The sequence below is a fragment of the Acinetobacter sp. YH12046 genome, from assembly GCF_013419905.1.
Classification (GTDB): Bacteria; Pseudomonadota; Gammaproteobacteria; order Pseudomonadales; family Moraxellaceae; genus Acinetobacter.
Genome location: NZ_VOZF01000013.1, coordinates 1 through 57671, shown reverse-complemented (window position 1 = coordinate 57671; position 57671 = coordinate 1). Strand labels below are relative to the sequence as shown.

Annotated in this window: 48 protein-coding genes and 4 tRNA genes; 25 read left to right on the top strand and 27 right to left on the bottom strand. The window is 43.2% G+C overall.

The window, feature by feature from the left end:
• Positions 1–50: 50 nt before the first annotated feature.
• Positions 51–127 (top strand) — tRNA-Met (locus tag FTU03_RS09425).
• Between the two features lie 53 nt (positions 128–180).
• Positions 181–972, top strand: coding sequence for a hypothetical protein (locus tag FTU03_RS09420; protein ID WP_227607397.1), 792 nt, complete (start codon positions 181–183; stop codon positions 970–972).
• Here the strand turns inward: FTU03_RS09420 and FTU03_RS09415 are convergent.
• Together FTU03_RS09415 and FTU03_RS09410 are read right to left on the bottom strand one after the other, a co-directional pair.
• Entirely contained in the window at positions 956–1582 is a 627-nt protein-coding gene (locus tag FTU03_RS09415; protein WP_179992814.1) for a CatB-related O-acetyltransferase, read from the bottom strand. The two genes, FTU03_RS09420 and FTU03_RS09415, sit on opposite strands and share 17 nt — an antisense overlap.
• A 98-nt stretch (positions 1583–1680) precedes the next feature.
• The gene (locus FTU03_RS09410) at positions 1681–2085 is read right to left on the bottom strand and encodes a RidA family protein (RefSeq protein WP_179992813.1); all 405 of its coding nucleotides are present in this window, start codon (positions 2083–2085) and stop codon (positions 1681–1683) included.
• Between the two features lie 139 nt (positions 2086–2224).
• On the opposite strand from FTU03_RS09410, the gene FTU03_RS09405 reads away from it, so the two are divergent.
• Positions 2225–2806: a TetR/AcrR family transcriptional regulator gene (locus FTU03_RS09405; RefSeq protein WP_179992812.1), complete on the top strand. Its 582-nt coding sequence runs from the start codon at positions 2225–2227 to the stop codon at positions 2804–2806.
• 77 nt (positions 2807–2883) lie between these two features.
• Here FTU03_RS09405 and greA read toward each other — a convergent pair whose 3' ends face one another.
• The 3 genes from greA to carA all read right to left on the bottom strand — a co-directional run bounded on the left by greA (position 2884) and on the right by carA (position 7829).
• Positions 2884–3360, bottom strand: coding sequence for a transcription elongation factor GreA (gene greA, locus FTU03_RS09400; protein ID WP_005236827.1), 477 nt, complete (start codon positions 3358–3360; stop codon positions 2884–2886).
• Between the two features lie 85 nt (positions 3361–3445).
• The gene (gene carB, locus FTU03_RS09395; RefSeq protein WP_159123473.1) at positions 3446–6676 is read right to left on the bottom strand and encodes a carbamoyl-phosphate synthase large subunit; all 3231 of its coding nucleotides are present in this window, start codon (positions 6674–6676) and stop codon (positions 3446–3448) included.
• Between the two features lie 13 nt (positions 6677–6689).
• The gene (carA, locus tag FTU03_RS09390) at positions 6690–7829 is read right to left on the bottom strand and encodes a glutamine-hydrolyzing carbamoyl-phosphate synthase small subunit (protein ID WP_179992811.1); all 1140 of its coding nucleotides are present in this window, start codon (positions 7827–7829) and stop codon (positions 6690–6692) included.
• A 310-nt stretch (positions 7830–8139) separates the two neighbouring features.
• Here carA and FTU03_RS09385 point away from each other — a divergent pair, with 310 nt between their 5' ends.
• Together FTU03_RS09385 and FTU03_RS09380 are read left to right on the top strand one after the other, a co-directional pair.
• Complete coding sequence (locus FTU03_RS09385; RefSeq protein WP_004784804.1) at positions 8140–8628, top strand: hypothetical protein; 489 nt, start codon at positions 8140–8142, stop codon at positions 8626–8628.
• A gap of 102 nt (positions 8629–8730) precedes the next feature.
• Positions 8731–8955 carry a hypothetical protein gene (locus FTU03_RS09380; RefSeq protein WP_179992810.1) on the top strand — a complete coding sequence of 75 codons (225 nt, stop codon included), beginning with the start codon at positions 8731–8733 and terminating at the stop codon, positions 8953–8955.
• A 278-nt stretch (positions 8956–9233) separates the two neighbouring features.
• On the opposite strand, the gene FTU03_RS09375 is transcribed toward FTU03_RS09380, so the two are convergent.
• Positions 9234–9773, bottom strand: coding sequence for a DOMON-like domain-containing protein (locus FTU03_RS09375; RefSeq protein WP_179992809.1), 540 nt, complete (start codon positions 9771–9773; stop codon positions 9234–9236).
• Between the two features lie 11 nt (positions 9774–9784).
• On the bottom strand, positions 9785–10108 hold the full coding sequence (gene yhbY / locus FTU03_RS09370; protein WP_004784797.1) for a ribosome assembly RNA-binding protein YhbY: 324 nt from the start codon (positions 10106–10108) through the stop codon (positions 9785–9787).
• A gap of 195 nt (positions 10109–10303) precedes the next feature.
• Here yhbY and rlmE point away from each other — a divergent pair, with 195 nt between their 5' ends.
• From rlmE to FTU03_RS09345, 5 genes are all read left to right on the top strand, one after another.
• Entirely contained in the window at positions 10304–10954 is a 651-nt protein-coding gene (gene rlmE / locus FTU03_RS09365) for a 23S rRNA (uridine(2552)-2'-O)-methyltransferase RlmE (protein ID WP_004784794.1), read from the top strand.
• A gap of 133 nt (positions 10955–11087) precedes the next feature.
• Entirely contained in the window at positions 11088–12977 is a 1890-nt protein-coding gene (ftsH, locus tag FTU03_RS09360; protein ID WP_034170205.1) for an ATP-dependent zinc metalloprotease FtsH, read from the top strand.
• Between the two features lie 106 nt (positions 12978–13083).
• The gene (locus FTU03_RS09355; protein WP_179992808.1) at positions 13084–13698 is read left to right on the top strand and encodes a GNAT family N-acetyltransferase; all 615 of its coding nucleotides are present in this window, start codon (positions 13084–13086) and stop codon (positions 13696–13698) included.
• A gap of 78 nt (positions 13699–13776) precedes the next feature.
• Complete coding sequence (gene folP, locus FTU03_RS09350; RefSeq protein ID WP_179992807.1) at positions 13777–14628, top strand: dihydropteroate synthase; 852 nt, start codon at positions 13777–13779, stop codon at positions 14626–14628.
• Between the two features lie 105 nt (positions 14629–14733).
• Positions 14734–15048 carry a DUF5713 family protein gene (locus FTU03_RS09345; protein WP_179992806.1) on the top strand — a complete coding sequence of 105 codons (315 nt, stop codon included), beginning with the start codon at positions 14734–14736 and terminating at the stop codon, positions 15046–15048.
• A gap of 28 nt (positions 15049–15076) precedes the next feature.
• Here FTU03_RS09345 and FTU03_RS09340 read toward each other — a convergent pair whose 3' ends face one another.
• The 3 genes from FTU03_RS09340 to FTU03_RS09330 form a co-directional block, all read right to left on the bottom strand.
• A complete protein-coding gene (locus tag FTU03_RS09340) occupies positions 15077–15766 on the bottom strand; it encodes a hypothetical protein (protein WP_005236809.1) in 690 nt (229 codons plus the stop codon).
• 92 nt (positions 15767–15858) lie between these two features.
• Positions 15859–15944, bottom strand: a tRNA-Leu gene (locus tag FTU03_RS09335).
• Between the two features lie 170 nt (positions 15945–16114).
• The gene (locus tag FTU03_RS09330; protein ID WP_159123479.1) at positions 16115–16843 is read right to left on the bottom strand and encodes a hypothetical protein; all 729 of its coding nucleotides are present in this window, start codon (positions 16841–16843) and stop codon (positions 16115–16117) included.
• Positions 16844–17011: 168 nt separating this feature from the next.
• On the opposite strand from FTU03_RS09330, the gene FTU03_RS09325 reads away from it, so the two are divergent.
• Positions 17012–17518, top strand: coding sequence for a hypothetical protein (locus FTU03_RS09325; protein ID WP_159123480.1), 507 nt, complete (start codon positions 17012–17014; stop codon positions 17516–17518).
• A 38-nt stretch (positions 17519–17556) separates the two neighbouring features.
• Here FTU03_RS09325 and FTU03_RS09320 read toward each other — a convergent pair whose 3' ends face one another.
• From FTU03_RS09320 to FTU03_RS09310, 3 genes are all read right to left on the bottom strand, one after another.
• Positions 17557–17835, bottom strand: coding sequence for a hypothetical protein (locus tag FTU03_RS09320; RefSeq protein ID WP_179992805.1), 279 nt, complete (start codon positions 17833–17835; stop codon positions 17557–17559).
• 55 nt (positions 17836–17890) lie between these two features.
• Positions 17891–19213, bottom strand: coding sequence for a hemolysin family protein (locus FTU03_RS09315; RefSeq protein WP_004784777.1), 1323 nt, complete (start codon positions 19211–19213; stop codon positions 17891–17893).
• 131 nt (positions 19214–19344) lie between these two features.
• Positions 19345–20334: a LysR family transcriptional regulator gene (locus FTU03_RS09310; RefSeq protein WP_004784775.1), complete on the bottom strand. Its 990-nt coding sequence runs from the start codon at positions 20332–20334 to the stop codon at positions 19345–19347.
• Between the two features lie 680 nt (positions 20335–21014).
• On the opposite strand from FTU03_RS09310, the gene FTU03_RS09305 reads away from it, so the two are divergent.
• The 5 genes from FTU03_RS09305 (at position 21015) to FTU03_RS09285 (ending at position 31299) form a co-directional block, all read left to right on the top strand.
• Positions 21015–22616: an isocitrate lyase gene (locus FTU03_RS09305; RefSeq protein WP_159123482.1), complete on the top strand. Its 1602-nt coding sequence runs from the start codon at positions 21015–21017 to the stop codon at positions 22614–22616.
• A gap of 256 nt (positions 22617–22872) precedes the next feature.
• Positions 22873–25968 (top strand): multidrug efflux RND transporter permease subunit, encoded by a 3096-nt coding sequence (locus tag FTU03_RS09300; protein WP_179992804.1) that lies wholly within the window; start codon positions 22873–22875, stop codon positions 25966–25968.
• A gap of 172 nt (positions 25969–26140) precedes the next feature.
• Positions 26141–29266 carry an efflux RND transporter permease subunit gene (locus tag FTU03_RS09295; protein WP_179992803.1) on the top strand — a complete coding sequence of 1042 codons (3126 nt, stop codon included), beginning with the start codon at positions 26141–26143 and terminating at the stop codon, positions 29264–29266.
• A gap of 41 nt (positions 29267–29307) precedes the next feature.
• Positions 29308–30642: a magnesium transporter gene (gene mgtE, locus FTU03_RS09290; protein WP_166137795.1), complete on the top strand. Its 1335-nt coding sequence runs from the start codon at positions 29308–29310 to the stop codon at positions 30640–30642.
• Between the two features lie 75 nt (positions 30643–30717).
• A complete protein-coding gene (locus tag FTU03_RS09285) occupies positions 30718–31299 on the top strand; it encodes a DUF4112 domain-containing protein (protein WP_005236796.1) in 582 nt (193 codons plus the stop codon).
• A gap of 74 nt (positions 31300–31373) precedes the next feature.
• On the opposite strand, the gene htpX is transcribed toward FTU03_RS09285, so the two are convergent.
• Both htpX and FTU03_RS09275 read right to left on the bottom strand, forming a co-directional pair.
• On the bottom strand, positions 31374–32279 hold the full coding sequence (gene htpX / locus FTU03_RS09280; RefSeq protein WP_166137792.1) for a protease HtpX: 906 nt from the start codon (positions 32277–32279) through the stop codon (positions 31374–31376).
• Between the two features lie 178 nt (positions 32280–32457).
• Positions 32458–33330, bottom strand: a complete 873-nt coding sequence (locus FTU03_RS09275; RefSeq protein ID WP_200228892.1) for a lytic transglycosylase domain-containing protein — start codon at positions 33328–33330, stop codon at positions 32458–32460.
• Positions 33331–33831: 501 nt separating this feature from the next.
• Between FTU03_RS09275 and ttcA the strand changes: the two genes are divergently transcribed.
• Together ttcA and FTU03_RS09265 are read left to right on the top strand one after the other, a co-directional pair.
• Positions 33832–34758 (top strand): tRNA 2-thiocytidine(32) synthetase TtcA, encoded by a 927-nt coding sequence (ttcA, locus tag FTU03_RS09270; RefSeq protein WP_005236792.1) that lies wholly within the window; start codon positions 33832–33834, stop codon positions 34756–34758.
• Positions 34759–34976: 218 nt separating this feature from the next.
• Entirely contained in the window at positions 34977–35363 is a 387-nt protein-coding gene (locus FTU03_RS09265; RefSeq protein ID WP_004784757.1) for an SCP2 sterol-binding domain-containing protein, read from the top strand.
• Between the two features lie 93 nt (positions 35364–35456).
• On the opposite strand, the gene FTU03_RS09260 is transcribed toward FTU03_RS09265, so the two are convergent.
• Positions 35457–36572 (bottom strand): transglycosylase SLT domain-containing protein, encoded by a 1116-nt coding sequence (locus FTU03_RS09260; protein ID WP_179992802.1) that lies wholly within the window; start codon positions 36570–36572, stop codon positions 35457–35459.
• A 364-nt stretch (positions 36573–36936) separates the two neighbouring features.
• Between FTU03_RS09260 and greB the strand changes: the two genes are divergently transcribed.
• The 3 genes from greB (at position 36937) to FTU03_RS09245 (ending at position 37961) form a co-directional block, all read left to right on the top strand.
• On the top strand, positions 36937–37431 hold the full coding sequence (greB, locus tag FTU03_RS09255) for a transcription elongation factor GreB (RefSeq protein WP_159123487.1): 495 nt from the start codon (positions 36937–36939) through the stop codon (positions 37429–37431).
• An 88-nt stretch (positions 37432–37519) separates the two neighbouring features.
• Positions 37520–37610: transfer RNA gene (locus tag FTU03_RS09250), tRNA-Ser, on the top strand.
• A gap of 260 nt (positions 37611–37870) precedes the next feature.
• Positions 37871–37961 (top strand) — tRNA-Ser (locus FTU03_RS09245).
• 55 nt (positions 37962–38016) lie between these two features.
• On the opposite strand, the gene FTU03_RS09240 is transcribed toward FTU03_RS09245, so the two are convergent.
• Entirely contained in the window at positions 38017–38970 is a 954-nt protein-coding gene (locus FTU03_RS09240) for a LysR substrate-binding domain-containing protein (RefSeq protein ID WP_179992801.1), read from the bottom strand.
• A gap of 257 nt (positions 38971–39227) precedes the next feature.
• Here FTU03_RS09240 and FTU03_RS09235 point away from each other — a divergent pair, with 257 nt between their 5' ends.
• From FTU03_RS09235 to epmA, 3 genes are all read left to right on the top strand, one after another.
• Entirely contained in the window at positions 39228–40451 is a 1224-nt protein-coding gene (locus FTU03_RS09235; protein WP_179992800.1) for an acyl-CoA dehydrogenase, read from the top strand.
• Between the two features lie 211 nt (positions 40452–40662).
• Positions 40663–41730 (top strand): 4-phosphoerythronate dehydrogenase, encoded by a 1068-nt coding sequence (locus FTU03_RS09230; RefSeq protein ID WP_179992799.1) that lies wholly within the window; start codon positions 40663–40665, stop codon positions 41728–41730.
• The gene (gene epmA, locus FTU03_RS09225; protein WP_166137777.1) at positions 41727–42707 is read left to right on the top strand and encodes an EF-P lysine aminoacylase EpmA; all 981 of its coding nucleotides are present in this window, start codon (positions 41727–41729) and stop codon (positions 42705–42707) included. Before FTU03_RS09230 ends, epmA begins: the two co-directional genes overlap by 4 nt.
• A 39-nt stretch (positions 42708–42746) precedes the next feature.
• On the opposite strand, the gene FTU03_RS09220 is transcribed toward epmA, so the two are convergent.
• The 10 genes from FTU03_RS09220 to radA all read right to left on the bottom strand — a co-directional run bounded on the left by FTU03_RS09220 (position 42747) and on the right by radA (position 56881).
• On the bottom strand, positions 42747–43187 hold the full coding sequence (locus FTU03_RS09220) for a GNAT family N-acetyltransferase (protein WP_179992798.1): 441 nt from the start codon (positions 43185–43187) through the stop codon (positions 42747–42749).
• 167 nt (positions 43188–43354) lie between these two features.
• Positions 43355–44587, bottom strand: coding sequence for a multifunctional CCA addition/repair protein (locus FTU03_RS09215; protein ID WP_179992797.1), 1233 nt, complete (start codon positions 44585–44587; stop codon positions 43355–43357).
• Positions 44588–44670: 83 nt separating this feature from the next.
• The gene (locus FTU03_RS09210; protein WP_179992796.1) at positions 44671–46950 is read right to left on the bottom strand and encodes an NADP-dependent malic enzyme; all 2280 of its coding nucleotides are present in this window, start codon (positions 46948–46950) and stop codon (positions 44671–44673) included.
• Between the two features lie 141 nt (positions 46951–47091).
• On the bottom strand, positions 47092–49968 hold the full coding sequence (locus tag FTU03_RS09205; protein ID WP_179992795.1) for a bifunctional diguanylate cyclase/phosphodiesterase: 2877 nt from the start codon (positions 49966–49968) through the stop codon (positions 47092–47094).
• Between the two features lie 177 nt (positions 49969–50145).
• On the bottom strand, positions 50146–50856 hold the full coding sequence (locus tag FTU03_RS09200; RefSeq protein ID WP_005236749.1) for a 16S rRNA (uracil(1498)-N(3))-methyltransferase: 711 nt from the start codon (positions 50854–50856) through the stop codon (positions 50146–50148).
• Between the two features lie 31 nt (positions 50857–50887).
• The gene (gene metF / locus FTU03_RS09195) at positions 50888–51724 is read right to left on the bottom strand and encodes a methylenetetrahydrofolate reductase [NAD(P)H] (RefSeq protein WP_179992794.1); all 837 of its coding nucleotides are present in this window, start codon (positions 51722–51724) and stop codon (positions 50888–50890) included.
• Between the two features lie 184 nt (positions 51725–51908).
• On the bottom strand, positions 51909–53291 hold the full coding sequence (gene ahcY, locus FTU03_RS09190; RefSeq protein ID WP_005236746.1) for an adenosylhomocysteinase: 1383 nt from the start codon (positions 53289–53291) through the stop codon (positions 51909–51911).
• 305 nt (positions 53292–53596) lie between these two features.
• Positions 53597–54121 carry a tetratricopeptide repeat protein gene (locus tag FTU03_RS09185; protein WP_179992793.1) on the bottom strand — a complete coding sequence of 175 codons (525 nt, stop codon included), beginning with the start codon at positions 54119–54121 and terminating at the stop codon, positions 53597–53599.
• A gap of 249 nt (positions 54122–54370) precedes the next feature.
• Positions 54371–55375, bottom strand: a complete 1005-nt coding sequence (locus FTU03_RS09180) for a Tim44 domain-containing protein (RefSeq protein ID WP_179992792.1) — start codon at positions 55373–55375, stop codon at positions 54371–54373.
• A 117-nt stretch (positions 55376–55492) separates the two neighbouring features.
• Entirely contained in the window at positions 55493–56881 is a 1389-nt protein-coding gene (gene radA / locus FTU03_RS09175; RefSeq protein WP_166137748.1) for a DNA repair protein RadA, read from the bottom strand.
• Positions 56882–57069: 188 nt separating this feature from the next.
• Here radA and FTU03_RS09170 point away from each other — a divergent pair, with 188 nt between their 5' ends.
• The gene (locus FTU03_RS09170) at positions 57070–57501 is read left to right on the top strand and encodes a hypothetical protein (protein ID WP_179992791.1); all 432 of its coding nucleotides are present in this window, start codon (positions 57070–57072) and stop codon (positions 57499–57501) included.
• Positions 57502–57671: the final 170 nt, after the last annotated feature.

The window sequence follows — 57671 nt, the reverse complement described above, 5'->3', positions numbered from 1 at the left end:
ATGGGCTTGACGTTCTAAACAGAAAAACCCATAATGCGCGCACAGTTTAAGGCTATGTAGCTCAGTTGGTTAGAGCACCGCACTCATAATGCGGGGGTCACAAGTTCAAGTCTCGTCATAGCCACCATATTCTGAAAAACCCACTCCGATTGAGTGGGTTTTTTTTATGGCTGATGTTTTGTGGCTTCATTGGTTAAAAATCTAAAAAGCCTTACAATAGTTAAAATAAAACAAATAACAAGAATATGTATGATGATTAAAAATTTAATGCTATCAACTCTGATTTTCTTTATTGCTTTACCTGTTTTTGCTGCAGATTCAATTAAGTCACTTCCTTTTAAAGAAAAAAGTATTTCCAAAGCAGAAATACGATCAATTTGTCAGAAAATAAAACTTAGTTGTGATGAGAGTGGTGCAAAACTTTGGGTAGTTAAAATTGCTGAAGCTGAAAAATATTATTTAATTAATGAAAATTTACAAATGATTCAGCTTTCAAAACATCTTGGAAAGTATCAAATCGTTGATTATTGGGATCTAACCAGGTATCAACAGGTTTATGCGCTTGAAGAGGATAAGAGTGGTATAGAATTTATATATCCTGCCTTATACCCACTCTATCGGCATAGTTATGCTATTGCCTTAATTCATGGCTGGGTTTCAAATGATGCAGGTGAACAGAATGCACAGTTTATTCAATTACTTCCAAAAGGAAAGACAAAACTGGTCTTCGAGCATTTACCTTTTTACGAATACCAGAATCGACTTTCCTGCTACAAAGATATGAAAGATAAAAAGAATAATTATTGTGATGATCAGAAGGAGACCGTACTTAAGATCAGCTATAGAGATGTAGGATTGGCTTATTATGAATGGCGTTTAAGTTATTTGAATATAAACTGGCTTAAGAATAATAAAATCGACGAATATAAACAGCGGAGTTTGGCGTTAATCCCTTTTATTCAAGCGCAGTAAAGGCATGTAGCAGTGATCTAACATCATCCGTTTGCAACTGCTCACGCATTTTTAAAAACTGCTTTTCATCTAAGTCATAGAGCTTTAGAGAAAGTAGTTTCTTAATATCTTCTTCAGGGAAGCGATATTTAATAATTTTCGCAGGCACGCCACCTACAATCGCATAAGGTGGAACGTCTTTTGTGACGACAGCACCTGTTGCCACCACAGCACCTTCACCGAGCTTTACACCTTGCATAATCATGGCACGTGAGCCAATCCAGCAACCATCGCCAATGACTGTGTCGCCAGCAGGAACAAAACTGCGTGTATCGAACGGAAACGCTGAGATCCAATCCGTACGGTGTAACTGGTTACCACCCATCATAATTACGCATTCTGCGCCAAAGCAGACGAAATTGCCGATATAGAGCTGATCGATCGGCTTCTCTGGTGTGGCTGGCTTGTCATGCAGATAACGCACCACACAACGCTCGAAACCTTGGTCCCAATAGGCTGAGTAATAACTGTAATTGCCCTTAATATGAATATTCGGATTCTTCACGGTTTTGGAGATGAATTCGAACTCGCACCAATGGTTCACAGGGGAATTAATCAGTTTTTCAGCCATAACCAAAATACAAAAATAAGGAATACGCCATTATAGCGAATTGGTCTCTAAGCTGGAGAACAATCCCATTCAATAACTGGCCTGATCAGGGTTAAGTTTTACATGGCCTTAGCGGATTGAGGAATACGCGCAATGACTTTGATTTCGAAGTCAAAACCTGCCAGCCAGGTCACCCCCACAGCTGTCCAATTCGGATAGGGCCTTTGCGTAAAAATCTCGTTTTTAACTTTCATAATACTCTCAAATTGCTGTTCAGGATCGGTGTGAAAGGTGGTGACATCGACAATATCATCGAAAGTACAGCCAGCTGCTGCCAATGTAGCAGCCAAGTTTTCAAAGGCTTGTTCTACCTGTTTCTCAAAGTCAGGTTCAGGACTACCATCTTCACGACTACCAACCTGACCAGAAACAAATAATAAATCTTCTGATTTGATGGCAGCAGAATAACCATGCTGTTCATACAAAGCATGGCGATGTTGGGGAAATATTGCAGTTCTAGTCATGATAATCCTCGCTCAATATTTAATTTATACGTATTTTAGAAAGCAGTTCAAATTTTAACATACGCATCGTATGTAAACATAATTGACATACGATGCGTATGTCAATTAAAATTTTTCACAATGCTGATGGAAACAACATATGTCTGTACGTGAACAAAAAATGGCGGAAACCCGCAAAAAACTCATAGAAGTCGCACGTCGTGCATTTGCTGAATACGGTTATGCGGACACTTCCATGGATAAGCTCACGGCAGAAGCAGGGCTAACCCGGGGTGCGCTATACCATCATTTTGGTGATAAAAAGGGCTTATTTGCTGCCGTGGTCGATCAGATTGATTCAGAAATGGCTGAATATGCCGGGCAACATCTGGAGCAGCCTGATGATCTATGGGAGGGATTGATGCTTGAAGGGCGTACCTATATCGAACATGCTTTAAATGCTGAGTTCCAACGGATTGTGCTACGTGATGGTCCGGCAGTATTAGGGGACCCCGCACATTGGCCAAGTCAAAATAAATGCCTGCAGTCGACACGTGAATGCGTAGAACAGTTACTGGTTGAAGGTAGATTAAAACCAGTTGATGCACTTGCTGCGGCAGTCTTGCTAAATGGTGCAGCAATGAATGCAGCACTATGGGTCGCTTCTAGTGAGGATCCTGCACAGGTCTTACCTCAGGCTTTACAGGCATTTGAAGCCTTGGCATCTGGCTTCTTAAAATAAAATCGATGGGAATTTCTAGGCTCAATAAAAAACCCCTCATCTGAGGGGTCTTACAGCCTAAAATATCTAGTTAAAAATTAGATATATTCAACGCTTACAATTTCGTATTCGACTTCACCTTGTGGTGTCACGATTTTCACATCGTCGCCTTCGTTTTTACCCAGCAGGCCACGCGCGATCGGAGAGTTCACAGAGATCTTGTTGATCTTAAAGTCTGCTTCATCATCACCTACGATTTTGTAAGTTTTGCGTTCTTCAGTGTCTAGATTCTCAATAGTCACAGTGACACCAAAAACTACACGACCGTTTTGCTCCAGTTCTTTAACATCAATCACCTGGCAAGCGCCCAGTTTACCTTCGATGTCCTGAATACGGCCTTCACAGAAACCTTGCTGCTCACGCGCAGCATGATATTCCGCGTTTTCTTTTAAATCCCCATGCTCACGTGCCTCTGCAATCGCTGCAGTAATACGTGGACGATCCACAGTTTTCAGTTGGTGTAATTCTTTCTCTAAGGCAAGTTTGCCTTCGGGAGTCATAGGATAACGTTGCATAGTTGTCCCTCAGTAATAAAAATGAAAGTCTATAAATGAAAAAAAGCCCGCCACCGAGAAGGTGACGGGACTTCTCAGTAACGAATTAACCTACTGTTAAATCTTGCAAACGATATACATCCATTGGCAATTTAATTGCTAAAGCTTGGCATACAGCATCAGCACCATTCAGGGTAGTGGTATGGTATACCTTACCTTGAAGCGCAGAGCGACGGATCGAGAATGAATCCTGCTGAGCTTGTTTACCTTCAGTGGTATTGATAATGAGGTGAATTTCACCATTTTTCAAGCGGTCTACAATGTTTGGACGGCCTTCGGTTACTTTATTTACACGTTCACATTCAATACCTGCAGCTTTAATTACATCGTATGTGCCGCCAGTCGCAAGAATCTTGAAGCCAAAGTCAGCAAGCTGTTTTGCAATACCTACCGCACGTGGTTTATCAGAATCGCGTACAGAGATGAATGCATGCTTCACTTCGCCTTCAGTTGGCAGACCTGGTAAACGATCGTTAGAGCCTAGAACAGCTTTGTAGAACGCTTCACCAAATGTTTTACCAACGCCCATTACTTCGCCTGTTGATTTCATCTCAGGGCCAAGGATCGGGTCAACACCAGGGAATTTGTTGAATGGGAATACTGCTTCTTTCACAGAGAAGTGAGCAGGGATAATCTCTTTGGTAAAGCCTTGAGACTCAAGAGATTGGCCAGCCATACAACGTGCAGCTACTTTTGCTAAAGATTCACCGATACATTTAGAAACGAACGGAACCGTACGAGAAGCACGAGGGTTCACTTCCAGAATGTAAACATCATCACCTTTAACTGCAAACTGAACGTTCATCAAGCCTACAACGCCAAGCTCTTTAGCCATAGCGATGGTTTGACGACGCATTTCGTTTTGCACGTCTTCAGACAATGAATATGGAGGAATCGAACATGCAGAGTCACCAGAGTGAATACCGGCTTGTTCAATGTGCTGCATAATACCGCCGATCACCACGTCTTTACCGTCAGATACGCAGTCCACGTCAACTTCGATGGCATCGTCAAGGAAGTGATCCAGAAGAACAGGCGCTTCATTCGATGCTTGTACAGCATCACGTAAGTAGCGTTTTAATTCTTCGTCGTTATACACGATTTCCATCGCACGACCACCGAGTACGTATGAAGGACGTACAACCAGTGGATAACCCACTTTAGCTGCTTCTGCCATACCTTCTTCAGCAGATTTTACGATGCTGTTATTAGGTTGACGAAGTTGCAGACGTTGAATCATTTGTTGGAAACGTTCACGGTCTTCTGCACGGTCAATCGCATCTGGAGATGTACCGATAATTGGCGCACCAGCTTCTTCCAAAGCACGAGCCAGTTTCAGTGGAGTCTGACCGCCGTACTGAACGATAATACCTTTCGGCTTTTCAGTACGTACGATTTCAAGAACGTCTTCAAGTGTAATCGGTTCGAAGTACAGACGATCAGACGTGTCATAGTCAGTTGAAACCGTTTCAGGGTTACAGTTCACCATGATGGTTTCATAACCGTCATCACGCATTGCCAGGGCAGCATGTACACAGCAGTAATCGAATTCGATACCTTGACCAATACGGTTAGGACCGCCACCAATCACCATGATTTTGTCACGGTTAGACGGATTAGATTCACACTCTTCATCGTAAGTTGAGTACATGTACGCTGTATCAGATTCAAACTCTGCTGCACATGTATCCACACGTTTGTAGACTGGAGTGACGCCCAGGTTCCAACGGTGCTTACGGAATTGTTTTTGTGAAATACCCATCAGGTTGGCAATACGGTGGTCAGATAAACCTTTACGTTTAAATGAACGGATATTGTCAGCGTTAAGATCACCAAAACCTAAAGATTTGATTTGTTCTTCAGTTTTAACGATGTCTTCGATCTGGATCAGGAACCAGCGGTCGATGTTGGTTGCCGCAAATACTTCATCAAGCGTGAAACCGTGACGGAATGCATCAGCCACATACCAGATACGTTCTGGACCTGGAACTTTAAGTTCTTGAAGAATCTTTTCGCGCGCACCTTCAGTACCCACTTCGATTTTTTCATCAAAACCAGTTGCACCAACTTCAAGACCGCGAAGTGCTTTGTTCACAGACTCCTGGAAGTTACGACCAATCGCCATCACTTCACCTACAGATTTCATCTGTGTAGTTAGTGTCGCATCAGCTTGCGGGAATTTTTCGAAGTTGAAACGTGGAATCTTGGTAACAACGTAGTCAATTGCTGGTTCGAACGATGCTGGAGTTGTACCGCCAGTGATGTCGTTTTTCAGCTCATCAAGGGTATAACCAACAGCCAGTTTCGCTGCGATTTTCGCAATCGGGAAACCAGTCGCTTTAGATGCCAGTGCAGATGAACGCGATACACGTGGGTTCATCTCGATGATTACCATACGACCATCTTTCGGGTTAATACCGAACTGAACGTTAGAACCACCCGTTTCAACACCGATTTCACGAAGAACTGCTAAAGATGCATTACGCATCAACTGGTATTCTTTATCAGTCAGTGTTTGTGCAGGCGCAACAGTGATCGAGTCACCGGTGTGTACGCCCATTGGGTCAAAGTTTTCGATCGCACATACAATGATACAGTTGTCGTTTTTGTCACGAACAACTTCCATCTCGTACTCTTTCCAGCCAATCAATGATTCATCGATCAATAATTGGTGAGTAGGAGAGAGGTCGAAACCGCGTTCACAGATTTCCAGGAATTCTTCACGGTTGTAAGCAATACCACCGCCTGAACCACCCATCGTAAATGATGGACGGATAATCACAGGGAAACCGAAGCGCGCTTGAATCTCAAGTGCTTCTTCCATTGATTCAGCAATAGCCGCTTTTGGACATTCCAGACCAATTTTACGCATTGCTTCGTCAAACAGTTTACGGTCTTCTGCTTTTTCGATCGCTTCTTTGGTCGCGCCGATCAGTTCAACGTTGTATTTTTCAAGAATACCGTTGGCATCCAGTGCAAGGGCACAGTTCAGTGCAGTCTGGCCACCCATCGTCGGAAGCACAGCATCTGGACGTTCTTTTTCAATGATTGCTGCAACAGTCTGCCAGGTAATCGGTTCGATATACGTCGCATCTGCCATTGCAGGGTCGGTCATAATGGTCGCTGGGTTAGAGTTCACCAGAATAACGCGGTAGCCTTCTTCACGAAGCGCTTTACATGCTTGAGCACCTGAGTAGTCAAACTCACATGCTTGACCGATGACGATCGGACCAGCACCAATGATCAAGATGCTTTTAATGTCAGTACGTTTAGCCATGATGCTTCCTTAATTACTTCTTAGATGCTTCGATAAGTTCGATGAAATGATCGAACAATGGTGCGCAGTCATGTGGACCAGGGCTTGCTTCAGGGTGACCCTGGAAGCTGAACGCAGGTTTGTCTGTACGATGAATACCTTGGTTCGTACCATCAAACAGTGAGCGATGAGTCACACACAATACCGCAGGCAAGGTGCTTTCATCCACTGCGAAGCCGTGGTTTTGAGAAGTAATCATCACTGTACCAGTTTCGATGTTCTGTACAGGATGGTTAGCGCCATGGTGACCGTGCGGCATTTTTACCGTTTTAGCACCCGATGCAAGAGCAAGAATCTGGTGACCTAAGCAGATACCAAATACTGGAATTTCAGTTGTTTCAACAATTGTTTTTACAGCTTCAATTGCGTAGTCACATGCAGCTGGATCGCCAGGACCATTTGACAGGAATACGCCATCTGGATTTAACGCAAGTACTTTTTCAGCAGGAGTTTGTGCAGGCACCACAGTCAATTTACAGCCGCGGTCTGCGAGCATACGCAAGATGTTGGTTTTGACACCGTAGTCGTATGCAACCACATGGAATTTAAGTTCAGGTTGAGTAAAGCCTTTGCCAAGTGCCCATGAGCCTTCAGTCCATTCGAAACCGGTCGGATCACAGCATTCTTTCGCAAGGTCTAAACCACTTAAACCACCGAATGCACGTGCTTTTTCGACTGCTTCTTCTTCAGTGATGTTTTCACCCGCAAGGATACAACCGTTTTGTGCACCTTTATCACGCAAAATTCGAGTTAATCGTCGCGTGTCGATGTCAGCAATGGCAACTACATTGTGCTGTTTTAAATAATCACCGAGTGATTGATTCGCACGGAAGTTACTATGTAGTAAAGGAAGGTCACGGATAATTAAACCGTTTGCCCATACTTTATGAATACGACCTGATTCAGCGTCTTCTTCGTTGCAACCTGTGTTACCGATATGTGGGTAAGTCAGCGTTACAAGCTGCTGTGCATAACTAGGATCAGTCAAAATTTCTTGATAGCCAGTCATGGCAGTGTTGAAAACGACTTCACCAGTCGTACAACCCGATGCGCCAATTGAAGTACCTTTAAAGATAGTTCCGTCGGCAAGGGCTAAAATTGCTGGGGTGCTCAAACCAAAGCTCCTGAAATTTAGGCTGTAAAAAAGCGAGTAGACGAAAAAAAAGGAAGGTTAATTTTTAAACCTACCCTCCTATGTCTGCTCGCTTGAACTTAACACGGCATTATACGCAGAACCACCCCCCAAGTCCAATAGCTTTACAGCAAAAGTATGAGATAAATGGCTTGCTTTTTGCTTGAAAGTCTGTTTTACGAACAACGTAAAAAAATGTAAGCAATTAAGAATTGTCTAACAAATCAAATCTTAATTTTTATCAAAACTACTAATATGGATGAGTCGTAATATAACTATAGGAATAAGACACATGACTACAGCAGCGAAATCTTCCCAATCCAAGAAAAAGATCAATACCGTGGTTTCAGAAACGACTGAACAGCTTGAAAAAGTAGCAGCTGAAGCCAAAGAACAGGTGGTGGAAACCATCGAAGAAAGCAAAGAGAAACTTGAAGTCGAAGCGAAACAGCTGGGTGATACTGTGCAGGAGCAGTTACGTCAGTTGAAACAGGATCTGTTGCAACGGATCGATACTTTGAAAGAGCAGTTATTTGGTTCGCAAAAAGAACTGACTGAATTAACCAGCTTTATCAAAACCGAATTTACTGCAGTCATTGAAGACTTATCCAATATGGGTAAGGAACTGAAAGAAGATGTCAGCCAGATCTCGACCAAACATAAAGAGCATCTGACTGGTACATTCAAGCGCTCAAAAGACAGTACCATTGAAGTTCTAAAAAAGGTCAAACCCATGGTAAAAGCTGAAAGTTCAGAAAAAAGCCCTGAGCTGAAGAGTTAAGGGAAGACGCTGACTTAAATTGCATGAAAGGAGAACTGGATACGTTCTCCTTTGTCTTTTTGAGGCAAAACGGACTCACAATAATAATGAAAGGGGGTCACGATGCAGCAGCATTATTTTGTAGGTGTACTTTTTTTACTGACGCTGATTATGATGCTTAATCTGGTAAGTTGGTTAATGCGTACACTTTATCTCGGTGTGATGATGTTATGTCTGGGATTCTTTGGACTAACTTTTGGAACGATTATCCTGATCATCTTCACGTTAACTGTAATTTTTTATGCCGCGGTAAAATCAGTACAGGATAATTACCGTCTACATCACTAGAATATCGAAAATAATTAAAACGAACTTTTAGTCTATCAGCTTAAATAACGTTTAAATTATTATCAAAGTAGTCAGTTCTACCTAAGTGTTGAGAGCAGGCTAGTTATTTCAATTTAATATTTACCCGAATCTACGTAGAGAAAATGCAGGAAAATATTTTCTTTAAGCTATAACAGTGAGCTTTGAAAGCATGAGCCGGAAAAGCCCATAAAAAACGTGAGACCTTAATGCTCACGTTTTTTAATATCTTTTTATCCAGCAAATACTTTTAATCTGCATTAAAAGACATGCAGCCAATCCCGTTTATTGTGGAAGTCTGCTTCTGGGCTGCTGTGCTGCATCGCAAAGTATTGATCGCCTTGTGAGGTTTTTAATACTGCTGTCAGACCAATAAACAGGTCTGCCCATTTAAGTTTATGCTCAACCATAAACTCGGTCAGATCCAGACTGACATTCAGACCATAATGGGTACGTTTAAGCTGATTCAGTTCGATATCGTATGCAGCAGGTGGCGGCATATCTTCCGGATAGCGATATTCCTCAAACTGATAGGCTTGCCAGGCCTGAGAAGGAGAGAGATTGATTTCACGATAATAATCTTCACCCTGAACCCCGATAAAGATTTCAAAGCAGGTCTGTTCCCACAAAAAATTACGACGGGGATGTGCAGTAACCATTTCTGGCCACAGCACGTACTGGTTGGGATCGCGCAACCAAAATCCGACATTCAAGCTGCATGGATTTTGCTGTTCGATGGCACCGACCAATGAGATTGCCTGAAAACGGCGATCAAATGCGCTGAGTTCGTAACTGGCCATAAATCCTGTACTTAGTTAGAAAGATGGGCAAAACGGACAAGATTGGATAACTTCTGGTTTTGCTTTGGTGCTTTCTTGTAAAGCAGCGCAATTTTACCAATAGTTTGTACCACTTCAGCACCTGTAGTTTCTGAAAGTTCAGCAATGAGTGCTGCACGTGCTTCACGGTCTTCAGCCACCACTTTTACTTTAATGAGTTCGTGATCATTAAGGGCACGATTTAGCTCTTCAACTACAGATTCAGTTAAGCCTTTGTCACCAAGCATTACAACTGGGTTTAATGCATGTCCAATTTGACGTAAACGCTTACGTTCCTGAATAGATAAAGACGCCATGAGAGATAACCTGATTTTTAAAACGGCTTAGTATAGCAAAAGCGAAAAACAAACGCTGTAAATTCTCAGGAAATAATCACTTGTTAATAATCGGGAATCACACCGGAATACTCAGATTTAGATACACATGTATACTGCAAAAAATGTGTTTTTCCCGTACAATGAATCATTAGAAGTTTTTTTATTTAGAGAGTTATGGCAACACGCATTACCAACCAAAAGTTATCTAAAAGTAGTCGTGCGTGGATGAGAGAGCATCTTGATGACTTTTATGTGAAAAAAGCACAAAAAGAAGGTTATCGTGCCCGTGCTGCGTACAAGTTGCTAGAAATTCAGGAAAAATACGGCATTATCAAACCCGGCATGACTGTAGTGGACTTGGGTGCTGCCCCAGGAAGCTGGTCCCAGATTGCCGGAAAACTGGTCGGTGATAAAGGTCTGGTGATTGCATCAGACATCTTGGAAATGGATGCGCTACCTGATGTGACTTTCTTGCAGGGCGATTTCCGTGAACAAGAAGTATTCGATAAATTGTTAAATATTTTAAACGGACGCACAGTAGACGTTGTAATTTCAGATATGGCCCCCAATACATCAGGTAATAGAGCTGTAGATCAACCACGTCAGATTTATTTGTGTGAACTTGCTCTGGATTTTGCCAACAAGGTACTCGGTCCGAAAGGACAGTTTGTAGTAAAAGTATTCCAGGGTTCAGGTTTTGATGAATTTCGTAAAGAAGTCGTCAACAGTTTTGATGTATTGAAGACGATTAAACCTGCTGCATCACGTGCCCGTTCGAAAGAAGTGTTTCTGGTAGGACAGGGACGCAAGAAGGCTTTGAAATAAAGTTTACTTGCCAACACGTTAAAAATTGTGCATTTTGTAGGTTTTTACATTATTGCAAATTGATTTGCAGCTTATTGATTAAGGTCACCCTTCGAGGGCATGATCAAATTAGATTGGAATGGGAAATAAAGCTTTGAGCGATCTTTTTAAGAATGCCGTATTGTGGCTCGTGATACTGGGTGTGCTGGTGTTAATCTTCAGCAACGTCAGTGACCGCAATCAACCGACTACAATGAACTATTCGGAGTTTGTTGCCGCGGTCAATGCTGGCCAAATTAAACAAGTTACAATTGATGGCGAAAGAATTCGCGGTGAAAAATCAAACGGTTCAGAGTTTGAAAGCATTCGCCCGGCAGTTCAAGACCCAGAACTGATGCCAAGCCTGATTAAAAATAATGTGGTCGTTGAAGGTGAAGCGCCTCAACGTCAAGGCTTGCTCATGCAATTGCTGATTGCAAGTTTCCCTGTGCTTCTAATCATTTTGTTATTCATGTTCTTTATGCGCAACATGGGTGGCGGTGCAGGCGGCAAGAATGGCCCAATGAGCTTTGGTAAATCTAAAGCGAAAATGCTATCTGAAGACCAGATCAAAGTAACATTTACTGATGTGGCGGGTTGTGATGAAGCAAAACAGGAAGTAGTCGAAATTGTTGACTTCCTAAAAGATCCTGCAAAATTCAAACGCTTGGGTGCGACTATTCCTAAAGGCGTCCTGATGGTGGGTCCTCCAGGTACAGGTAAAACCTTGCTCGCTAAAGCCATTGCAGGTGAAGCAAAAGTTCCATTCTTTAGTATCTCAGGTTCTGACTTCGTTGAAATGTTTGTCGGTGTCGGTGCATCTCGTGTACGTGACATGTTCGAACAGGCAAAACGACATGCACCATGTATCATCTTCATTGATGAGATTGATGCAGTCGGTCGTCATCGTGGTTCAGGTACAGGTGGCGGTCATGATGAACGTGAACAGACTTTGAACCAGATGCTGGTGGAGATGGACGGTTTCGAAGGCAATGAAGGCATTATCGTCATCGCAGCAACTAACCGTGCTGACGTACTGGATAAAGCCTTACTTCGTCCAGGTCGTTTCGACCGTCAGGTAATGGTAGGTCTGCCAGATATTAAAGGTCGTGAGCAAATCCTGAATGTACACTTGAAGAAACTTCCTTCTACTACAGGTGTAGATGTCAAAGTACTTGCACGTGGTACACCGGGCTTCTCAGGTGCACAGTTGGCGAATCTTGTAAACGAAGCGGCATTATTTGCTGCCCGTCGTAACAAGAACACAGTCGATATGCATGACTTTGAAGATGCGAAAGACAAACTGTACATGGGTCCTGAACGTAAATCGATGGTACTTCGTGAAGAAGAACGTCGTGCTACGGCTTACCATGAAGCAGGTCATGCGATTGTGGCAGAAATGCTTCCAGGTACAGACCCTGTGCATAAAGTTACCATCATGCCGCGTGGCTGGGCATTGGGTGTTACCTGGCAGTTGCCTGAATTTGACCAGACTAGCCATTATAAAGACAAAATGTTGAATGAACTTTCAATCCTGTTCGGTGGTCGTATCGCAGAGGAAGTCTTCATTAACCAGATGTCGACTGGTGCTTCGAATGACTTTGAACGTGCAACTAAAATGGCACGTGCAATGGTGACCAAATATGGTATGTCGGACAAGTTAGGCGTCATGGTCTATGAAGATGACTCTCAACAGTCATTTATGGGTAGCATTGGTACCCGTACGATTTCTGAGGCAACCCAACAACAGGTAGATGCGGAAGTTCGTCGCATCATTGATGAGCAATACAAGGTTGCACGCGATATCCTTGAAAATAACAAAGATATTGCCCATGCCATGGTGAAAGCGCTGCTTGAGTGGGAAACAATTGATCGTGAACAGATTCGTGACATTATGGAAGGTCGTGAGCCAAAACCACCTAAAGTTTATGTTTCAGACAATCCAGTGATTGATGTAACACCGACTGATGGTCCAATGACTCCTCCGCCATTACCAGCGAACTAAGTTAAAAATTAAAACCACCTTCGGGTGGTTTTTTTATGGCCATTGTTTTGTCATATCTAGTTGAATGCTATAGTCAATTCATAAAAATCACTGAGTAAAAATAAGAATGACTTTACCTGTTCTGGAATCCAGTATTTATCAGCTACGTTTGGAGCCACTGAGCTGGGAACATTTTGCAGACTTAGAAAATGCATGTGCCGAAGGGGACTTGGGGGAAGTGTTATATAATTCGGTACCTTACCTACATAAACTTAAACACTACTTTACCCAAGCTTTTGAACAGCAGTCCAAAGGTGAAAGAATGGCTTTTGCCGTGATTGATTTAACTTCAGACCGAGCAATCGGCACCACCAGCTTTCATGATATCAAGCCGGAAATTCCACGTGTTGAAATTGGCTTTACCTGGTATGCCAAACCTTATCAACGAACCTATGTAAACCGGGTCTGTAAATATCTTTTGCTGCAGCATGCATTTGAAGAGCTGAATGCTCAAGTGGTAGGCTTTCGGACTGATCATCTGAATCTTAAAAGTCAAAAAGCTATTGAAGCTCTGGGTGCCAAACAGGATGGCATCATTAGATGTCATATGCTGCGTAAAGATGGCATGACACTCAGAGATAGTTATATCTATAGTATTTTAAAAAGCGAATGGGTTGATGTAAAAGCGTTACTGCAATCCAAGCTGATGCAATATTCCAATAAGAACTATTTTGAAATCTAGCTATTGAATAGATTGAGCTTTGCTTTATTGATCTTTCCATAAGACAATACCGGGGTTATTGTGAACTAGGATTGAACCATGCAGCTGAAGCCACTACGACCACAGATCTGGACTTTCGGTCATTTGAAACTGGATTTGTCTCAGCCGCATGTGATGGGAATTTTAAATGTGACTCCGGATTCCTTTAGCGATGGGGGGCTGCACAATCAGAAAGATCAGGCTGTAGTAAAAGCCCTGGAAATGATTGCTGATGGTGCCACCGTAATTGATGTGGGTGGTGAATCTACACGTCCAGGTGCATCAGTCGTGGAAGTTGAAGAAGAAATCCGTCGTGTTGTGCCTGTAGTTGAAGAACTGGCCAAGCATGATGTGATCATCTCGATTGATACTTCACAGCCAGAAGTGATTAAAGCAGCCGTGAAAGCGGGTGCACATATCTGGAATGATGTACGCGCGCTCACTCGTCCACAAGCGTTAGAGACGGCAGCAGAACTGAATATTCCGGTGATCATCATGCATATGCGTGGTGAGCCGACTACGATGAATAATCTGGATCAGTATGATGATGTGACTCAGGATGTGATTCGGGAACTGTCACAACGGGTTCAAGATGCTCTAGATGTGGGTGTTAAAGCTGGACATATCATGATTGATCCTGGTTTTGGATTTGCAAAAAATGCCCAGCAAAATTTAAAGCTGTTGCAAGAGTTTTATAAATTGACAGAAATGGGCTATCCGATTTTGTCTGCTTTATCCCGCAAACGTTTTATTGGTGCTGCTCTGAATGGTGCAGAACCACAAGCACGTGCAGTAGGTTCGGCTGCGGCGCATTTGCTGAGCATTCAGCAAGGTGCCTGTATGGTTCGAGCACATGATGTCAAGGTAACAGCAGACGCCATCAAAATCTGGAAAGCTATGCAAAATGCCTAAATCTGGGCTGAAAGACATATAGGAGCACAAGCTGTTTGGCTTTTAAACAGCAATGTGCTATACAGGCACGCTTAAGTTAGATTGTCATCTTTTAGAGTGCCTGTAATGTTTGCAGATTTACTTCTCCCCATGTTCGATGATGAATATTATCCCGATATTCTGGTTGCAGAAATCAAGCAACACATCGAACGTTTTGCTTCAAAAGTATCTAAATCCGGTTTATCAGATCAGGATGTATATCAGCTGGCCCATGAGACTGTGGTAGACATCAATGCCATGAAGCCACAGTTTGAAGATCTGGACTCTTCTCTGGATGATACTGCCGCAGACTATATTGCCGAGGCCATGATGATGGTCGTGCAAGAGCAGGGTCTGTTTGATATTGAAATGGAAGAACTGGTCGTTAATCGCGAATGGTAAAAAAAGCCCTGTTAAACAGGGCTTTTTTTTAATAATCTGAAAATACGTCTTTTAAATTTTTATAATGAATTTCATCCAGTAATTTCTGCTCTTCCAGCATGCAGCTATGATGCAAATCCAGATAATACTGTTTTAAATCTTTTTGATAAGGCACCGGTTCCGGCTCTTTGCTTTGCGATTGCTGATAAGACCAGTAAGCCAGCTGACGGATTTTCTGCAAACGTACCAATAGGGTGCTGCGAGTCGAAACTCTAAAGCAGGGCTCAACTAAAACCGGTACGAGGCTACTGAAAGCAAGCAGGGCCAAACAAGGCAAGGTAATAAATGCTGAGTGAAAATACTGATAATTTATAAATGACAGAATCGCAATCAGGGTTTGCATATACAGGCAGAGTTGCAAACGCTTGGCATAGCGAACAGAACTGTATTTCGCCTGAAACTGGGCGCGCCAGATATAAGGATAGAGCATGCCGATCATGACAATGGTACCTGCACTAAGCGCCTGATATTTTGAAGTCACAAAGTCAGGGTAAAACGGCAGCGAAAAGCACAGGCAACAAAATCCTGTGATCATGATCAGAATACCAATACGTAAATACAGATAGAGATCAGTGGTCTGGTTCAAATATTTATAACGGCCATAGCTGAGGCTGCAAAAGAATGCATCAGGATGGCGTAATTGCAATCTGGCTAGATCAAAAGAACGGGATGCAGACATGGGAAGGGCACATTCTATTGGTGATAATCACGCATAAAAAAACCAGCTGAATGCTGGAGATTTTCATTGCACCATTCTAATCAGAATTAAAATGGTGCCCGAGGCCAGACTCGAACTGGCACGCTTTGTGGGCGGGGGATTTTAAATCCCCTGTGTCTACCGATTTCACCACTCGGGCATGTGCGCAATAATAGAGGACGAAATAAAGCTTGGCAAGTAAATTTCAATACGTTTGCTTTATTTTCAAGCAATTCAGTAGTTTAAATTAAAAAATTAAATCCATAGTGCTAGATGATAAGCGTGAGAAGTCATGTAATTTTCTATTTCAGGCCGTGATTCATAAAACATTTACAGGTGCTCGTCCAGATAAGTATCGATATCGATGTATTTAATCTTCTTGCACTGCTCATGTTCCAGTTTAAACAAGCGGGTATGTAAATCCGCATAGTGCTGAAGCTGATTTTTCAATTCTTCATTTGGGGAGGTCGGCTTGGAATGAAAAAATAATTTCAGACGTAGTTTCCAGGTTTGTTGATAAGCCCAGAAACAGATGCGACGTAACTGCTGCAGTTGATATTGTTCAGTGCTATTGGTAGCAGGGCGGAACATATTTTCTTTATAGAACCGTACAAAACCAAAACTGATCCCGAAAAAGAATAGAATCCACATGGTCATACTGCTTTGTAGAAAAACCAGATTCAGCGCTTCCAGCACAATGACTACAGTGAGTTTAATCGGTGTATGTCTTAAAAACTGATAGAGGGAATGAGAAGAGTGCCGGATCTGCTTGATCACTAGTGGAACCACCAGCATCAGAAATAACAGAATAGTCAGAATTGCATAAGCTTGCGCCTGAAAGTCTGGGGCAGTTGATAGCTTAGAGGAATAAACATCTTTGAGAACCAGGCTAATCGGTACAAAGATCATGGCAGCCAGCACCCAGGGAATCAGTTCCTTGAGATCACTTAAAATACCCTTGGTCTTGATCTGGCCATAAAACAGATAATTTCTTTTGAAGGCAGCGGGATAAAGCAGTTTAAGTTGCTGCAATAAAAGATCAATCTGTTTGGTTTGCATGATAAAAAGTAAATAAGAAACTTGCCGCCTACTATAGCCAATTTACGCCAGAATGATAGAGATGATCCGGATTTTGCAATTATTAGAGTTGAAGCTAAAGATTTTAATTTTTTAGTGAGGATTTATGCGAAAATAGTCCATTGCATATTTATTTTTTAGGGACAGTTTATGACTGATCAATCTCCTGCGACGCTAAGCGACATCGAAATTTTAGACATCCTTCAAACCATGAAGAATGATGAGCTAGATACGGAAGCAAAAGAAGTTATTCGTCAGGGTGGTAAAGCGGGTCGTCAGGAAGCGCATAAACAGGCGCTGGTTGTATTGAATCAGTCATTTGAAGAAAAATTTGTTGAAGCAGTTTCTCTGGCCCTGAATCTGAATGAAGCCCAAATCAAAAAAATCCGCTATAAGAAAGACCGTATCCGTATTTTAAAAGCGCGTGGCGTTGATTACCTGGCAATTGATGGTGCGGAAACTGCCTTTGTACTGGCACAGATTGCACAGGCGATTCTACGTGAAGATGCGGTCGTCACTCATGACTTACATAATATTTTCCCATTCTGGAAAGAAGGCTGGCCAATGGTGCAATTTGATAATACCTACAAAATTTTGCAGGAAGATATCCAGATCCATTATCAGGCAGTCCTTGAAGCACTTTTATCAAAAATCTAAACTGAATTGAATATAAAAAAGCACCTTCGGGTGCTTTTTTAATGAGAATAAAATAGGGAAAGCAGCCAACGCACAGGAAAGATAAACAGCCGCCACCAGGTGATGAGTGGATAATAAAAATATTCGCCTATTCTTAAAGTCGAATCAAATCCTTGCCGACGCCGCTCATAAGGATAGGGAGTCAGCCAGATTGAAAGTAAAATGAGCACAATTGCTAGGATCAGAAATACAGGCTGTTGATCTTGCATAAAGAAGAAATAGATTAAATATAAGGCCGAATAAAAACTCAGACAGGCGAGTAGCGCAGCAGTATTCATAAAAGTCTCATTATTATTGTTTTTCGAGTTTTAAAAAAATTGAAGAAGAACCAGATTATTCTGATTCTTCTGTCGGTGGCTTTTTCACTTCTAGCATACGTGTAACCAGTAACTGGTCAATCTTGAAATGATCAACATCGACAACTTCAAACTTATAACCCGCATGTAGCACAATATCTGCAGGACGTGGAATCTTGCGCAGCTTGAACATCATAAAACCAGCCAGAGTTTCATAATTCTCTTCATCTGGCATTTCATCAATTTCCAGCGCATGTTTGATGTCTTCAATGGGCGTACTGCCATCAATCAACCATGAATTGCTGTCACGCTTAATGATCTGCTGGTCTTCTTCCAGGGGAGTAACCCAGTCGCCCATCACGGTAATCATAATGTCGGAAAGGGTAATCACACCTACGACCAAGGCATATTCATTAATAACGACGGCGAACTTTTCCTTGGTTGAACGGAAGCGATCCAGTAATTCAGATAGAGTCAGTGTATCTGGAATGGTTAGAACCGTACGGATGGTATTTTCATTTAACTGAAGTAAAGACTGATTATTCAGAATACGAACCAGAATATCTTTGGAGTCGACATATCCAATCACATCGTCGATATTTTCATTACAGACCAAAAACTTGGAATAAGGAAATTCAGCCAGTTTTTGACGAATACTGGCTTCTGATTCTTTCAAGGTAAAGAACACCACATTTTCGCGAGTCGTCATACTGGAAGGAACATTACGTTCTTCAAGCTCAAACACGTTCTCAATAAAGTGATGTTCCTGTTTCTGTAATACACCTGCCTGAGCACCCGCATCCATTACCGCTGAAATATCCGCAAAGGTAATATTGTCGTCTCGGATGGTATTCACTTTAAATAAGCGGAACAACAGGTTCGCAATGGCATTGATGAACCAAGCCAATGGTTTACAGATTTTGATAAATACCTGAATCGGATTAATCACCGAGACAGAAATTTTTTCTGGAGCGATCATGGCCAGACGTTTCGGCATCAAGTCCGCAAACAGAATAAATAATGAAGTAACTGCGGTGAAGGACAGGCTGAATGCAATCGTTTCAGTCCAAGGACCTTGATAAAATCTGGAAAGTAAATTGATGATATAAGGGCGGAAGGCGCCTTCACCTAAAATACCGCCTAAAATGGCAACGGCGTTTAAACCGATTTGGGAAGCTGCAAAAAAGTCAGCAGAGTTTTCTTGTAAATCTAAAACTTTTTGAGCGCGAATATCTCCCGATTCAGCCAAAATTTTCAATTTGACCTTACGGGCACCTGCAAGCGCGATTTCTGTTAATGATAAAAAACCGGCCCCCGCGATGAGTAATAAGATAATCACGATGTTTTGAAAGAGGCTCACGAATCCACCTGTGGATTAATATGATCTAGCTAAAAATATTTTTAACACAAAAAAAGACTTGAGGTACAAATAAAGCAACTCAAGTCTCTAGAGTATAAGCTTAAAAATGAGCAATTTAGCTAATATTCAATTTAATAATGCGAAAATTGCGAATTATTCATTAAAAATTCACGATTTTCTTCTTCGATCATCTGACGGGCTACATATAGAATCAGCTGACGTAACCAGCGATGGGCGGGATGATGATGCAATAAAGGACACCACGCCATCTTCAATTCAAACTCAGGAATATAGAATGGTGGATCTTTAATGAGTAAGTTCTGGTTTTTGGCTTGCAGACGTGCAATACGGGTCGGTAATGTTGCTACAAGATCGACATTGGCAGCCAGAAGACCAGGCATCTGATAATGACGGGTAAATACCGAAATCTTACGTTTTTGGCCAATACGTTCAAGAGCCTGATCAATCCAGCCGAGACCCGCCTGTTTCTCAGGGTTTACCCCAAAGCCAACGCCCATACCGGTTTTCGATACCCAGATATGCTGTGCATCCAGATAGCTTTTCAGATTCAGGTTGCCCGCAGCCGGATGCTTGTTATTTAACAGGCAAGAAAAGCTGTCACGCCAAACCAGTACCTGATGGAAGCTTTGCGGAATTTCATTAAAACGGTTAATCGCCAGATCAACTTTACCTTGTTCCATGTCACGATAGGACACATCACTTGGGGTTAAGAAGTCGAGAACCACATTCGGTGCTTCTGAACGTAATGCTTTCACCAGGCGTGGTACCAGTGTGGCTTCAGCATAATCTGAAGTCATGATGCGGAAGACACGGTTTGAAGTATAAGGACGGAACTCGGTACGCGGTTCCAGAATCATGGAAAGATCCGCTAAGGCATCACGGATACGAGGTTGGAGTTCTAGTGCACGTTCTGTTGGGGTCATACCTTCAGAAGAGCGAATCAGGAGGGGATCATTAAATAAATTTCGTAAGCGACGTAAAATGTTACTCATCGCAGGCTGGGTTACCCCAAGTTGTTCTGCAGCACGCGTGACATTTTTTTCACGTAGAAGTACGTCAAGATAAATGAGGAGATTAAGATCGACCCGCTCCAGATTCATAAAAAAAATACCGAAAATAAAATTATGAAATTATATGGATTATGCCATAACTACTATAACTTGTGTACGCAACTGATGAAAAAAAGCCCAGCTGATTGTACTGAAATACCTTTTTAGAGTCTCTTTCACCGCAGATTTTGCCAGTCTGAATCCTTCTCTATTTTTAAGAGCAGAAAGGAAATCTGGCTGCCTTCGAAACGAAAGAAAAGTATTTCTAAGAAACAGAGGGAATTAGCAAATAATGTGCCAGGTTTGATAAAAAATATTTCAACAAATAAATGAAAAATAATTCTTTTGAAATAAGTATTCTAGGTTTTAAGGCTTAGAAAATAGACAAAATTTGCTGAAATTAAGCGCTGCTAAAGTCTTGCAAGACTTAAGTCTAATGAATATTTTTTACTCATGTTGCTGATGTTTTAGGCAAAATACAAATTTAAAAATTTAAAAATAAAATATTAAATACAATAACTTATAAAAAACTGATCAATATATAATTAGACTTTCATCTACATATTTTTTAAATAAATAATGATAATTCTTGCAGAATATTGGATTAATTTTTCGAAGCCCACTAATCTTTAGCTATCCCAACGGATCGTCGAAAATCTGAACAAGTCATTGAGGGTGTGATTTGAGCGGTTCGTTGCAGAAAAATCCTAATATTAATACAGGAATATATCATGACTACATACCAAACAGCGATTGATGCAATCCGCGAATTAAAAGCGAAATTCGGTAACACTTGGGCAGACATCAGTCCTGAAGATGCTGCGCGTATGCAACTTCAAAACCGTTTCAAAACTGGTTTAGACATTGCTAAATATACAGCGGCGATTATGCGTCGTGATATGGCTGCTTATGATGCAGACTCTAGCAAATACACTCAATCACTAGGCTGCTGGCACGGTTTCATCGCTCAGCAAAAAATGATTGCGAACAAAAAATACTTCGGTACAACTGAACGTCGCTATATCTACCTTTCTGGCTGGATGGTTGCTGCACTTCGTTCAGAATTCGGTCCTCTTCCTGACCAATCTATGCATGAAAAAACTTCTGTTCCTGCATTGATCGAAGAAATCTACACATTCTTACGTCAAGCTGATGCGAAAGAACTGAACGACCTGTTCCGCGCACTTAAAAAAGCTCAAGACGCTGGTGATACAGCTAAAGCTGCTGAAATCACTTCACAAATCGACAACTTCCAAACTCACGTTGTGCCAATCATTGCGGACATCGACGCTGGTTTCGGTAACGAAGAAGCGACTTACTTACTAGCTAAGAAAATGATCGAAGCGGGTGCTTGTGCACTTCAAATCGAAAACCAGGTTTCTGACGCGAAACAATGTGGTCACCAAGCTGGTAAAGTTACAGTTCCACACGAAGACTTCATCGCGAAAATCCACGCTCTTCGCTATGCATTCCTTGAAATGGGTCTTGACGACGGTATCATCGTTGCACGTACTGACTCTGAAGGCGCTGACTTGACTCAAAAAATCCCAGTGGTTAAAGAGCCAGGCGACATCGCTTCTCAATACATCAGCTACTTAGACACTCAAGAAATTGACATCTCTGAAGCACAAGAAGACGAAATCCTGATCAAACGTGATGGCAAACTTCACCGTCCTAAACGTCTTGCTTCTGGCTTGTACCAGTTCCGTGAAGGCACTCAGATCGACCGCGTTGTACTTGACTGTATCACTAGCTTACAAAACGGTGCTGACCTTCTTTGGATCGAAACTGCGACTCCAAACGTAGCTGAAATCGCCCACATGGTTAACCGTGTACGTGAAGTTGTGCCAAATGCGAAACTTGTTTACAACAACTCTCCATCATTCAACTGGACACTGAACTTCCGTCAACAAGCGTACGACCGTTGGGTTGCTGAAGGTAAAGACGTATCTGCATACGACCGCGCTAAACTGATGAGCGCTGAGTACGACGATTCTGAATTGGCTGCTGAAGCTGACGAAAAAGTTCGTACATTCCAAGCAGACGCTTCTCGTGAAGCAGGTGTGTTCCACCACTTGATCACTCTGCCTACTTACCACACAGCTGCTCTTTCTACTCACGAGCTTGCTCAAGGTTACTTCGGTTCTGAAGGTATGTTGGCGTATGTTGCTGGCGTACAACGTAAAGAAATCCGCGGTGGTATCGCTTGTGTGAAACACCAAGCAATGGCTGGTTCTGACATCGGTGACGACCACAAAGAAATCTTCGCTGGTGACAACGCGCTTAAAGCGGGTGACGATGCGAAAAACACAATGAACCAATTCTCTGCTTAATCAGCTCTGAATCGATTCTAAAAAAACCCTGCGCAAGCAGGGTTTTTTTATGCCTAAAATAAAAATAATAACCTTATAAATTGTTGAAATAGCTAGATGAAAGGCAAAATCTTCATATTTTCTTCATGATTCAATTTTATACATATTTTTCTGTGATCAAGCCTTGCATTCTCTAGGCCACTGCCTGAATATCCTTAAGCTGACTCAATAATGCAACGCTTTCCATAATTCATTAAATTCAAAGTGATTCAGACTTATGCTGTCTAAGTTTTTCATTCATCGTCCTATTTTTGCAGGTGTGCTGGCCATTGTAGTCATGGCCATTGGACTTTTTGCGGTGATGAATTTACCTGTTGAACGTTATCCGGATATTGCACCGCCTCGTATTACTGTGGCAACAACCTATACCGGTGCATCTGCAGAAACAGTAGAAGAAAGCGTGACCCAGGTGCTGGAACAGCAAATTAAAGGTATCGACCGCTTGCTGTATTTCAGCTCAAGCAGTGATTCCTCAGGTCGAAGCCGGATCAGCATCAGTTTTGAAAATAGTACCGATCCAGATACAGCACAAGTACAGGTTCAAAATGCGATTAACGGGGTTCTCAATCGTTTGCCAGAAGATGTCCAGCGACAGGGCGTGAATGTCTTCAAATCTCTTGGCGATACCCATATGGTCATCGGTTTGTATGATGAGTCACGGCGTAGCAGCAATATTGAACTGTCTGATTATTTGACCACGCATCTGGAACAGGATATTTCCCGAATTGATGGCATTGGGGAAGTGGATGTTTTTGGTTCACAGTTCGCGATGCGCATCTGGCTGAATCCAGCAAAATTGAAACAATATAACCTGATGCCAAGTGATGTGCGGGCAGCGATTGAATCACAAAATACTCAAGTGGCAGCCGGCGCAATTGGTGACTTGCCAACAGTCGATGATCAGTATCTGAATGCCAAAGTCACATCAGGCAGCCGTTTAAAAACAGTCGAAGAATTTGAAAATATTATTGTGAAGTCTGCCCGGGATGGTAGCTTTATCTACTTAAAAGATGTTGCACGGGTTGAATTGGGTGCGGAAAATTATCAGTCATATAGCACCACCAACGGCTATCCTTCTGCCGGTCTGGGTATTTCACTGGCCTCCGGTGCCAATGCAATTGCGACGTCGAGTCTGATCAAGGCTGAAATCGAGCGACTCTCCCAGCAGTTGCCGGAAGGCTATAAAATTGCCTATCCGCGTGACAATACACCGTTTGTTAAAGAATCGATTAAAGAAGTCGTTAAAACTTTATTCGAGGCGGTCATTCTGGTCGTCATCGTGATGTTTATCTTCCTGCAAAACTGGCGTGCCACCTTAATTCCGACTGTAACTGTGCCTGTAGTTTTACTCGGAACCATGGCAGTACTTTATGTTTTGGGACTGAGTATTAATACGCTGACTTTGTTTGCCTTAGTACTGGCCATTGGCTTGCTGGTCGATGATGCCATTGTGGTGGTAGAGAACGTTGAACGTCTGATGCATGAGCAGCAGCTTACAGCCAAAGAAGCAGCGCTGGAATCCATGCAGGAAATCAGCGGCGCACTGATCGGGATTACCCTGGTTTTAACCGCGGTCTTTATTCCCATGGCATTTTTTGGTGGCTCAACCGGGGTGATCTATCGTCAGTTCTCGATTACGCTCGTGGCAGCGATGTCTCTGTCGCTGATGGTCGCACTGATTCTGACACCTGCACTTTGTGCGCTGATTCTAAAACCAAATCCAAAACCTGCCAAGTGGGCGAGTTGGTTTAACCAGAAACTGGATGGTTTGAAGCATCGTTATCTGAAAGTTTCTAATGTCACTCTACAACATAAGGCCATTAGTCTGGTGCTGTTTGCCGGATTGCTCTGCGTATTTGCTTTATTTTATCGCGCCTTACCCACCAGCTTTTTGCCGAGTGAAGACCAGGGTATTCTGAATCTGCAAATCCGGCTGCAGGAAGGCGCGCCAATGAAAAACACCATTCAGGTCGGTGAGCAGATTCGTCAGTATTTTCTGGAAGAAGAAAAGGACAATATCGACTTGGTCATGCTACGTTATGGCCGTAACTTCTCAGGTACCGGTCAGAACCTGGCGACCGGTTTTGTTGCCTTGAAGCATTGGGATGACCGTGCTGGAGAAGAAAATACCGCGCAGGCGATTCGTGAACGTGCTATGAAGCATTTTCGCAGTAACCGCGATGCTCAAGTCAATATCAGCATGCCGGCTTCAGTGAATGGTTTAGGGCAAACCGACGGCCTGGATTTCTGGATTCGTGATATTAACGGTAATGGCCGTCAGTATCTGGAAGAGCAGTTCCAGAATATGCAGGCTGGAGCAGCTCAATATAGTAGCTTTGAAAATCTGGATAAGCGTTCCAATCCGGAAAAAGCCGAACTGAAAGTCAATATTGACCAGAAACAGGCTATGGCCAATGGTCTGAGTCAATCCGCAATCAACAGTACGCTTTCAGCGGCCTGGGGGGGTAATTATATTAATGACTTTATTGATCGTGGCCGGATTAAACGGGTGATTATGCAGGGCGATGCAGAATTCCGTTCCAAACCTGAAGATCTGGCGCAATGGCATGTACGTAATGACCTGAACGAGATGGTGCCTTTCAGTAATTTCGCTCAGGTGGACTGGAGTGGTGGTCCTGAGGTGGTCAACCGTTTTATGGGCTATACCTCGCTGCAAATGCAAGCGGATATGGTCAAAGGTTCCAGTTCTGGTGAAGCGATGCAAGATGTTGAAAATCTGGTGGCAGAACAGGATGGCATTGACGTGGTCTGGAGCGGTTTATCCTTTGAGGAAAAACAATCCAGTAATCAGGCAATCTGGTTATATCTGGTGTCGATTGGTTTCATTTTCCTGTGCCTGGCCGCTTTATATGAAAGCTGGACGATTCCGACTGCGGTCATGTCCGCTATTCCTCTAGGGATTGGTGGGAATATCATTTTTAGTTTTCTGGCAGATTTTCCGAATGATATTTACTTCCAGATTGCTTTGCTGACCACGATTGGTCTGTCCTGTAAGAATGCAATTTTAATCGTAGAGTTTGCGGCATTGGCTCAGGAAAAAGGTAAATCGGTAGTTGAAGCTGCACTTGAAGGTGCTTCACTGCGCTTGCGCCCAATCCTGATGACATCTCTGGCCTTTGGTGCTGGGATTCTGCCACTGGTCTTTGCTTTTGGTGCTGGTGCAGCCAGTCGTCGTGAGATTGGAATCAGTGTTTTTGGTGGAGTGATCTTTGGAACGATACTGGTGCTAATTTTTATTCCATTTATGTACGTTTTAATTCGCCAAATGACGATGAAGAAATCACATACATAATATCAATTGAGAATATAGCATTCTAAAATCCCCGTTATAACGGGGATTTTTTTATCGGAAATAAAAAGGTAAAGATTGGCTTAAATTTAAGCATGGTGTGAAAATTGCTATAGAAATCATCTATTCATGGCGTGTGCATCCTAAAGATGCATTTGATGGGGATTTCTGATTTATGTTGTCGCGCTTTTTTATTTATCGTCCCAAGTTTGCAGCGGTCATTGCAATTTTAATGATGGCCCTTGGGGTATTTGCACTTCAAAAAATTCCCATTGAACATATGCCAAATATGGATACGCCAGCTTTAGGCGTTTCCGCAGGTTATCGTGGTGCATCGGCTGAAACAGTTGAGCAATCGGTGACCCAGATTCTGGAACAGGCGGTAAAAGGCATTGAAGGTCTGGAAACTTTTCACTCCAGCAGTTCGGTGGGACGGGCCCAACTTACGCTGCAATTTGAGCCAGGAGTCGATCTTGATCAAGCCCAGTTACAGGTTCAAAACGCCGTGAATGGTGTATTGAGCCGCTTACCTGAAGAGACGCAGCAGGGCGGAGTCAATGTTTATAAATCAGGGTATGACCAGTTTGCACTATTAAGTTTATATGATGAGAGTGGGCAGAGTAGCGTTACCGAACTATCAGATTATTTGATGGTGCATGTCGAACCGCGTTTGTCACGTATTGAAGGTGTAGGGGAAATTGATCTGTACGGGGCAGGTTATGCCATGCGGATCTGGCTAAATCCGCATAAGTTGCATCAGTTTAACCTGATGCCAAGTGATATTCGTAATGCCATTGAAACCCAGAACGCACCATTGGCTTCAGGCGCAATTGGTGGTTTGCCAACCATGCAGGATCAATATCTCAATGCCAAGGTTAGTGCCGGTTCACGTTTAAGCAGTGTGAAAGAATTTGAAAATATCATCGTTAAAACCACAGATTCCGGTTCATTGCTGTATTTAAAAGATGTGGCACGGGTAGAACTAGGTGCAGAAAGTTATAACCACATTAACTATACCAACGGACAGCTCTCTTCAGCTTTATCGATTACTTTGGCGCCGCGGAGTAATGCTATTGCCGTGTCCAAACAGATTCAAGACGTATTAAAAAACGCTCAGGCCAATTTGCCACCGCACTATCAGTTGCAAATGACCATGGACAAAACTCCATTTATTACCAGCTCAATTGAACAGGTAGCTAAAACTCTGGTTGAAGCCATTATTCTGGTCATTGTGGTGATGTTTATCTTCCTGCAAAACTGGCGTGCCACGATTATTCCGGCCGTTACGATTCCGATTGTGGTTTTGGCGACCTTTGCAGTGCTGTATGTCTTGGATATGACTCTGAATAGTTTTACCTTATTTGCCCTGATTTTAGCCATTGGTCTGCTAGTCGATGATGCCATTGTAGTGGTGGAAAATATTGAACGCCTGATGCAGGACGAATATCTGGATGCCAAGGCGGCTGCCTTAAAGTCCATGCAGGAAATGAGTGGGGCACTGGTCGGTATTACATTGGTACTTACCGCAGTATTTATCCCGATGGCTTTCTTTGGCAGCATCACTGGGATGATTTATCGTCAATTTTCCATCACTTTGGTGGTAGCGATGTTGCTGTCTTTATTCGTGGCCTTAATCATTACTCCAACATTTGCGGCACAACTCCTCAAACGCAAACATCATCAGGCTCGCTGGGCGCAGTGCTTTAACCATGGCATGGATCAGCTCAATGCCGGTTACCAAAAAGTTTCAGCTCAAAGCATGCGTCTGAAATTCACGATGTTGGCACTGTTTAGTGTGTGCATAATGGGCTTCGGTTGGGTATATAAGCATTTGCCGGAAGGATTGATGCCCACTGAAGATATGGGCTTTGTTATGGGGCAGATTGTCATGCCGGGCAATGCACCGCGTACAGAAGTCGAAAAAGTCGGGCGTGAAGTACAAGACTATTTAATGAAACACGAATCGGAACGCATTCAGAGTGTAGGTGTCTGGTATAGCGGCAACAATGTCGGTGTAGGTCCGTATCGTGGGCAGCTCTTTGTGGTATTAAAAGACTGGGCTGAGCGCAAAAATCCTAAAGATTCGGTCTTTGCCATTGTCGATCGAGCACAGAAACACTTTGCCAATCATGCCAATGCCCAAATTTTCTTTATGGCGCCTTCCATGTCGAGTAATGGTCGTGTAGTCGATTTCTGGTTGCAAGACCTGGATTATAAAGGAGCTGAATTTTTACAGGAGGCATTTGGCCAGATTGAAGCGCGTGCCCAAGGCAAATCATCGATTGAATTTTTACAGCTGGATCAACCCAAAGAAAGTGTTGAGCTGAATATCAAACTTGATGCAGAACGTGTGTTAAAGCATTCCATTCCTCAGCAAAATGTAAACAGTACTTTGGCTGCAGCGTGGGGTGGAACTTACATCAATGACTTTATTGATCGCGGGCAGATTAAACGTGTGATTATGCAGGGTGAAGCAGAATACCGTTCCAAACCTGAAGATCTGGCCTTCTGGCATGTACGCAATCAAAAAGGTGAAATGCTGTCGTTTAACCAGTTTAGCAGTCTGAATTGGCAGGGCGGGCCAAACAGTATTAACCGCTATATGGGCTATAACGCTGTTCCAGTCTATGCCGGGATTCCAAAGGACAAGTTTTCCAGTCAGACCATGCAGGATGTTGAAGCATTGGTAGATGCCCAGGAAGGTGTGAATCTGGCTTGGAGCGGAGCCGCATTGGAAGAAAAGCGCAGCAGCGGTCAGGCGATTTTCCTGTATGTGATTTCGATTGCCTTTATTTTCCTGTGTTTAACCGCTTTATATGAAAGTTGGACCATTCCTGTGGCCGTGATCAGTGCCATTCCATTGGGCGTAGGTGGCAGTATCTTATTTTGCTGGATCTTTGGTTTCGCCAATGACATCTTTTTTCATATTGCCTTGCTGACGACAATTGGTCTGTCCTGTAAAAATGCCATTCTGATTGTGGAGTTTGCTGCACAGGCAGAGAAAGCAGGAAAAACAGCTATAGCTGCAGCCTTAGAAGGAGCAAGTTTGCGCTTACGGCCTATTCTCATGACTTCTATTGCTTTTGCTGCGGGAGTGATTCCTTTGATTTTTGCTTCTGGGGTCAGTGCGATCAGCCGTCAGGAAATTGGTGCCAGCGTTTTGGGCGGGGTCATTTTTGCAACTATTTTGGTATTATTCTTTATCCCGTTTATGTATGTGTTAATCCGAAACCTGTTTCGTGTCAAAGCAACAAATAAAGTTATACAAATCAATCAGGAAAATGAGGAATACTCACTCTAGGGCGGGTATGTTTCATACCTGCATGGAATGATGGTAGGGAAATGCAGTACCAAGAAAAAATACAGCAACTACATGAGACTCTGCTGACAGGGGAAAATAATATTCATCAGCTTCTGCAAAAGTTGAATATTGCCGATCAGGCCAGAATTTTGTCTGAGCTTGGACCAGCAGAACGCTGTCAACATTTCAAGCAGCTGGAACGTCAGGCAGAAGTACTGGAGTTCTTGCCGCTGGCCATGCAAATCCAGCTGGCCTATCAATTTCCTCTGGAGCAACTGGCCAGTCTGATGGATGCCATGCATTCCGATGACTTCATTGATTTATACAAGCAGATGCCCTGTGAAGTGCAGCAGCAGTTACTTGGAAAATTATCTACCCAGTCGCTACAAACCCTGCGAGAGCTGCATGCTTATCCGGAAGAAACAGCCGGTGCATTAATGAGTTCAGACTTCGTCACGCTTGCTCCCGAACTGAGCATGACGGAGGCGATTGAAACGCTACGTGATATTGCGGGGAATCATGACACTTTATATCTGATCTATATCGTGGATGAGAAACAGCATCTGCTCGGTGTGATTTCCTTGCGACAAATTATTCAGGCACGGCCGGATGCCACCATTAATGAGGTCATGACCACAGATGTGGTCTATGCCACAGTGGATGAGGATCAGGAGCAGGTCGCCCGTACCTTGGCCTATTATGATTTTATTGCCTTGCCAGTGGTCGACGCGACCCAGAAGCTGGTCGGGATTATTACCTATGATGATGCCATGGATATTGCAGAGGCAGAAAGTACTGAAGATATTTTAAAATCCGGTGCAGTGACGCCTTTGAATGAACTGAGTCTGAAAACCGCACCGATTCTCAGATTGTATCAAAAACGGGTATTCTGGCTGGTCATTCTGGTGTTTGGCAGTCTGCTCTCCGGAATCGGGATTGCTCATTTTGAAGATATTATTTCCACCCATATTGTGCTGGTATTTTTCTTGCCATTATTGGTGGGAAGCGGCGGGAATGCTGGTTCGCAATCTGCCACCTTGATGGTGCGTGCCTTGGCAACAGGCAATGTGCAGTTTAAGGACTGGTTTAGCCTGCTGGGTCGTGAATCCCTGGTTGCGTTATGTCTGGGTGGAACGATGGCCATTGCTGTATCAATCTTGGGTTATATTCGAGGTGACTGGATGGTCGCCATCGTACTTGCTTTAAGTATGTTAGGTATTGTGCTGATGGGCTGTCTGATTGGCATGAGTTTACCCTTTATTCTCAACAAGCTGAAAATGGACCCAGCCAGTGCATCAGCACCGCTGGTAACGTCGATTTGTGATGCCACTGGGGTGATTATTTACTTGTTTATTGCCTCTCAATTATTGTTTTAAATACCTAGCAATTACAGCTTAAATAGAAAAAATACTTTATGCTCAATTACATCAGCTTCATTTCTGGAAGAACCTATGCCTGATCCCGGACAAAAAAATAAATTGAGCCAACAGGATGTCATTCGTCTGGAGCGGGATCTGGCCAAGTTTGCCAATATGATGGATTCGGTGGTACGGATTCCATTTACCAAGCAGGGCGTCGGGGCAGATGCTGCTTTGAGTACCATTCCGGTAGCTGGAGATATCGCAGGTTTTGTATTGACCAGTTATGCGATTTATAAAGCCCGTCAGATCGGGGTGCCAAGTGAAAAATTAAAGCCAGTCCTGAAAATGGCCGTCATGGATGCTGTGGTCGGCTTTATTCCTGTAGCAGGAACAATATTTGATATTTTTATTCGTCCTAGCCGTAAGGCACTGGATATTGTGCATCAGCATATCCGGGACGAATACCAGATCCGTACCGATCATCATGTGGTACATCCATTTCTGCATGAAAGTTTGGAACGCAGACAACAGCAATCTGCTTTCTGGCGTAATCCTGTGGTGGCCTGGATCTGGATTCATCTACCAGATATCTTAGGAACTTTCTTTTTGATTCTGTTAATTATGGCCATTGGCTGGGGCACAATGCAGCTCTTTCAATGGTTTAAAGCCTGAAGGTTTATAAACCTAAACTTAATAAAAAAGCCTGCAAATGCAGGCTTTTTTCTATCAAGCAATCAATGCGTTGCTTAAGGGCAATCGAGTTGTTGCAAAGCAGCAACACGTTGTTCAATCGTTGGGTGAGTCTGGAACAGTGCCGCCAGACTAAAACCTTGTTCCTGACCAGCAGAAATTGCAAAGGCTTTCATTTCTTTCGGCATAGTATCCGGCATTTCTGATTCCGCCTGTAAACGTAATAACGCTGAAATCATCGCCTGTTTGCCTGCCAAACGTGCACCTGCTTCATCAGCACGATACTCACGGTAGCGTGAGAACCACAGCACGATCGCTGAAGCCATAATACCAAATACGATATCCAGCACAATGGTAATCACAAAATAGCCAATACCCGGTGCCTCACCTTCTTCACGACCGAAGATCGTACGGTCTACAAAGTCGCCAACTACACGGGCAAAGAACATGACAAATGCGTTGACTACACCTTGGATCAAGGCCAGTGTCACCATATCGCCATTGGCAACGTGACCAATCTCGTGTGCCAGTACTGCACGAAGTTCGTCTTTATTCATGCGTTCAAGCAGACCCGTGGACACAGACACGAGCGCATCGTTCTTGTTCCAGCCTGTTGCAAAGGCATTTGACTGATAAGATGGGAAAATACCCACTTCCGGCATTTTAATGCCAGCGCGCTGAGAAAGTTGCGCAACTTCTTGTAATAACCATGCTTCTGCCTGGTTACGAGGGGCATTTGGGTCAATCAGTTCAGTACCGGTTGTTTTTTTCGCCATCCATTTAGACATGAACAGGGAAATCAGTGATCCCACCATACCGAACACAAAACAGATCACCAACAGGTTGCCTAGATTCAAGCCACCCGCGCCATGGTAACTACCGACACCGAAGAGTGACAGGATAATGCCAGCTACAACCAGTACCGCGAGGTTGGTTAGCAAGAACAAACCAATCCGCATCATTGAGAAATCCTCTTATTATAAAAAAATAATCTGATTAGCAAATGAAAATCATTGAAATCAATATGGGGTGAAATGACTAAAAATTCAAGAAAAAAAATGGCCCTAGATCACAAAACACAGCTTTATTTTTTGCTGCATTTTCGCTAAGGCTATTTAGAATCAAATGATTTTGATTTATTTATTCACTTAAATAAATTTTAGCTGCTGCTGTTGCATTCGCCGTTGCATAAGAACCCATCGGTGCATCGGTATAACTGCCATCAGAATTCATAATAATCTGACGCTGATACTTGGCTGCCTGAATGTGTGAAGTACTGCTGCTATCATTGGAGTAGTTCGCTGAACTGGCAATGATGCGACCTTCACTGGATGATGTGCTAGACGTGGTTGTACTTGCACTCAGGCCATGAGTATACAGATTTTGATAACGGCTGGTCACACGGCGTACATAATCCTGAGTCTCCCGGAAAGGCGGGATTCCACCATATTTGCTGACATTGCCTTCACCGGCATTGTAGCCCGCCAGTGCCAGGCTGGTATTGCCATTAAAACGCTTTAATAACCAAGCCAGATATTTAGCACCCGCCATAATATTCTGATGAGGATCATAGGCATTGCTGACATTAAAGCGACGTGCTGTGGCCGGCATCAGCTGCATCAAACCTTGTGCACCCACAGGGGAGCGGGCATGGGTATTAAAGCCGGATTCAGTATGCATGACTGCTTTAATTAAACCTTCAGACACACCATAAGTCTGGGCGGCCTGACGAATGATCGAATCAAAAGCGTTCTTATTCTTGCTATAGCTAGGCAAAACTGACGACTCGCTGCTGCCCCAGTTACTATAGCTATGAATATTGCTATCCGGATAATAAGTCTTCTTTTCGACCTGAAGATGATTATAACGGCTCTTCTTATTGGTCAATAAGGTACTGCCGTTTTTATCACGCAACTGATAGATGGTTTCGCCGGCATACACCAAATGACTGCAGCCCAGCATAAGCAAGCTACCGATCAGTTGACACCCCAAGAAATACGTCTTTATTTTCATTGTTTATATTTGATAAATAATAAGCTAGAAAAATTCATGGATGAGTTTAACAAAAAATTACGTAATGCACAGCCTTATACGCTGCATTTATAAACGAGTATGTAAACGGGAACAGCTGTCAATATTTTGAACATTAAAATATTTTTTTTATTTAATTTAAAACCTTAGGGTTGACAGCTTTAAGTTATTGATTTTAATAATAAAATAAATTGATTAAAAAATGATCAATTTAAAGAAAAGCCTTAAATTTTGAGGTGAACAAGTTGTCAAGTCCATTTCAATCCACAAAGTTATCCACAGCTTTTGTGGACAACTGTGGAAAAGTCCAAAAGATAAGCATCTCGCTTAAAAATTGAACTAAATCGTTCAATATATCAATCTAAATAAAACATGAAAATGAAACTAATATGGCATTTGTATGAAAATAAATTCTTTTGATGCGATACGGAACCGAATCAGCTAAAATTGCGCGGTATTTCTATTTATGGGTTATTCTCGTCTATGTACTCGCCAGTTGAATCCGAGCAAGGATTTAATTTCAAACCTGAACTGCCAACAAGCTCTGCCTACTACCGTTTGTTGAAGAAGCTTCGCCGCCAGGTCGGACATGCCATTCGCGACTTCAAGATGATTGAAGACGGCGACAAGGTCATGGTGTGTATTTCTGGTGGTAAAGACAGTTATACCTTGCTTGATATCCTCCTTCAGTTTAAACGCATTGCACCAATCAACTTTGATGTGGTGGCGGTTAACCTGGACCAGAAACAGCCCGGTTTCCCGGAAGATGTATTACCGCGTTATTTAGAAGAAAATAACATTCCGTATTACATCTTGGAAAAAGATACCTACAGCATTACCAAAAAACTGACACCGGAAGGTAAGACTTACTGTGCAGTATGTTCACGTCTGCGCCGTGGTTCTTTGTACGGTTTTGCTCAGGAAATTGGGGCGACTAAAGTGGCGCTGGGTCATCACCGTGATGATATTTTGGCAACATTCTTCCTGAACCTGTTCCATGGGGGCAGCCTGAAAGCCATGCCGCCAAAACTGCTGTCTTCTGACAAAAAGAATATCCTGATTCGTCCATTGGCCTATGTGGAAGAAAAAGACATCATCAAATATGCACAGATGCGTCAATTTCCAATTATTCCATGTAATTTATGTGGCTCTCAGGAAAATCTTCAACGTGCCATTATCAATGACATGTTACGTGAATGGGATAATGCACATCCAAAACGTCTGCACAGCATCTTTGGTGCCTTGCAAAATGTTTCACCATCTCAGTTAGTTGACCGCGAATTATTTGATTTTGAAATTCTGGATAGCCAGCGCGAATTCGATTTCAAAGGCAGCTGTTCAACTGAAGAGGCGGTAGAAGGTGAGAACCGCCGCATCAATATGGTCAATTTGGGCTTTGCAGCGGACTAATCGACCTATATAAAGTTAAGCCGATACAGGCATGGGCTACGGCCGATGCCTGAATCAAAAATAACACAAGATAAGAACTATAAAAATTGAACGGTGCGTACAAAATTCGTTAGCCTTTGCCATAATGATCATGTTATAACAAGTCACAAGCATAATAGCTTCAACCTGATGTCGTCTGGATAGTCGACACAAATGAATAAATAAATTGAGGAAAGATCATGCCTGCTTTTTTAACTGATGATTGGTTTTCGACTGTAGACACGCTCACTGCACAAGCTGGTGATTTGGATTTGCCACCTGCTTTGGCGAATCTGGCAATTAATTTGGTCGTTGCAGACACTACAGGTAATACAGAATTATCTTTGGAAGGTGGCGCGATTAAAAAAGGTTTATCTCCAAATGCGAAAACAACATTGAACATGGATGGTGAAACCTTACGTAAAGTTTTCCTTGAGTTTGATATGGCGGCTGCAATGCAAGCCTTCATGACAGGTAAAATCAAGGTGCAAGGCGATATGTCTCAATTGATGGCATTGCAAACAGCGAAGCCAAGCCAAGCACAAAAAGACCTGTTCAAGAAAGTACTTGAAAATACCACAGCTTAATAGTCTTGATCTAAAAAGCTGTAGTAACAAAAAAAGCTTACCCTGAGGTAAGCTTTTTTTATGGCTGAATAACTAGATTTAAATTGATCAGGCTTAAATATTCACCAGCTGTGGAGTAGTCTTGATGTGTTCCAGATAGGCACGGATACGGGTCACGTATTGCAGGGCCTGACGGTAACGACCATTACTGGCTTTATTCTGTTCCAGATAAGCATACAGGTTTACCCAGTTATTCGGATTCTTGCCTTGGGCCTGAATACGTTTTTGCAGCTGATTCACAGCACCTGGGCCCATGTTATAGGCAACTAAAGCAAACCAGTTACGATCCGGATAAGGGATATGTTCATAACGGCTCAGCATCTGGTCATAGTATTTGGCACCCCCATCAATACTTTCGCCTGGGTCTGTCCGGTTACTAACCCCCATCGCTTTTGCGGTAGAGCTTGTGAGCATCATCAGACCGCGGACACCGGTGGGAGATACGGAGTTTGGCTTTAGATAGGATTCCTGGTAACCGATCGCGGCGAGCAGGTGCCAGTCCAGATCGTACTGCTGAGCAGATTTCTGGAAGCTTGCCTTGTATGTGGGGAGGCGCTGGTTCAGGTCCTGTTGAATTTCATCCCAAGAATGTTCTTCTACCACATTCTGATTGTAGAAGGATGCAAGCTGCTTGATCGCACCGCTTTGTTTGCCTTGACATACAAAAGCACTGGCGGTTTGACTCAAGGGATCACTGGCTGATTTAAATACCAGATTCAGATTGGAATTCAGTCCATTACTGGCCAGTGCAGACTCATCACCACAAGTGGCAGAAAAAGCTGTTAAACGCTGTTGTTCAATCGTACCCAGATCAGTGGTGGTCATGGCCAGATTGGCTTTGCCTTGGGCTACCCATTTCAGGGCCGTGGCATTATCCGGAACAGTTTTAAAATCCAGCTTAACATTCAGGCTGTTGGCATAGTTACGAACCAGGTCATAACCAAAGCCATGCTGATGTTGTCCATCCTGAAACACAGTCGTTGGACTTTGAACTGTGACGACGGTGAGTTTGTTGCTATTGACCACATGATCATATTGAAATGTGGTTTTAGTGGCATTGATACTATGAAAGGGGATAAGTGCCGTACTCAGTACCAGTGCTTTTACAGGGAGAGAAGAGATAAAAGAGCTAAGGCAAAGCCTCGACCCAGTGGTTGAACTACTGTGCATGTTGTCTCCGCTACAAGTAATTTATGCCCTAAAAATCACAGCCAATACTAGCCAGAAACTTTTAAAAGTTTGATAAATTCAATAAGGGTTGGGCAGTCATGACGTCATTCAAAAATGACTAAATTGATCGGGAAATATGTAGAAAAACTACATGGATTAAAAAATAAGCGATTCCAAAAGTAGGGTGCATATTAAAGATCAAAAAATGAATTGTCAAATTTTGTACATAATTTATTTTTTAAATGTAATTTAAGTTATTAAATTTATTGAAGAAAAAAATTGCATATTCTGGCTTGTCCTAAAACTCCAAATAAAATAAGCTCTTAATGTCTAAAAACTGGTTCAAAATTGGCAATTAAAATACATGAAATCTAACCTGATTACCCGTGGTGGACATGATAAATTGGTGGCAGAACTTAAAAATCTCTGGCATGAAGAACGTCCTGAAATTACCAAAAAAGTGAACTGGGCAGCCAGTCTCGGCGACCGTTCGGAAAACGCAGATTACCAGTATAACAAACAGCTTTTACGTAAAATTGATCGTCGGGTTCGTTATCTGGGCAAGCGTTTGGAAGAGCTGCGAATTGTCGATTTTTCTCCTGAACAGGAAGGCAAAGTTTATTTTGGTGCCTGGGTCGAAATTGAAAATGAACAGGGTGAGCAAAAGAGCCTTCGGATTGTGGGCGTCGATGAAATTTATGATCATCATCCGCAGCATATTTCGATTGATTCACCCATGGCACGTGCCCTGTTAGGCAAGTCAGTGGATGATGAAGCTGAGGTGATGACACCATCCGGCAAGAAACTCTGGTTTATCAATTCAATTCGCTATGAAAAGCCAGAAAATTCAGAAGATTAATGAAATTGATTTTATTTTGTGCAGTTGATGCAGAGAAATTGGAAAAATATTTGCCAAGCGCAATTTTTATTTATATGATGGCGGCCATGGAAGCGTGGCAGAGCGGTTTAATGCACCGGTCTTGAAAACCGACGAGGGCTTATACCCCTCCGTGAGTTCGAATCTCACCGCTTCCGCCAGATACGAAAACCCCGATCATTGATCGGGGTTTTTATTTTTAACTCATTAAAATGATTTTAAATTTTCATTGTTCAAAATGATGTGAATATTAAGGCTAAATTCATTCTGAAAATAAAAATATCAGCCCCTAAATCTTATGTATAAAATTTTATCTACTCTAAAATTTTCGTCTGATTTTTAACTGAATGAACTGATTTTTACAGAAGTTTTGCGAAAATTTATTGCCAAAAAACAGAAATATTTATATGATGGCGGCCATGGAAGCGTGGCAGAGCGGTTTAATGCACCGGTCTTGAAAACCGACGAGGGCTTATACCCCTCCGTGAGTTCGAATCTCACCGCTTCCGCCAGATACGAAAAACCCCGATCATTGATTGGGGTTTTTTATTGTCTGATCATTGGGGTTTATAGGTCAGACTCAGATGGAAGGCTGCCCTGAATTTCCTGTTGTATCCATGCAACAAATTTTTCAATCAGCGGTGAGCTTTCCTGACTGGAATGGACCAGATAATAGCCTCGTTTCTTTTCTAAGGTCTTACTGGATACCAGCACCAATTCCTGTCGCTTTAATTCTTTTTCAATTAGCATTTGCGGGATCAAGGCCATTCCCATGCCATGGCTAGCCACTACAGCGAGCATAGAAAACAGTTCATGTCGTTGCCCCTGCAAAGGATTTGGATGTTGGATCTGATGTAGCTTGAACCAGTCTTCCCAGATATTCGGCCGGGTGGTTTGCTGTAATAAAGGGAGTTGAACCAGTTGTTCAGCACTTAAGTCATAGCTGTAGTCATTAATCTTTTGTGCATCGGGAAAATACTGTTGAATCAGGTCAGGTGCACAGACAGCAACTACATCTTCATGCATTAGAAAATGGCTATGCGTACCAGGCCATTGTTCGACCTGTTGAGGTGTTCCTGCATAAATAGCAGCATCGAAAATCTGTTCCTGAAACAGAAAAGGGCGGGTGCTGGTTTCCAGATGTATCGTAATTTCAGGATACAGCCGATTAAAGCTCTGGAGTTTAGGTAATAGCCAGCGAGTCGCAAACGTAGGCACTACGCCCAGTTTTAAAGTACCGCCGCGCCCTTGATGCGTAATGACATCCAGTGTTGACTGTTCCAGTCCTTTGAGATGCGGAGTGATACTTTTTAAATATTGCTGTCCAGCATGATTGAGTTCTACACCATGCCGCGTACGGGTAAATAAAGCCGTGCCTAAATACTCCTCCAGTTGCTGGATCTGGCGTGAAACTGCACTTTGGGTTAAAAACAGTTCCTGTGCAGCATAGGTATAACTGGCATGACGTGCAGCAGTTTCGAAACAGATCAGCGCTTGCAGGGAAGGTATTTTTCTACGCACCTGTTCCTCCTTGAACTTAAAATGGTCAGATATCAATAAATGGTATATCAATCTAATACTACTATACGACTTTGGTATAAAAAATAGGCAAATTAGCTATGAAAATAATTTCTAGAAATAGCAACTTATATAAGGTATGCATAAAGTGCATAGCTACATGCAAATTTATTGTTTGAACAAGTCATGATTCATGCCTAGAGTCAATCTGAAGGATAAAACAACATCATCTAATAGATGAAGGATTGGCAGGGAATATTATGAATCAAATGGTCGATACGAAAAAAACCAGCAAAGTCTATTTTAACTGGCAGGATCCATTTTTACTGGAACAGCAACTGACTGAAGAAGAACGCATGATCCGTGACAGCGCGCATGCGTACTGTCAGGATAAGCTGATGCCACGTGTACTAGAACAGTTCCGCCATGAAAAAACTGATCCAACCATTTTCCGTGAAATGGGTGAACTCGGTCTGTTGGGTCCAACCATTCCAGAACAATACGGCGGTGCAGGTTTAAACTATGTCAGCTATGGTCTGATTGCTCGTGAAGTAGAACGTGTAGATTCGGGTTACCGTTCTATGGCCAGCGTGCAAAGTTCTCTGGTGATGGTGCCCATCAATGAATTTGGTTCTGAAGAACAGAAACAGAAATATTTGCCAAAACTGGCGAGCGGTGAATATATCGGTTGTTTCGGTCTGACTGAACCAGATCATGGTTCTGATCCGGGCAGCATGATTACTCGTGCCAAAAAAGTCGATGGTGGTTACCGTCTGACTGGCGCAAAAATGTGGATTACCAACAGTCCGATTGCGGATGTCTTTGTGGTTTGGGCGAAAGAAGTGTCTCCTGAAGGCAATGTCGGTGATATTCGCGGCTTTATTTTAGAAAAAGGCTGGGAAGGGCTTTCTGCACCAGCGATTCACGGTAAGGTTGGCCTACGTGCTTCGATCACCGGTGAAATCGTGATGGACAATGTTTTTGTACCAGAAGAAAATGCATTCCCGGAAATCCGTGGTTTGAAAGGTCCATTTACCTGTCTGAACAGTGCTCGTTATGGTATCGCCTGGGGTGCGATGGGTGCAGCTGAATTCTGCTGGCATACAGCGCATCAATACACCATGGACCGTAAACAGTTCGGCCGTCCATTGGCTGCGAATCAGCTGATCCAGAAAAAACTGGCAGACATGCAAACTGAAATTGCATTAGGTCTACAAGTGGCTTTACGTTTTGGCCGTATGAAAGACGAAGGCATTGCTTCAGTAGAAGGCACTTCACTGATCAAGCGTAATAACTGTGGTAAAGCTTTAGACATTGCCCGTTTAGCGCGTGACATGATGGGTGGTAACGGGATCTCTGATGAATTTGGTGTAGCTCGTCATCTGGTGAATCTGGAAGTGGTCAACACTTATGAAGGTACACATGATGTACACGCCTTGATTCTAGGTCGTGCGCAAACAGGTATTGCTGCATTCTCCAATTAAAAAAGGAAACTTTTTCGTGCAGGGTATGGCTTTCAATCGCCTAACCCTGCGTCATTTTCTTACTCCAATTACACTCCTTTACCGAAGTGATGTTTGACTTCGGCATTTTTTATATCTCTATGTTTGCAAGAATTCATCTAAAGCTTGAGTGAAAATAGTCACATCCCGGTTGACGCGGTATGATAGACAGATTCAGGCGTTGGAACAGATTATGAAAATTGTCGCAGATGAAAATCTGGCATTTACCGATTATTTCTTTGCAGAATTTGGCGATATTCAGCATCGTGCAGGAAGAACTCTCACTTCGGAAGATGTAAAAGATGCCGAGGCTTTATTGGTCCGTTCCGTGACCAAAGTCAATGCAGCACTCGTACAGGACAGTCAGATTAAATTCGTCGGCAGTGCCACCATTGGTACAGATCATCTGGACATTGCTGCACTAGAACAACAGAACATCCGCTGGAGCAATGCACCCGGTTGTAATGCGCAGGCGGTAGCTGAATATGTGATTACGGCTCTATTATATTTACAACCCCAATTGATCAATGCAAATAAAGATTTCACCTTGGGTATTGTCGGTCTAGGAAATGTCGGTTCGCGTTTAGCAACAATGGCCAAATTGCTAGGCTGGAATGTGATTGCCTATGATCCCTTTGTACAGCGCGATCAGGTTCATCAGGTTGAATTTGAAGAACTGCTAAAAACTGCAGATGCCATTTCCATTCATGTACCTTTAACCAAAACAGGTCAGCATCCAACTTATCATTTAATTAATGCTAATGCTCTTGGACAAATGAAGCCTGAAGCCATTTTAATTAATTCAGCGCGTGGGCCAGTCATTGAAGAAGCAGCACTAATTGCTGATATTCAGGCAACTCAACGTCAGGTTGTACTGGATGTGTTTGAGCATGAACCGGAAATTTCTGAACAGTTGCTGAATCTGATTACTTTGGTGACGCCGCATATTGCAGGTTATAGTCTGGAAGGTAAGGCACGCGGTACTCAAATGATTTACGACGCATTTTGCCAGACTTTCGGCTTTGAGATTAATAAGCAGTTTGAAAGCCAGTTGCCTGTCTGTGAACAGTTTTTCCAGAATCAGGATTTAAAACTGGCGCTACAGCAGCATTTAACCCAGATCTATGATATCGCCCGTGATGATGCCAATCTGCGTGCCTGTTTAAAAGATGGCAAAGTCGATCAGAAAGCATTTGATCATTTACGCAAGACTTATCCTTTACGCCGTGAATGGGCCGCTCATGGAGGGCCAAAGGCATGAGTCAGATTGTATCTTATCAACCGACCTGCGACTTAAAAGCCATTAAAGCACGTGCCAACATGTATGCCCAGCTCCGTCAGTTTTTTGCTGAACGTGACGTGCTGGAAGTAGAAACACCGATTTTATCTCAGGCTGGTGTGACCGATGTGCACCTGGCTTCGATTCAGGCCCAGCGTCATGTCATGGGTAAGCTCGGCACACATTATCTACAGACCTCACCTGAATTTGCCATGAAACGTTTATTGGCGAGTGGTAGTGGACCGATTTACCAGATCTGTAAGGTGTTTCGGGATGATGAACACGGCCGCAAGCACAATAGTGAATTCAGCATGCTGGAATGGTATCGTCCGGCCTTTAGTCTGAAAGATCTGATGTTTGAAGTGACAGATCTGTTAAATGTGACGCTTAAGGCACGTTTTGGAGAAATCCGCCCCACTGTGCTCAGCTATAAACATGCCTTTATGGATCGCCTGGATCTCAATCCTTTACAGGCCACTTTGCAGCAACTCAAAGATTGCTGTCGCAGGGTAGGTCTCAATCTGGACTTGGGGGATGACCGTTTAGGGTATATCGACCTTTTATTCTCGCATATGGTCGAGCCAAGCCTGGGTTTCGATACGGCTGTATTTCTGACAGATTTTCCACCGGAACTGGCATCATTGGCTAAAACCAGAATCGATGAAGATGGGGAACTGGTTGCGGCCCGTTTCGAGTTGTATATCGAAGGGCTGGAACTGGCCAATGCTTATGATGAGCTGATTGATGCTGAAGTTTTGCGTTCCCGCTTTGAAGCAGATAATGCAGAACGGGCAGTGCTTGGCTTGCATGTCATGCCGATTGATGAGTATTTGCTGGCGGCATTGCCACAAATGCCGGAATGTTCAGGTATTGCCCTAGGTCTTGATCGCTTGCTGATGATTGCAACCAATCAGATGAAATTGGAAAAAGTGATTACTTTCCCTGCTGAAATTTCATAAATTAAACCCACGATTGATCAGCTGGTTATGACTGGCTGATCATTCCAGATGCTTGCGAAATCCAATACTGTAACTGTCAAATCCCAGTCCTTGATAAAAGGCATGCGCAGGATAGCGTTCTTCGCGATTTCCGCTGTTGAGCTGAATCATCTTGAAGACTTGCTCTTTTGCAATCTGTTCAATAGCAGCCATTAATTGCTTGCCTATACCTTTTCCACGATAGGCCTGATCAATTACAAAAACCTGAATCCTTAAATATCCACCGTCAAATTCCCAGGTGTATTCCTGAATAAAACCGGCATAGCCGATCACATGTGAATCCTGTTCTATAACTAGTGTCTGATAATGACTGTCTTGATGAATCCGTTCCCAACGCTGTTTGATATTTTTCAGCGTAGAGGGATAGCCAAGCTGAATCGTGAGTTGATGAACGTCATACAGGTCTTTTTCAAGATCCAGTTGACGGATGAGATAAGTCATTAGACATATTCTTAGCTAAAAATAATATCAATCATAATCAATATTTACTTTGCTTAAGTGTTGCAAGTGCACAGTAGCTTCAAAGAATTATTGCTATCTATATAGAAAATCGAGATGAATGAGATTTCAGATATTAAATAAAAAGGCCCCTTGAAGGAGCCTGATGTTTAAAGTATGGCACTATGCTGTTCTTTCAGTTCTGCCAAAGCCGCAATCCGTCGTTCAATCAGCATTTCACCAATATCCGGACCTTGAATTTCCGGTGGTAAATCTTGTGCTTTGATGCTACGTACAACCTGCATGGCATCCAGCACATATTGAGCCTGAGGATAAGCACGATTTTCCAGACCCAAGCGACCGCGAGAGTCACATTCACAGGCCTGTACAAACGCTTCAACACGTTCAGGACGACGCAATACATCCAGACGCTGTAATAAACGCCATAAAGTGCCAGGTTTTAAGTTAAAAGCCTGATGGCATTTTAAGTGTTCTTTACAGACCGCCAATGCCAGCTGTTTGGTATGAGTCGGAACTCTTAAACGTTCACACAGCTCATTTACCGGTTTGATCCCACGTTCTTCATGCATGATATGGCGTGGCAATTCTTCAACAGGGGTTAATGCCTTACCCAGGTCATGAACCAGAACTGCAAAACGAACATCCAGACTATAATTTTGGCGGCAGGCTTGCTGTAAAGACATCATGGTATGAATACCACAGTCAATTTCCGGATGATATTCAGGACGTTGCGGAATGCCATATAAGGCATCCAGTTCCGGGAACAGCACTTTTAAAGCACCACAACTACGTAATACTTCAAAATACACATCTGCATCCTGTTCCATCAGTGCGCGTGTGGTTTCTTTCCAGACCCGCTCAGGTGTCAATGCATTAAGCTCGCCCGATTCCGCCAGCTGCTTCATCAGCACCAACGTTTCTTCTGCAATGCTAAAACCCTGATGTTGATAACGCGCAGCAAAGCGGGCAATTCTTAAAACACGTAAAGGATCTTCGACAAAAGCTTCTGATACATGACGCAGTACACGATCAGCCAGATCTTTTTGACCGCCATAAGGATCATAAATCTTACCTGAATCATCCATGGCCATGGCGTTGATGGTCAGGTCACGGCGGATCAGATCCTCTTCCAAGGTGACATTGATATCGGTATAAAATTCGAAACCATGATAACCATAGCCAGACTTGCGTTCGGTACGTGCCAGAGCATATTCGTCTTTGGTTTCAGGATGAAGAAAAACAGGGAAGTCCTTGCCAACAGGTTGAAAACCTTTAGCAAGCAATTGTTCCGGCGTCGCGCCGACAACCACATAATCTTTTTCGTGATAGGGGTGTCCAAGTAAATGATCCCGAACTGCACCGCCTACTAAATAAACTTGCATGAAAAAACCTCTATTCTTACAAGCATCATGCTACAGAATAGAGGTTTTCTCAAGTCAAGAAGTTACGCTGATGCGTACATTCCTTAAAGCGCGTTTTTTTCTGCTTCCTGAATTTCAGCGACAGTTAACGCAGTCATATTCACTACGCGACGAGTCGTTGCAGTTGGTGTCAGGATATGAACAGGTTTCGCAGCACCAAGCAGGATAGGACCAATGGTCACGTTATTACCTGAAGTTGCTTTTAACAGGTTAAACGAAATATTGGCTGCATCCAGATTTGGCATGATCAGCAAGTTTGCAGAACCTTTGAAACGAGAGTTCGGGAATGCAAACTGACGGATATTTTCGTCCAGTGCTGCATCACCATGCATTTCACCTTCAACTTCAAGCTCAGGTGCAGTTTCAGAAAGGATTTCATATACACGGCGCATTTTTTGTGCGCTGGCATCGTGCTGGTCTGAACCGAAGCTAGAGTGAGAAAGTAGGGCAACACGTGGAGTAATACCGAAACGACGTACTTCTTCAGCAGCCAGAATCGTCATCTCAGCAAGCTGTTCAGCCGTTGGATTACGGTTGATGTAGGTATCCGCGATAAACAGGTTGCGCTCTTCAAGCATTAATGCGTTTAAGGTGAAGAAGGTATTATGGCCATCCTGTTTGCCGATGACATTGCTGACAAAGTCCAGATGGATGTCATAGCTTGAGTAAGTACCACATAACATACCGTCCGCCATGCCATGACGAACCAGCATCGCAGCGATCAGGGTAGAACGGCGACGCGCTTCACGGTGTGCATATTCAGGCGTTACACCTTTGCGTTGCATCAGGTTGTAATAGTCGTCTGCAAATTTTTCGTAATCTGGGTTCTTTTCCTGATCCACGATAGTGATATTCACACCATCTTCAAGACGTAAGCCTAATTTCTTGATATTGGCTTCGATGACTGCTGGACGACCCACCAGAATCGGTTTTGCCAAGCCTTCATCCACTGCAATTTGCGCAGCACGCAGTACACGCAGGTCTTCACCTTCTGCATAAGCGATACGTTTAGGATCTGTTTTAGCTTGTGCAAAGATTGGTTTCATCATGAAGGCTGAGTTGTAAACAAACTCAGACAGACGTTGACGATATGCCGAGAAATCCTGAATCGGACGAGTCGCCACGCCAGAATCCATTGCAGCTTGTGCAACTGCAGGCGCAATTTCCAGAATTAGGCGTTGATCCAGTGGACCAGGAATCAGGTAATCACGGCCGAAAGAAGCTGATTTTTCTCCATAAGATGCAGCATCTGCTTCTATGTGTGCCATACGTGCAATCGCGTGTACGCAGGCAATTTTCATCTCTTCATTAATGGTGGTGGCACCAACGTCTAATGCACCACGGAAGATATAAGGGAAGCACAGTGCATTGTTCACTTGGTTCGGATAGTCAGAACGGCCAGTCGCCATGATGACGTCATCACGAATTTCGTGTGCATGTTCAGGCAGAATTTCTGGATCCGGGTTCGCCAAGGCAAAGATAATTGGATCTTTGGCCATCAGTTTCACCATTTCTTTGGTGAGAATACCGGCTGCAGAAAGACCCAGGAACATGTCTGCACCTGCAATCACGTCACCGATCTGAGAGGCATCAATGTCTTGTACATATGCTTTTTTAGATTCGTCCAGACCTTCACGTTTAGTTGTTAATAGACCACGTGAGTCAGCAACGATGATATTTTCTTTTTTCGCGCCAAGGGCACAAAGCAAGTTCAAGCAAGACAGGGCAGCAGCGCCGGCACCTGAAGCAATGATCTTGATTTCATCAATTTTTTTGCCGTTTAATTGCAAAGCATTCAGAAGAGCAGAACCTACAATGATTGAAGTACCATGCTGGTCATCGTGGAACACAGGGATTTTCATGCGTTCACGAAGTTTCTGTTCAATATAGAAACATTCTGGAGCCTTAATGTCTTCCAGGTTGATCCCGCCAAAAGTGGGCTCTAGAGAAGCGACAATATCAACAATCTTGTCTGGATCATTTTCAGCAATTTCGATATCGAATACATCAACACCCGCAAATTTTTTGAACAGTACGCCTTTACCTTCCATGACCGGTTTAGACGCCAATGGGCCAATATTACCCAAACCAAGAACTGCTGTACCGTTACTGACCACTGCAACCAGGTTACCGCGTGCGGTATATAGGGCAGCTGTTGAAGGATCACGTTCAATCTCAAGACATGGTGCGGCAACGCCAGGCGAGTAAGCAAGGGCTAAGTCACGTTGGTTGACCAATTGTTTGCTTGGTGTAACGCTGATTTTTCCTGGAGTAGGGAATTCGTGATAGTAAAGAGCCTGCTGCTTTAAAGATTGTTCGTCCATCTGTATCTCTATCGTTGTAAAGATTACCCAGAAAGCGGGTAAAAAATTGCATTTATGGCTCTGAATATAACATTTGTTAAGCACTTAGCCCAGTCAAAGTCGACCATTTTTGCGACAATCTTATTCGAGGTAGATATAGACTTAGACTTGATATATATAAGTTTCAGCAACGCGATTCTGTTCTAAATATGCAGTTGCTTCCAGTTCAGGCAGTGGCTTGGAGAAGAAGTAACCTTGGGCAATATCACAATCTAAATCACGTAGATATTGCAGCTGTTCTTCAGTTTCAATACCTTCAGCGACGACAGTCATGCCCATGGCTTTGCCCATCGCGACCATGGCGCTGACAATTGCTTCCTGTTTATGTTCGCCAATTTTAGAGACAAAACTGCGGTCAATTTTGAGAATGTCAATAGGAAAATCGGCAAGATAGGACAAAGAAGAATAACCGGTTCCGAAGTCATCCAGCGAGATATTAATCTGGCGCTGCTTGATCTGGTTCAGCAGATTTTTGACAGATTCAGAGTTTTCAATCAGTGAAGATTCAGTAATTTCCAGTTCCAGACTGGTGCCAGAAATCTGGTTTTCGCTAATGGCCTGATCCAGATCATCGAGTAACTGACCACGACGCAGTTGCTGTGCCACGATATTCACAGAGACACAGATATTATGAAAGCCAAGATCATTCCATTCACGAATCTGTTTGGCAGTTTGCTGAATCACCAGACGGCCGATCTCGGAAATCAGGCTGGTCTGTTCCGCTAAAGGAATAAACAGACTAGGTGGAATAATACCTTTCTCTGGATGTTTCCAGCGTACTAAAGCTTCAAAGCCATAAATATGCTGGTCATTGAAATTAATTTTCGGCTGATAGTAGACTACTAGTTCGCCATTTTGAATAGCTTTACGCAGATCACGTTCAATGAAAATTCCTTGCTCTAGCAAAGCTGTATTTTCATTGGAGTAGAAATGGATAGTATTCCCGCCGAGATTTTTGGCTTCACTCAGCGCCTGTTCAGCACAGTTATTCAAATAATCTAGCTGACGACCATGATCCGGATAGAAGGCCACGCCCATCGATAGGGTAATCACATAATCTTGTCCAAAAATATGGAAAGGAGCCTGGAAGGCTTCAGCAATTCGTTGACAGTGTTCCTGTACAGACGGGCGAATATGCGAGATTTCATACAGAATCGCAAAATCGTCACCATTTAGATGGGCCACAAACAGGGCTTCAGCATTGGTCAGACGTAAGCGCTGTGCCACCTGACGCAACAGCTCATCACCACCATTATTAGACAGGTATTCATTCAATGGACGGAAACGGTCGATATTGAGTCGAATCACCGCCATTTTCTTGATGGAATCTTTTTGCGTCATCAGATACTGATGCAGCTGGTAGTTATAGTAAAAACGATTTGGCAAATCAGTTAGCGTGTCATAATTTTCCAGATAAGACAGGCGCTGTTCCTGTAATTTACGCTCAGTCAGATCAGAGACAATGCCGATATAGTGGGTGATACGGCCTTCATCATCGGTAATCGCATTGATATGCAACCAGAGTGGCATTTCTTTGCCGGACAGGAATTTTTCACTCAGTTCGCCATCAAAGGAACCGATTTTCACGACTTGCTTGATGATATTGGAATGAATGCTGCGCTGCTGTGACTTATGACTTGCAGTAATATCAAACAGATATTTACCTAGAATTTCATTACGTTCAAAACCGGACAAATTTTCGAAATAAGGGTTCACTTCGATATAACGTAATTCATCATTTAGGATGAAGATCCCTTCAGCTGCTTGCTCAATTACACTGGCTGCCAGTTTCAGGCGTTCTTGAGAACTACGTTCCTGTTGAATATCACGCAAAATTCCCACCATGCGTAAAGGACGGTGAGTTTCGGGATCGCGACTGATCACCCGACCTACATCATGTACCCAACTCCAGACTCCCGGCGCTTGCTGAATCCGGTAAGTTACTTCATAGCGCTCAGTTTTCCCACGCAGATGCTGTTTCATATTGCTTTTGAATGCAGCCAGATCATCGGGATGAATCATATGTTGTAACTGCAAATGATGCTCACTGGATTTCCGTTGTACCTTCTCATCTTTATGATTGGTCAGCAAAATACTGCGGTCTTTGATATTCCAGTCCCATGGACGGATGCCGGCGATTTCATGGGTCAGCTCAAGGTTTTGCTGCTGGTTTTTCAGATCAATATTAATCTGTTCGATATCATAAGTACGTTCACGAACTTTCTGTTCCAGTAACTGATTGCTGAGCTGTAGCTCCAGTTCGATATCTTTTGATTTATTGACTTCAGTCTGTAACTGTTTGCACAGTTCATCCGTCCAGGCGACCTGCTGTTCGGCATTGCTCACCAGTAATTCATTTTCCGCATAAAGGCGGGAAGTACGTGTGTGAATACGATAGGTACTATTGGCACAGAGCAGGATCACAATAACTGCAAAATTTAGAGCTAGACCAAAGACCGGATTGGCACCAGAAATATGAAAAAACTGAAAGAGTAAAAAGGGTACTAATGAAGGTAAAAATACCAGTGAAAAGTAACTGAGCTTCTGGGTTAAATAAGTCAGACCGAAGGCTTGAGTCACGATTAATAGCAAAGCCGAAAGGGTTAGTGCTTCTATTTCATCAAAATTGATATTGGCCTGCGGCAAGTAATAATAGATCAGGGAAATACCGGAAGCGATACAGCAACCTACCGCAAGGCTCTGAATTTGTAACCAGTAATGCGCATTTTTTAGTTGATATTGTTCAGGCTTAAAATACAGGGTATTGATGAGCCAGCACATGCTGACGGTAATTTCAGTCAGGATAAACCAGAGATTAACGTAACTATTCGATAAGCTATATTGAATGTGATAAACACAGAAAATATAGAGGCAAATAATCATGATACTTAACAGAAAATATCGGCTATGTCGAAGCGTGTTCGCAATCTGAGCACGATGCAAGTGCTCTTTGATATAAGCCTCTTGATTATCAATCATATAATTAAGTGCCTTGTATTCGTCCTGAACGGTTTTTATCCTAGATTTTAATTTTTATTCAAGCCTGAATGATTCTTAAATCAATCAATATGTGTTTCATTATTATTGACTCAAGAGTAGAGTGCTTATAAATAAAAATCAATAAAATTAATAACTAAATTTTACAATTTTGACCGCTTAAATAGTGTAATTCAAAATTGAGAGAGCAACGACAGGAGCAGTTTCGGTACGCAGGACACGTTCACCAATACACCAATTGACAAAGCCTTGCGTATTCGCCGCTAGGATTTCAGCTTCACTCAAGCCGCCTTCAGGGCCAATCAGCAAGGCAATATCCAGCGTGGCATTCGCCAGAACATCAATTTCTTCTTTGTTTGGCGCTAGCACCAGTTTGGTATGAGGAAGATCGGTTTCCAGCCATTTTTCAAGTGACATTGGCGCTAAAATTTTAGGAACAATGTTCATTCCACACTGTTCACAAGCGGCAATGGCTACACCTTGCCAATGATCCAGTTTCTTCTGATCACGATCATATTTCAGGCGCATCTCACAGCGTTCAGAGGTTAAAAGCTGAATTTCAGATACACCCAGTTCGACCGCTTTCTGGATCGCATAATCCATGCGGTCACCTTTACTCATGACTTGGCCAAGCAAGGCTTTAAATTTTGGTGTGCGATCAGTAGGGTTATAACTATTGACCTGTACAGCAGCCGACTTTTTGGAAACTTCAACCAGTTCAACTTCATATTCGCCACCTTGTCCATTGAACAGGGTGGCTTTTTCGCCGACTTGAGCACGTAAAACTTTAACCCAATGATGAAACACTGTTTCAGTCAGTTCTACAGTGGTATCTACTGCTAAATCAGCTTCAATAAAAAAACGTGGCATTAAAGTTTTACTCTCAAATCAGGTATTTTACTTATGCAAGACCGAGGTCTTTAACAAGTTGACGGGTTGGATCAGTGGTATTCATGGTGTAGAAATGCAGGCTCGGTGCACCGCCAGCAATCAGGCGTTCACAGAATTTCACCACGACTTCATGACCAAAGGCTTTAATGCTTGCAGTATCGTCGCCATAAGTTGCCAGTTGTTTGCGAATCCAGCGTGGAATTTCAGCACCTGTACCATCTGCGAAGCGAATCAGGTTGCTGGCATTGGTAATCGGCATAATACCCGGCGCAACCGGAATATCGATTCCAGCTTTCTGGATACGGTCTACAAAGTAGAAATAAGCATCCGGATTAAAGAAGAATTGCGTTAATGCAGCATTGGCACCTGCATTTACCTTATCCACAAAGTGCTGAATATCTTTATCAAAGCTGTCTGCTTGTGGATGCATTTCAGGATAAGCGGCAACTTCAATATGGAAGTGGTCACCTGAATGTTCACGGATAAAGCGAACCAGATCCTGTGCATAAGGCAATTCACCTAAGCCCACCTGACCAGATGGCAAGTCACCACGCAGCGCGACAATACGATCGATCCCTTGTGACTTGTATAGATCAAGCAGTTCCGCAATACGCGCTTTGTCATCACCGATACAAGACAGGTGAGGGGCAACGGGTGTATCTTTACCATTAAAGTCATTGATCGTAGATAAAGTACGTTCGCGTGTTGAACCACCTGCTCCATATGTCACAGAGAAGAATTCTGGATTCAGCAGTTGTAGTTCTTGATGTACGGTTTTGAGCTTTTCCGCACCCGCATCAGTTTTAGTCGGGAAAAACTCAAAAGAAATTGGAATCTGTTTAGACATGTTCAAATCCTTTTTATAAATACTTTTTAATTAGTTTGACCTCTCCTAAATCCTCTCCTGGAAGGAGAGGACTTACCCTCGATGACATACATTTGGTAATGAATGTTCCCTCTCTTGCGCTGAGCTTCAAAGCAGTGCTTGAAGCACGCTCAGGAGAGGGCCGGGGTGAGGTGGAAATCAAAAATTAGTATTTATAAGCATCAGACTTGAATGGACCTTCAACAGGTACACCTAGGTAATCTGCCTGTTCTGGAGTCAATTGAGTCAGCACACCACCGAAACCGGCAACCATTGCAGCAGCAACTTCTTCGTCTAATTTCTTAGGAAGCAGTTCTACACGAATCGCTGCTTGTTTTTGATCTTCAGGAAGATCCGCAAATTTCTCAGCGAACAGGTGCATTTGACCCAATACTTGGTTCGCAAATGAACCGTCCATCACACGTGATGGGTGACCAGTTGCATTACCCAGGTTCACCAGACGACCTTCAGAAAGCAGGATCAGGTAATCATTTTCATTTTCTGAACGATATACTTGGTGTACTTGAGGTTTTACTTCAACCCATTTGTAACCACGTAGGTAATTAGTATCGATTTCAGTGTCGAAGTGACCGATGTTACAAACCACTGCGCCAGCTTTCAGTGTATCCAACATTGCAGCGTCACATACGTGGTAGTTACCAGTGGTAGTCACGATCAGGTCGGTATTTTGAAGAAGATCAACGTTCACATCTTCTTTTTTGCCAGTTTGAACGCCATTTTTGTATGGAGAAACCACTTCATAACCGTCCATGCATGCTTGCATCGCACAGATTGGATCGATTTCAGATACACGTACGATCATACCTTCTTGACGAAGAGACTGAGCAGAACCTTTACCTACGTCACCATAGCCGATCACTAATGCACGACGGCCAGAAAGCAGCATGTCAGTTGCACGTTTGATCGCATCATTTAGAGAGTGACGGCAACCGTATTTGTTGTCGTTTTTAGACTTGGTTACTGAATCGTTGACGTTGATCGCAGGAACTTTCAGAGAGCCGTCTTTCCACATTTCCAGAAGACGTGCTACACCTGTAGTTGTTTCTTCAGTAATCCCGTGAATTTTTGCAATCAGTTCAGGATATTTTTCGTGAACAACAGCTGTCAAATCACCGCCATCATCCAGAATCATATTGGCATCCCAAGGTTTGCCATTGACATTAATCTGTTGTTCAAGACACCACATGTATTCTTCTTCTGTTTCGCCTTTCCATGCAAATACAGGAATACCGCGTGCAGCGATTGCAGCAGCAGCATGGTCTTGAGTAGAGAAGATGTTACAAGAAGTCCAGCGAACTTCAGCGCCTAATTCAACCAGAGTTTCAATTAAAACCGCAGTTTGAATAGTCATGTGGATACAGCCAAGAATTTTGGCACCAGCAAGCGGTTTAGCAGCTGAGTAGCGTTTACGCAAACCCATTAGGGCTGGCATTTCAGCTTCTGCAAGTTTGATTTCTTTACGGCCGTAGTCAGCTAGGGAAATATCGGCAACTTTATAATCTGTAAATGAAGCATTAACCGCGTTCATCACGATCTCCTTATAAAAAACAATAATTGATCATTCAGTTCGCGGATGCCGTTGTTGGTCCGTCTAGAAAAAGTTGGACCGATCGTCGAGCCTGGCGCTTTTACATTTCGTACCTGTAAAACGTCGCAGCATCCCTCGACTAGCGAGGTATTGTACTTGGAAATTAATTTGGTTCCAATCCGAAATTGTTTATTATCTGACTAATAAGAAAATTTTGAAAATATTTTGAGAAATATCCTGATATTTGAAAACTGAAATAAAGTTTTATTCTCGTAAAAAAGCCCATCATCTGACGGGCTTGTTATTTATTCTATGTCCTGCTCAATTTCATCTGCTTTCTTAGTCCAGTAATCTGCCTGTATGTCATCAGCGGCCACACCAAGACCATTGGCATAAATAAAGGCAAGATCACGCATGGCTTGAACTTCACCCCATTCAGCTGCTTGCTTTACAAGAGCGATAGATTTTTCAACATCTTTTTCGACCACATCACCACGACGGTAAAAACCAGCCAGTTCTAAAGTCGCTGCAGGGTGTTTTTCGAAATTGGCTTTGCTCAACCAGTAATAGGCTAACTCAAAGTGAGCTTTAGAATCTTCTGGGTCTTCCTCAGCGATTTCTTTGGCATAAACCGTATAACCCTCACCGAGCCAGTACATGGCTTCAACCCAGCCACCATTGGCTGCTTTCAATGCCCACTCTTCGGCCAGCATGATGTCTTCGTCATGCTCGCTTTGCATATAGAGCTCGGCAAGCTCAAATTGGGCTTCGGCATTGCCTGCCAGTGCGCGGTTTGCCAGCGTGGCAGGGGGAGAAACACGCTCAGTCATGTCAGTATCTCAAATATCTTTGTATCTAGATTAAAAGGTTCAAAATAAAAAAGCCAATCCGAAAACTGGCTTTTGTATAAAAGTCGACTGATAGAGCTTAAAACACGCAAACTAAGCTATTTGTTTAGAGGAATAACAATAAAACGAATAGAAAGAGAACAAGAATAAATTTAAATATTTTTCAATGATTCAGAAAGCAAAACAGCGGCCCGAAAGCCGCTGTTGATATACGATTAATGAGATAAGAATTTAGTCTTGCTGGATTCCTGCAACCACCCAATCTTGTTGAGAACCGGCAGGTTTGACAAAGTGCCAGATTTCAGCAAACGGTTGAGGTTGGCTATTCAAGTCTTCACTTACAGTACCAGTGAAGCGTACGCTTACTACGTATTGACCATTCTCATTCGATGAATCCACAACCATTGCATTCAGGTTAGAGAACTCAGCTACGTCCTGATCCTGATTTGCCATAATATCGTTATACATCGACTGGTAAAGATCAGGGGTCAGGTAACGTTTAATTTCTGAAATGTTGCTCGCCGTATTCATTGACTGAATGTGGTTGAAGCGCTGACGTGCAACACGTAAGAAAGTCGCAGGCTCTGTACCATCCGGAAGCTGGTTGCCGCTATTGGTATAGGCTGCACCAAATGGGGTGTTATTTACCGGAGCTGAACCAAACGGAGCATTCGTGCTTGGTGTGCTACCACCCACGTTCTGACCAAAAATATTGGTGTTGTCACCACCGCGAGGAGGTGTCTGACCAAATGGTGCTGAATGACCAGCACCACTATTTGGAGCGTATGGATTAGAAGCTACTTTTTTTTTTACGCCCATCTTACGGAAAATGAAGAAGGCAACAGCGGCAGCAAGCAAGATCCAGATCCAGCCAGGAATACCACCTTTTTCCTTTTGTTGCTGTTGAGCTGCTTGAGCTTCAGAAGCCGCTTGTACTTCTTTGTCATCAGCCAGCGCATTGGCAGCAACTGCACCCACTGCAGCACCTGCTACACCGGCAGCAACCATACTACCTACACCTGGGCCAGATCTTTGCTGAGTTGCAGCACCAGCGGCTGGAGCCTGTTGTGCTGGCGCAGCTTGACGAGGTTGTTGATAAGATTGAGTAGGCGCAGCAGAACGTTGCATACCATGGCTTTTACCGCCACCGGCACGTTTTGCTTCAGCAGTTAAAGGAGCAACCAGTAATGCTGCTGTTAAAAGACCTGCAATCAAACCACGCTGTCGAACTTCCATTCAATTTTCCTATGTGAAAAAAACTTATTTGAATACTCTATTTATATAGGCTTTATAGGGGATTTCAATCAAAAATGTGTATTTTTTTAAGCTTTTTGCAAGATTTATCGATTAAAACTAACTGAGTTCATCACTTAGGCTCATGGCTTCACTCAGGGCTTCATGCAATCGGGCTACAGCAATGACCTGTACGCCGGGAATCGGTTTTTGCGGTGCATTGGCACGCGGTAAAATAATATATTTAAAACCATGTTTGACTGCCTCTTTCAGACGTTCCTGACCATTCGGCACTGGACGAATTTCACCAGAAAGACCAACTTCACCAAAAACAGCCAGTTGCTGAGGCAATGCTTTGGTCCGGATACTAGATGCACAGGCTAAAAGTACAGCCAGGTCAGAACCGGTTTCGGTAATCTTTAAACCACCGACGATATTGACATAGACATCCTGTCCGGATGTTTGTACGCCACCATGACGGTGCATCACGGCCAGCAGCATATTCAGACGATTCTGCTCTAACCCCAAGGCTACACGGCGTGGCTGGCCATGAGCGTCATCGACCAAAGCCTGAACTTCAACCAGGAGTGGGCGAGTTCCTTCACGGCTAATCATAACGATGGAACCTGGAATCGCTTCATCATAACGACTGAGGAAAATGGCAGATGGATTGGCGACTTCACGCAGACCTTTATCGGTCATGCCAAAGACGCCAAGTTCATTGACTGCACCGAAACGGTTTTTGACTGCGCGGATCATACGGTAACGAGAATCCGACTGGCCTTCAAAATACAGCACACAGTCCACCATATGTTCCAATACACGTGGACCTGCTAAGGCACCTTCTTTAGTCACATGACCGACAATAAACAGGGCAGTTCCGCTATTCTTGGCGAAACGGGTCAGTAGGGCGGCAGACTCACGGATCTGTGATACACCACCTGGCGCAGACTGCAAGGTTTCGGTATATAAAGTCTGAATCGAATCCAGAATCGCAACAGCAGGACGTTCCTGTGCAAGCACCTCGCAAATGCGTTCCACACAGGTTTCTGCCATGACTTTCAACTGGTCTGTGGGTAAGTCCAGACGCTGGGCACGCAATGCCACCTGAGACAGGGATTCTTCACCTGTCACATACAGGGCAGAGCTGTTGCCGGCTGCCATATGGGTTGCAGTTTGCAATAAGATAGTTGACTTACCAATCCCCGGATCACCACCAATTAGCACCACGGAACCTGTGACCAGACCACCACCTAAGACTCGGTCAAATTCGCCAATCCCGGTTTGCAGACGGGTTTCATGTGAAACAGACACTTTATTTAAGGTAGTAATCGCAGCTGCCTGACCGGCATAACCTCCAATTTTTGGCTGAGCACGATGTGTCGTTGCTGGCGCAATACTGACTTCTACCAGACTGTTCCATTCCCCACATTCAGAACACTGACCCGCCCATTTAGGATGGTCTGCTCCACATTGTTCACAACGATACACACTTTTTGCTTTAGCCATAATTTCCGAAAATAAATATTGGGAATGGGGGCTACAGCATAGCGGTGAATGAGACTGAAAACCAAGACCTTTGGCTGAAAAAGTCACTGATTTACGTCAGCATATGACGCATATGAATTTACCTTTCTACATGAAAGTGAAATACCTTCTATAATGAGAAAATTCATCACGGGTACAGGAATCCTGACATGCCACAACTTTTAAAACATATCGATGCGATCGCACGTGAAAAAGACCGTGATGTATTATTTGTACATTTTGAAAATTACGAACATGAAAATGCAGATGCTGAGTCCTATCATTTGCGGCAGAACCTAGTGGAATGGCTGGAGCAACGCCAAATTAACTTTGCACCCTGTATGGGGATAGAACAGCCTGGCGTAATTGAAAGTTATTCAGGTGATCTTTATATCGATGTGCCATTTGATGAAGCCCATCCGGTTTACCAAATGGTCAGTGAACATCTGGAAGATGCCGAAGGGGAGATGAAGATTCCGGGAGTGCTGTTCTTTGTATTATCTCTAGAAACTGCGCTGGAAATTGAAGCAGACCGTGAAGAGTTCTTAAATCTAAATCAAGCTCATGATGATGACGATGAATTTTCTGGCCGTGTGAACTGATATTTTTAGCAAACTTAAATAATAAAAAAGCCACGATGAACGTCATTGCTGTCCCACAATTTTTCACAAGAGGAAGCTCAAATGAGCTTCCTCTTGTTTTATGGGTATTTTATCGGGTGAAAATAAAGCTTTTAAAGTTCTTCTTTCAAACAAATTCACTTGAATTATTC

Coding starts and splice junctions, on each gene's coding strand:
- FTU03_RS09415 (WP_179992814.1), bottom strand. CDS start 1,582: ATGGCTGAAAAACTGATTAATTCCCCTGTGAACCATTGGTGCGAGTTC.
- FTU03_RS09410 (WP_179992813.1), bottom strand. CDS start 2,085: ATGACTAGAACTGCAATATTTCCCCAACATCGCCATGCTTTGTATGAA.
- FTU03_RS09405 (WP_179992812.1), top strand. CDS start 2,225: ATGTCTGTACGTGAACAAAAAATGGCGGAAACCCGCAAAAAACTCATA.
- greA (WP_005236827.1), bottom strand. CDS start 3,360: ATGCAACGTTATCCTATGACTCCCGAAGGCAAACTTGCCTTAGAGAAA.
- carB (WP_159123473.1), bottom strand. CDS start 6,676: ATGGCTAAACGTACTGACATTAAAAGCATCTTGATCATTGGTGCTGGT.
- FTU03_RS09385 (WP_004784804.1), top strand. CDS start 8,140: ATGACTACAGCAGCGAAATCTTCCCAATCCAAGAAAAAGATCAATACC.
- FTU03_RS09380 (WP_179992810.1), top strand. CDS start 8,731: ATGCAGCAGCATTATTTTGTAGGTGTACTTTTTTTACTGACGCTGATT.
- FTU03_RS09375 (WP_179992809.1), bottom strand. CDS start 9,773: ATGGCCAGTTACGAACTCAGCGCATTTGATCGCCGTTTTCAGGCAATC.
- yhbY (WP_004784797.1), bottom strand. CDS start 10,108: ATGGCGTCTTTATCTATTCAGGAACGTAAGCGTTTACGTCAAATTGGA.
- rlmE (WP_004784794.1), top strand. CDS start 10,304: ATGGCAACACGCATTACCAACCAAAAGTTATCTAAAAGTAGTCGTGCG.
- FTU03_RS09355 (WP_179992808.1), top strand. CDS start 13,084: ATGACTTTACCTGTTCTGGAATCCAGTATTTATCAGCTACGTTTGGAG.
- folP (WP_179992807.1), top strand. CDS start 13,777: ATGCAGCTGAAGCCACTACGACCACAGATCTGGACTTTCGGTCATTTG.
- FTU03_RS09345 (WP_179992806.1), top strand. CDS start 14,734: ATGTTTGCAGATTTACTTCTCCCCATGTTCGATGATGAATATTATCCC.
- FTU03_RS09340 (WP_005236809.1), bottom strand. CDS start 15,766: ATGTCTGCATCCCGTTCTTTTGATCTAGCCAGATTGCAATTACGCCAT.
- FTU03_RS09330 (WP_159123479.1), bottom strand. CDS start 16,843: ATGCAAACCAAACAGATTGATCTTTTATTGCAGCAACTTAAACTGCTT.
- FTU03_RS09325 (WP_159123480.1), top strand. CDS start 17,012: ATGACTGATCAATCTCCTGCGACGCTAAGCGACATCGAAATTTTAGAC.
- FTU03_RS09320 (WP_179992805.1), bottom strand. CDS start 17,835: ATGAATACTGCTGCGCTACTCGCCTGTCTGAGTTTTTATTCGGCCTTA.
- FTU03_RS09310 (WP_004784775.1), bottom strand. CDS start 20,334: ATGAATCTGGAGCGGGTCGATCTTAATCTCCTCATTTATCTTGACGTA.
- FTU03_RS09305 (WP_159123482.1), top strand. CDS start 21,015: ATGACTACATACCAAACAGCGATTGATGCAATCCGCGAATTAAAAGCG.
- FTU03_RS09300 (WP_179992804.1), top strand. CDS start 22,873: ATGCTGTCTAAGTTTTTCATTCATCGTCCTATTTTTGCAGGTGTGCTG.
- FTU03_RS09295 (WP_179992803.1), top strand. CDS start 26,141: ATGTTGTCGCGCTTTTTTATTTATCGTCCCAAGTTTGCAGCGGTCATT.
- mgtE (WP_166137795.1), top strand. CDS start 29,308: ATGCAGTACCAAGAAAAAATACAGCAACTACATGAGACTCTGCTGACA.
- FTU03_RS09285 (WP_005236796.1), top strand. CDS start 30,718: ATGCCTGATCCCGGACAAAAAAATAAATTGAGCCAACAGGATGTCATT.
- htpX (WP_166137792.1), bottom strand. CDS start 32,279: ATGATGCGGATTGGTTTGTTCTTGCTAACCAACCTCGCGGTACTGGTT.
- FTU03_RS09275 (WP_200228892.1), bottom strand. CDS start 33,330: ATGAAAATAAAGACGTATTTCTTGGGGTGTCAACTGATCGGTAGCTTG.
- ttcA (WP_005236792.1), top strand. CDS start 33,832: ATGTACTCGCCAGTTGAATCCGAGCAAGGATTTAATTTCAAACCTGAA.
- FTU03_RS09265 (WP_004784757.1), top strand. CDS start 34,977: ATGCCTGCTTTTTTAACTGATGATTGGTTTTCGACTGTAGACACGCTC.
- FTU03_RS09260 (WP_179992802.1), bottom strand. CDS start 36,572: ATGCACAGTAGTTCAACCACTGGGTCGAGGCTTTGCCTTAGCTCTTTT.
- greB (WP_159123487.1), top strand. CDS start 36,937: ATGAAATCTAACCTGATTACCCGTGGTGGACATGATAAATTGGTGGCA.
- FTU03_RS09235 (WP_179992800.1), top strand. CDS start 39,228: ATGAATCAAATGGTCGATACGAAAAAAACCAGCAAAGTCTATTTTAAC.
- FTU03_RS09230 (WP_179992799.1), top strand. CDS start 40,663: ATGAAAATTGTCGCAGATGAAAATCTGGCATTTACCGATTATTTCTTT.
- epmA (WP_166137777.1), top strand. CDS start 41,727: ATGAGTCAGATTGTATCTTATCAACCGACCTGCGACTTAAAAGCCATT.
- FTU03_RS09220 (WP_179992798.1), bottom strand. CDS start 43,187: ATGACTTATCTCATCCGTCAACTGGATCTTGAAAAAGACCTGTATGAC.
- FTU03_RS09215 (WP_179992797.1), bottom strand. CDS start 44,587: ATGCAAGTTTATTTAGTAGGCGGTGCAGTTCGGGATCATTTACTTGGA.
- FTU03_RS09210 (WP_179992796.1), bottom strand. CDS start 46,950: ATGGACGAACAATCTTTAAAGCAGCAGGCTCTTTACTATCACGAATTC.
- FTU03_RS09205 (WP_179992795.1), bottom strand. CDS start 49,968: ATGATTGATAATCAAGAGGCTTATATCAAAGAGCACTTGCATCGTGCT.
- FTU03_RS09200 (WP_005236749.1), bottom strand. CDS start 50,856: ATGCCACGTTTTTTTATTGAAGCTGATTTAGCAGTAGATACCACTGTA.
- metF (WP_179992794.1), bottom strand. CDS start 51,724: ATGTCTAAACAGATTCCAATTTCTTTTGAGTTTTTCCCGACTAAAACT.
- ahcY (WP_005236746.1), bottom strand. CDS start 53,291: ATGAACGCGGTTAATGCTTCATTTACAGATTATAAAGTTGCCGATATT.
- FTU03_RS09185 (WP_179992793.1), bottom strand. CDS start 54,121: ATGACTGAGCGTGTTTCTCCCCCTGCCACGCTGGCAAACCGCGCACTG.
- FTU03_RS09180 (WP_179992792.1), bottom strand. CDS start 55,375: ATGGAAGTTCGACAGCGTGGTTTGATTGCAGGTCTTTTAACAGCAGCA.
- radA (WP_166137748.1), bottom strand. CDS start 56,881: ATGGCTAAAGCAAAAAGTGTGTATCGTTGTGAACAATGTGGAGCAGAC.
- FTU03_RS09170 (WP_179992791.1), top strand. CDS start 57,070: ATGCCACAACTTTTAAAACATATCGATGCGATCGCACGTGAAAAAGAC.